Annotated in this window: 50 protein-coding genes and 2 tRNA genes (1 of these 52 running past the window's edge); 49 read left to right on the top strand and 3 right to left on the bottom strand. The window is 39.2% G+C overall.

Going from position 1 to position 57,671, the window contains the following annotated elements:
• The 25 genes from A2536_06735 to A2536_06615 form a co-directional block, all read left to right on the top strand.
• Nucleotides 1–1,858, top strand: partial view of a hypothetical protein gene (locus tag A2536_06735; GenBank protein OGF45562.1) — the 3' portion only. 332 nt of this gene lie to the left of the window's left edge; 1,858 of the gene's 2,190 nt are visible here — the last part of the coding sequence; its start codon lies off the left edge, out of view; its stop codon occupies nt 1,856–1,858.
• Between the two features lie 77 nt (nt 1,859–1,935).
• On the top strand, nt 1,936–2,739 hold the full coding sequence (locus tag A2536_06730; protein OGF45561.1) for a hypothetical protein: 804 nt from the start codon (nt 1,936–1,938) through the stop codon (nt 2,737–2,739).
• Nucleotides 2,740–2,884: 145 nt separating this feature from the next.
• Nucleotides 2,885–2,960, top strand: a tRNA-Met gene (locus A2536_06725).
• Nucleotides 2,961–3,340: 380 nt separating this feature from the next.
• Entirely contained in the window at nt 3,341–4,366 is a 1,026-nt protein-coding gene (locus A2536_06720) for a hypothetical protein (protein OGF45560.1), read from the top strand.
• Between the two features lie 3 nt (nt 4,367–4,369).
• Nucleotides 4,370–5,221, top strand: a complete 852-nt coding sequence (locus tag A2536_06715; protein OGF45559.1) for an oxidoreductase — start codon at nt 4,370–4,372, stop codon at nt 5,219–5,221.
• A complete protein-coding gene (locus tag A2536_06710) occupies nt 5,218–5,973 on the top strand; it encodes a cytochrome B (protein ID OGF45558.1) in 756 nt (251 codons plus the stop codon). The genes A2536_06715 and A2536_06710 overlap by 4 nt, the downstream gene beginning before the upstream one ends.
• Nucleotides 5,970–7,298 carry a hydrogenase/sulfur reductase subunit alpha gene (locus tag A2536_06705; protein OGF45557.1) on the top strand — a complete coding sequence of 443 codons (1,329 nt, stop codon included), beginning with the start codon at nt 5,970–5,972 and terminating at the stop codon, nt 7,296–7,298. Before A2536_06710 ends, A2536_06705 begins: the two co-directional genes overlap by 4 nt.
• Complete coding sequence (locus tag A2536_06700; GenBank protein ID OGF45556.1) at nt 7,295–7,762, top strand: hypothetical protein; 468 nt, start codon at nt 7,295–7,297, stop codon at nt 7,760–7,762. The genes A2536_06705 and A2536_06700 overlap by 4 nt, the downstream gene beginning before the upstream one ends.
• 73 nt (nt 7,763–7,835) lie before the next feature.
• Nucleotides 7,836–9,584, top strand: coding sequence for an aminodeoxychorismate synthase, component I (locus tag A2536_06695; GenBank protein OGF45588.1), 1,749 nt, complete (start codon nt 7,836–7,838; stop codon nt 9,582–9,584).
• A gap of 146 nt (nt 9,585–9,730) precedes the next feature.
• Complete coding sequence (locus A2536_06690) at nt 9,731–10,207, top strand: NADH dehydrogenase (GenBank protein OGF45555.1); 477 nt, start codon at nt 9,731–9,733, stop codon at nt 10,205–10,207.
• Nucleotides 10,208–10,210: 3 nt separating this feature from the next.
• Nucleotides 10,211–10,555 carry a hypothetical protein gene (locus A2536_06685; protein ID OGF45554.1) on the top strand — a complete coding sequence of 115 codons (345 nt, stop codon included), beginning with the start codon at nt 10,211–10,213 and terminating at the stop codon, nt 10,553–10,555.
• Between the two features lie 15 nt (nt 10,556–10,570).
• Complete coding sequence (locus A2536_06680) at nt 10,571–12,313, top strand: NADH dehydrogenase (GenBank protein ID OGF45553.1); 1,743 nt, start codon at nt 10,571–10,573, stop codon at nt 12,311–12,313.
• A gap of 5 nt (nt 12,314–12,318) precedes the next feature.
• Nucleotides 12,319–14,070: a ferredoxin gene (locus A2536_06675; GenBank protein OGF45552.1), complete on the top strand. Its 1,752-nt coding sequence runs from the start codon at nt 12,319–12,321 to the stop codon at nt 14,068–14,070.
• 234 nt (nt 14,071–14,304) lie between these two features.
• The gene (locus tag A2536_06670) at nt 14,305–14,961 is read left to right on the top strand and encodes a redox-sensing transcriptional repressor Rex (protein OGF45551.1); all 657 of its coding nucleotides are present in this window, start codon (nt 14,305–14,307) and stop codon (nt 14,959–14,961) included.
• Nucleotides 14,924–16,783, top strand: coding sequence for a hypothetical protein (locus A2536_06665; GenBank protein ID OGF45550.1), 1,860 nt, complete (start codon nt 14,924–14,926; stop codon nt 16,781–16,783). Before A2536_06670 ends, A2536_06665 begins: the two co-directional genes overlap by 38 nt.
• On the top strand, nt 16,784–19,981 hold the full coding sequence (locus tag A2536_06660; protein OGF45549.1) for a hypothetical protein: 3,198 nt from the start codon (nt 16,784–16,786) through the stop codon (nt 19,979–19,981). It begins immediately after the preceding gene.
• Between the two features lies 1 nt (nt 19,982).
• Entirely contained in the window at nt 19,983–21,770 is a 1,788-nt protein-coding gene (locus A2536_06655; protein ID OGF45548.1) for a ferredoxin, read from the top strand.
• 11 nt (nt 21,771–21,781) lie between these two features.
• Entirely contained in the window at nt 21,782–22,312 is a 531-nt protein-coding gene (locus tag A2536_06650; GenBank protein ID OGF45547.1) for a hypothetical protein, read from the top strand.
• Between the two features lie 18 nt (nt 22,313–22,330).
• Nucleotides 22,331–22,711 carry a hypothetical protein gene (locus A2536_06645; GenBank protein ID OGF45546.1) on the top strand — a complete coding sequence of 127 codons (381 nt, stop codon included), beginning with the start codon at nt 22,331–22,333 and terminating at the stop codon, nt 22,709–22,711.
• A gap of 207 nt (nt 22,712–22,918) precedes the next feature.
• Entirely contained in the window at nt 22,919–23,305 is a 387-nt protein-coding gene (locus A2536_06640) for a hypothetical protein (GenBank protein OGF45545.1), read from the top strand.
• Between the two features lie 344 nt (nt 23,306–23,649).
• Nucleotides 23,650–24,678 carry a [FeFe] hydrogenase H-cluster radical SAM maturase HydE gene (locus tag A2536_06635; protein ID OGF45587.1) on the top strand — a complete coding sequence of 343 codons (1,029 nt, stop codon included), beginning with the start codon at nt 23,650–23,652 and terminating at the stop codon, nt 24,676–24,678.
• Nucleotides 24,678–25,028 carry a hypothetical protein gene (locus tag A2536_06630; protein OGF45544.1) on the top strand — a complete coding sequence of 117 codons (351 nt, stop codon included), beginning with the start codon at nt 24,678–24,680 and terminating at the stop codon, nt 25,026–25,028. Before A2536_06635 ends, A2536_06630 begins: the two co-directional genes overlap by 1 nt.
• A 3-nt stretch (nt 25,029–25,031) precedes the next feature.
• Entirely contained in the window at nt 25,032–25,706 is a 675-nt protein-coding gene (locus tag A2536_06625) for a hydrogenase accessory protein HypB (GenBank protein ID OGF45543.1), read from the top strand.
• 63 nt (nt 25,707–25,769) lie between these two features.
• Nucleotides 25,770–25,955, top strand: coding sequence for a hypothetical protein (locus A2536_06620; protein OGF45542.1), 186 nt, complete (start codon nt 25,770–25,772; stop codon nt 25,953–25,955).
• A complete protein-coding gene (locus A2536_06615; GenBank protein ID OGF45541.1) occupies nt 25,952–27,019 on the top strand; it encodes a hypothetical protein in 1,068 nt (355 codons plus the stop codon). The genes A2536_06620 and A2536_06615 overlap by 4 nt, the downstream gene beginning before the upstream one ends.
• Nucleotides 27,020–27,037: 18 nt before the next feature.
• On the opposite strand, the gene A2536_06610 is transcribed toward A2536_06615, so the two are convergent.
• Nucleotides 27,038–27,328, bottom strand: a complete 291-nt coding sequence (locus A2536_06610; GenBank protein OGF45540.1) for a hypothetical protein — start codon at nt 27,326–27,328, stop codon at nt 27,038–27,040.
• A 230-nt stretch (nt 27,329–27,558) separates the two neighbouring features.
• On the opposite strand from A2536_06610, the gene A2536_06605 reads away from it, so the two are divergent.
• From A2536_06605 to A2536_06595, 3 genes are all read left to right on the top strand, one after another.
• Nucleotides 27,559–28,296 (top strand): adenylyltransferase, encoded by a 738-nt coding sequence (locus tag A2536_06605; GenBank protein OGF45539.1) that lies wholly within the window; start codon nt 27,559–27,561, stop codon nt 28,294–28,296.
• Complete coding sequence (locus A2536_06600; GenBank protein ID OGF45538.1) at nt 28,296–29,663, top strand: [FeFe] hydrogenase H-cluster radical SAM maturase HydG; 1,368 nt, start codon at nt 28,296–28,298, stop codon at nt 29,661–29,663. The genes A2536_06605 and A2536_06600 overlap by 1 nt, the downstream gene beginning before the upstream one ends.
• A gap of 579 nt (nt 29,664–30,242) precedes the next feature.
• Nucleotides 30,243–32,642 (top strand): hypothetical protein, encoded by a 2,400-nt coding sequence (locus A2536_06595; protein ID OGF45537.1) that lies wholly within the window; start codon nt 30,243–30,245, stop codon nt 32,640–32,642.
• Nucleotides 32,643–32,814: 172 nt separating this feature from the next.
• On the opposite strand, the gene A2536_06590 is transcribed toward A2536_06595, so the two are convergent.
• Nucleotides 32,815–33,447, bottom strand: coding sequence for a hypothetical protein (locus tag A2536_06590; GenBank protein OGF45536.1), 633 nt, complete (start codon nt 33,445–33,447; stop codon nt 32,815–32,817).
• A 30-nt stretch (nt 33,448–33,477) separates the two neighbouring features.
• Entirely contained in the window at nt 33,478–34,587 is a 1,110-nt protein-coding gene (locus A2536_06585; GenBank protein OGF45535.1) for a hypothetical protein, read from the bottom strand.
• Between the two features lie 414 nt (nt 34,588–35,001).
• On the opposite strand from A2536_06585, the gene A2536_06580 reads away from it, so the two are divergent.
• The 21 genes from A2536_06580 to A2536_06480 all read left to right on the top strand — a co-directional run bounded on the left by A2536_06580 (nt 35,002) and on the right by A2536_06480 (nt 57,510).
• On the top strand, nt 35,002–36,003 hold the full coding sequence (locus tag A2536_06580) for a galactose-1-phosphate uridylyltransferase (protein OGF45534.1): 1,002 nt from the start codon (nt 35,002–35,004) through the stop codon (nt 36,001–36,003).
• Nucleotides 36,003–36,554, top strand: a complete 552-nt coding sequence (locus A2536_06575; GenBank protein OGF45533.1) for a hypothetical protein — start codon at nt 36,003–36,005, stop codon at nt 36,552–36,554. Before A2536_06580 ends, A2536_06575 begins: the two co-directional genes overlap by 1 nt.
• A 161-nt stretch (nt 36,555–36,715) precedes the next feature.
• Nucleotides 36,716–37,891, top strand: a complete 1,176-nt coding sequence (locus A2536_06570) for a hypothetical protein (GenBank protein ID OGF45532.1) — start codon at nt 36,716–36,718, stop codon at nt 37,889–37,891.
• A gap of 425 nt (nt 37,892–38,316) precedes the next feature.
• A complete protein-coding gene (locus tag A2536_06565; protein OGF45531.1) occupies nt 38,317–41,532 on the top strand; it encodes a hypothetical protein in 3,216 nt (1,071 codons plus the stop codon).
• A gap of 190 nt (nt 41,533–41,722) precedes the next feature.
• A complete protein-coding gene (locus A2536_06560) occupies nt 41,723–41,989 on the top strand; it encodes a hypothetical protein (protein OGF45530.1) in 267 nt (88 codons plus the stop codon).
• 175 nt (nt 41,990–42,164) lie between these two features.
• Nucleotides 42,165–42,812, top strand: coding sequence for a lipase (locus tag A2536_06555; GenBank protein OGF45529.1), 648 nt, complete (start codon nt 42,165–42,167; stop codon nt 42,810–42,812).
• Nucleotides 42,813–43,104: 292 nt separating this feature from the next.
• Nucleotides 43,105–44,745 carry a hypothetical protein gene (locus A2536_06550; protein ID OGF45528.1) on the top strand — a complete coding sequence of 547 codons (1,641 nt, stop codon included), beginning with the start codon at nt 43,105–43,107 and terminating at the stop codon, nt 44,743–44,745.
• A 283-nt stretch (nt 44,746–45,028) separates the two neighbouring features.
• Entirely contained in the window at nt 45,029–45,637 is a 609-nt protein-coding gene (locus A2536_06545; protein OGF45527.1) for a hypothetical protein, read from the top strand.
• A 43-nt stretch (nt 45,638–45,680) separates the two neighbouring features.
• The gene (locus tag A2536_06540; GenBank protein ID OGF45526.1) at nt 45,681–48,452 is read left to right on the top strand and encodes an isoleucine--tRNA ligase; all 2,772 of its coding nucleotides are present in this window, start codon (nt 45,681–45,683) and stop codon (nt 48,450–48,452) included.
• A 4-nt stretch (nt 48,453–48,456) separates the two neighbouring features.
• Nucleotides 48,457–48,942 carry a signal peptidase II gene (locus A2536_06535; GenBank protein OGF45525.1) on the top strand — a complete coding sequence of 162 codons (486 nt, stop codon included), beginning with the start codon at nt 48,457–48,459 and terminating at the stop codon, nt 48,940–48,942.
• Entirely contained in the window at nt 48,932–49,666 is a 735-nt protein-coding gene (locus A2536_06530) for a prolipoprotein diacylglyceryl transferase (GenBank protein ID OGF45524.1), read from the top strand. The genes A2536_06535 and A2536_06530 overlap by 11 nt, the downstream gene beginning before the upstream one ends.
• The gene (locus A2536_06525; protein ID OGF45523.1) at nt 49,666–50,574 is read left to right on the top strand and encodes an RNA pseudouridine synthase; all 909 of its coding nucleotides are present in this window, start codon (nt 49,666–49,668) and stop codon (nt 50,572–50,574) included. The genes A2536_06530 and A2536_06525 overlap by 1 nt, the downstream gene beginning before the upstream one ends.
• A gap of 229 nt (nt 50,575–50,803) precedes the next feature.
• Nucleotides 50,804–51,433 carry a methyltransferase gene (locus A2536_06520; GenBank protein ID OGF45522.1) on the top strand — a complete coding sequence of 210 codons (630 nt, stop codon included), beginning with the start codon at nt 50,804–50,806 and terminating at the stop codon, nt 51,431–51,433.
• A gap of 64 nt (nt 51,434–51,497) precedes the next feature.
• Nucleotides 51,498–51,920 (top strand): hypothetical protein, encoded by a 423-nt coding sequence (locus A2536_06515; GenBank protein ID OGF45521.1) that lies wholly within the window; start codon nt 51,498–51,500, stop codon nt 51,918–51,920.
• A gap of 166 nt (nt 51,921–52,086) precedes the next feature.
• Nucleotides 52,087–52,626 (top strand): hypothetical protein, encoded by a 540-nt coding sequence (locus A2536_06510; GenBank protein ID OGF45520.1) that lies wholly within the window; start codon nt 52,087–52,089, stop codon nt 52,624–52,626.
• An 87-nt stretch (nt 52,627–52,713) separates the two neighbouring features.
• On the top strand, nt 52,714–54,021 hold the full coding sequence (locus A2536_06505; GenBank protein ID OGF45519.1) for an ATPase: 1,308 nt from the start codon (nt 52,714–52,716) through the stop codon (nt 54,019–54,021).
• A 186-nt stretch (nt 54,022–54,207) separates the two neighbouring features.
• Nucleotides 54,208–54,507 carry a hypothetical protein gene (locus tag A2536_06500; protein OGF45518.1) on the top strand — a complete coding sequence of 100 codons (300 nt, stop codon included), beginning with the start codon at nt 54,208–54,210 and terminating at the stop codon, nt 54,505–54,507.
• A 319-nt stretch (nt 54,508–54,826) separates the two neighbouring features.
• A complete protein-coding gene (locus A2536_06495) occupies nt 54,827–55,072 on the top strand; it encodes a hypothetical protein (GenBank protein ID OGF45517.1) in 246 nt (81 codons plus the stop codon).
• A gap of 196 nt (nt 55,073–55,268) precedes the next feature.
• Entirely contained in the window at nt 55,269–56,489 is a 1,221-nt protein-coding gene (locus A2536_06490; protein OGF45516.1) for a hypothetical protein, read from the top strand.
• Between the two features lie 113 nt (nt 56,490–56,602).
• Nucleotides 56,603–56,686: transfer RNA gene (locus A2536_06485), tRNA-Leu, on the top strand.
• A gap of 404 nt (nt 56,687–57,090) precedes the next feature.
• Entirely contained in the window at nt 57,091–57,510 is a 420-nt protein-coding gene (locus A2536_06480; protein ID OGF45515.1) for a hypothetical protein, read from the top strand.
• The last annotated feature ends 161 nt before the right edge of the window (nt 57,511–57,671 follow it).

The raw sequence follows: 57,671 nt of genomic DNA, 5'->3' as shown, positions 1-57,671 counted from the left end.
AGCAATATCTTCCAAAATGTGGCCTATGTGCGGTCAGAAGGTTTGCGAGATCAAAGCCGGCGAGGAAATTGTTTCTAAATATATTGTTTTACCGGTAGCCGAAAGATCCTATTACGCCATGTGTGCGGCTGCAGATAATGAAATGAAATATTCTATTTATGTTGAAGATGAAAAGGGTAAATCATTAAACTGTGAATTTAAAGGTGGAAGGAAAGAACATATCGGCTGCCCTATAGAAAATATAGGCCCGAAAAAAGGCGGAGGAATTGTATTTGCACATTTATGTTATCTTCCTGCCGGTAAGTATAGAATACGAATAAAAGCAGTTACGGACTGCGTGATCGATGAGGTTGATATCCGTCCTTGTTTTGATGCGGGTATTGCCGTTGTTTCGGGTATTAGCCCCTGGGCGACGTATAGTGATATGCTAAGTTATTATGCTTGTGATTTTTTTGATTACTGTAAAAAAAATACTATGATCACGGTTGAAACTGTACCGGTAGTAAAGGGTTCCGGTGAAATAACAATTAAGAATGGAGTGGTTAAAAGTGCTTTTGACGGAATACGGTGGTGGGCGATACATTCTAACGCCAAAGAGGTAACGATAAAACTTGAAAACGTAAAAGTTGTAACCGGCGGCATAAATACAAATGCTCTTTTTGCTTCAAAAGCATCTGTAAAAAATTGCCGGTTTGAAGTTGATACTCCATATATTATCAACCGGCATAATACGTCGGAAATGTCTGCATGCGTGGAAAATCTTATAGAAGCTTCCGATAACGAGTTTATCGGCGGTCAGGGTAATTTATCTTTTAACGGAGACGGCTCGATTGTCCGTGATAATCTTTTTGTTAACCGCCAGACGGTTACAAATCATTACAGCGTAAATCCCGGAGGGAAAAATCATAAGATTTATAATAATACTTTTGATGCGCAAATAGGTTCCGGAATTTACCTTGGAGCATCTCAAAATATAGAGGTTTATAACAATTCCTTTAAAGTCTCAACTGCTCCGCCGAATACGGAGTATATTAACACATATTACAGCACAAATGCGATACGCTTAAGTGATTATGAAGCTGCTGCCGGAGCGAAAAACGGCTGTATTAATAATAAGATATACAAAAATAAATTTCATATTTATGCGAAAAATTATCCTGATTATCCGAGATACAGGGCTCAGGCTTATGCGTTTTTCATAAGTGTCGGCGGCGGTACAAATTATATTTATGATAATGAAATAGTTGTGGAAAACAAGGACCCTGAAGCTCCGGATGCGGCGTTTGCATTTTTTATCGGAGGTTCAACCAATGGCGGAGAAATTTACAATAATAAAGTTACGAGCAATACAACAGTTGCCTGGATAAGCAACCGTTATGGAGATGCGAAGAATACCAAGTTTTATAACAATACATTCATAAAGTCAAAAAACACTCTGCCAAAGTATAAAGTATTTTTGATGGGAAATTACTGGGGACCGCCTGCCAATGATATCGAGTTTTATTCCAACAAATATGAAGGCTGGGCAGATTCTGATATATATAAACATGACGGGACAGGCAGTAACTGGAGTGTAGGGTGGACTTTGACGGTAAAAATATCTGACAAGGACGGTAAACCTGTTGAAAATGCAGAAGTTGTAATTACGGATAAGGACGGCGCTGATGCAGTAAAAGATAAAACAGATGCTGCAGGCGTATTAAAAGCCCGTCTTCCCGAATACAAGATACTCCTCACCGGGGATAAGAATAAAGCTGAGGAGCAGAAAACCAAATGTTCTTCCTATAATGTTAGAGTCGGCAAAAATATAAAGAGTGTTGTCCTGGATAAGGATATTGAATTAAAAATAAAACAATAACTGCCGGACAGATATTTGATTATGGTACGTCCGGCCGGAATACGGGAAAAATAAAATTCTTTTAATGGAGGAAAAATATGAAGGTAGGAATAAGCATCTGGTCGCATCATAAGTCTTTATTGAAAGGAAAGATCTCCCATCTTGGCTGGCTCAAAATGTGCGGAGAGGATTTGAAAGTTGACGGGGTTGAACTCCTTGATTTTGGTTTTCAGAAGTCCTTTAAGAACAGGAGGATCCCGAAAGAAGCCGAATTAAAAATAATAAAGAAAACCTGTTCAGATCAGTATCTTTCGATCTATCTTGTATCCTGCGGAAATAATTTCGGGTTTATTGACAGGAAAAAATTAAAACCTGAAATTGAGTATGTAAAAAAATGGGTTGATATTGCTTGTTATCTGGGGGCTCCGGTTCTCAGGTTCTTTGCGGGGTGTCCCGTGCCTGAAGACAAAAGGGAAGCCGGCTGGAAATCCTTAATATATGCCGTAAAAGAATGTGTGAAGTATGCGGAGAAAAAAGGTATTGTGCTTGCCGTAGAAAATCATAATCACGGCGGTTTTATGAGCACGAGCGCGGATTATTTCAGATTAAAAAAGGCTGTGAAATCTCCTTATTTTAAACTTTGCCTGGATACGGGCAATTTTGTTGACCTGTATAAATCAATAGGGAAAACCGTAAAAGAAGCCGCAGTTGTGCATGCCAAGACATTTAAAGTAAAAAGCGGAACGGAAAAGCAGCTGGATTATGAAAAAATATTTTCTCTGCTCAAAAAAGATAAATATAACGGTTTTCTGAGTATAGAGTATGAAGGTGAGGAAAATGAATTCGCCGCCGCTAAAAATTCCGTAAAATATTTAAGACGGATGATACAAAAGCACAAGTAATTTTACCGGTAAGGTAAGTAAAAGTTATCAAAGCCGTCGTATAAAAAGTGTGGCGGTTTTGATAATTGTTTTTTGCCTAGATTTGTATTGAAAAGCATTAAATAACAATGTATAATAAATAAACACTGAAAATTGTATATAATATCGCGGGGTGGAGCAGTTGGAAGCTCGTCGGGCTCATAACCCGAAGGTCGGCCGTTCGACTCGGCCCCCCGCAACCAGAAAACAAACAGGCGCCGGAAATATTATCCGGCGCTTTTTTTCATAAAAATAATATTCATACTTCCTTTTTGAAAAAATAGAAATCTAGCCGAATAATCTAAGATATTGCATATATAAGGTACAATATAAATTTCTATAAGTTTTCCTGCCTAGCTATATTCAAACGTAATTAATGGTTGAAAAAGAACAATAAATATCTATTAATATATTGTACTAATAGTCACAACAAAAGCAGAAAAAGCATTATATAATAATGATTTGCTTGTTTTACGAGTGTTTACTTTATCTTTGCAATGTAGTATAATTTACACATTGATTTAGTTAATGTGAAATAGTGAATATTAATAGTTGAGATTCGAAATATTTAAAAGGGGCGTGTATGAAATACAATTTGCTGGAAAAAACAAAAGTAAGCGAACTCGTAAATGCTCTAAAGAAGAAATACCGGGTAGTGGGGCCTAAGGAAAAAGAAAATCTTTTTGTGTACGGAGATATAGAGGAGGCAGAGGAGCTAAGGCTTGAGCATAAACCGCCTATCCTTTCTCTTAAAAAATACTATCTGCCCCAGGAAGAGCAGCTCTTGACTTTTAAATTCAAGGAAGCAAAAGCAGCTCAGGTGGAAGTAATAAAAGAAAATCTTATTATCTTCGGAGCGCACACGTGTGATATTACGGGTGTTACATGCCTTGATCATGCATCTTCCATCGAGCCCAGGGATTCCAATTTTCATAAAAGAAAAAAGAATGTATTAATTGTCGGTATTGAATGTTCAAAACCCTGCGATGAGCACGCGACCTGTATAACGATGGATACTCATAATCCAAAAGGCGGCTTTGATCTTATGCTTACTGAGGCCGGAAGCAAATATATAGTTCAGATAAATTCCACCGAAGGCGAAAATCTTATAAATGAATATAAATTTCTATTTAAAGAAAGTGATGTCAAATCTGAAGAAAGTTTGATGCAAATGAGGCAGGAAAAAGAAAAGTGGCCCAAAAAACTTAAAGTAAAAACAGAAGATTTAAAAAAGACGCTTGACGGCAATTTAAAGCATAAGGAATGGGAGAGTGTTAAAGCCCGCTGTGTTTCCTGCGGTAACTGTACTAACGTCTGCCCTACATGTTACTGTTTTGATGTCAGGGATGATGTTGATTTGAACCTGGATAAAGGCACAAGGTCGAGGGTTTGGGATTCCTGCCAGTTAAAAGAATTTGCCGAAGTTGCAGGCGGAGAAAATTTCAGAAAAGACAGGAAAACCCGCCAGCAGCACAGGTTGCTCCGGAAATTCAGTTATTCCGTTGAAAAATATAACAGATTCTTTTGCACCGGCTGCGGCAGGTGTACCAGGGTTTGTATGGCAAGTATAAGCCTTTATGAAACCATGAACAATCTGGTAAAGGAGTAATTTATGGCAAATGATATTGTGCTGGAAAAAGAAAAAAAAGCTTCTTTATACGAGCCTGTGACAGGGAAGATAATTTCAGTAAGACAGATGACAGAGACTGAGAAGTGGTTTAAAATAGAGCTTGAAGGAAAAAAAGAGCTGCATCACGGGCCGGGGCAGTTTGTGGAGGTATCATTACTCGGCATAGGCGAAGCGCCTATTTCCATATCTTCTTCTCCTACGCAGAAAGGCTACTTTGAGCTTTGCGTAAGAAAAGCCGGCAAGGTTACAACGGTTTTACATGGAATGAAAGAAGGCGACGAAATCGGTATTAGAGGCCCTTTTGGACACGGTTTTCCTGTTGATGAATTAAAAGGGAAGGATCTTCTTTTTATTGCCGGCGGACTCGGAATTGCGCCGCTTAGATCTCTTATTAACTTTGTAATAGATAAAAGGAAGGATTTTGGCAAGGTAACCATACTCTTAGGCTGTAAAGAGCCTTCTCAGCTGCTTTATATGGATGAGATTGAAAAGTGGTCAAAGCTTACGGATGTTGCTTTCAGGTGCACTGTTGATAAAGGCGCTCCTGACTGGAAAGGCAATGTTGGTCTGATTACCGAGCTTATCCCCGGCGTGGATATAGATGTCAAACAGACCTACAGTATAGTCTGCGGGCCGCCGATTATGTATAAATTTGTGCTCCTAAAATTAATGGAAAAAAATATTCCGGAAAACCAGATTCTTCTTTCACTCGAAAGAAGAATGAAATGCGGAGTCGGAAAGTGCGGACACTGCCAGATCAATAAATATTATTGCTGTCAGGACGGCCCTGTATTCAGCTATGACAAACTAAAAGGATTGGAGGGCGCGCTATGAGCGAGACAAAAAAGAAAGTAAGAGTTGCGTTTTTTGATTTTGCTGATTGCGAAGGCTGTCAGCTCCAGTTAACCTATTTAAATACGGCACTGCTGGATATTCTAAACAGTATTGACATTGTGAATTTTAGAGAAGTAATGCATGAAAGGTCTGAGGATTATGATGTTGCCGTTATTGAAGGTTCTATAACAAGGCCTCATGATGAGGAAAGGCTAAAAGACATCAGAGCTAAAGCCAAGATACTTGTGGCTTACGGGGCCTGTGCCTGTACCGGAGGTATTAACGGGATAATGAGGAATCACACCGTTAAGGCCGCGCTGGAAACTGTTTACCCCGGCAGAAAGGATAAATTAGAAACCGGTCTGATTCGCGCTGTTGACCAGGTTGTAAAAGTAGACGCCTATGTTCACGGCTGTCCGATAAATCTTAATGAATTTGCGGCTGTTCTAAAAGGATTGCTTGCCGGAGCGCTTTACAAAGTTCCGGATTATGCGGTTTGCGTGGAATGCAAACTAAAAGAAAATGTCTGCCTTTACGAAAAAGGACAGATTTGTATGGGTCCCGTAACAAGAGCCGGTTGCGGCGCCTGGTGCACCGGTAACGGTAACACCTGCTACAGCTGCAGGGGTCTCCTGGAAGATATTAATAAGCAGGGCCAGCTTGACATTCTGCAGAAACACGGAGTAACAGTGGAAATGCTTAAAGATAAATTCAGCCTTTACAACGGGTGCAAACTGGAGGGGAATAAATGAGCAATATTACAAAAAAGAACCTTGATATTAATGTAGAATACCTTACCCGCGTGGAAGGGCACGGAAACATAGTGATTAATGTAAAGGAAGGTAAGCTGGAAAAGTGTCAGCTTAATATTATTGAAGCGCCGAGGTTTTTTGAGCAGATGGTTAAAGGGCGCTCCATGTTCGAAGTCCAGCATATAACTTCCAGAATATGCGGGATTTGCTCCACGGGACATTGTCTGGCTTCAATTAAAGCTACCGAGGATGCCATAGGTTTTACGCCGTCTGAACAAACAAGGAAACTCCGTAAGCTTGCTTTGCATTATGAAACCCTGGACAGCCACCTCCTTCATATATTATTTCTGGTTGCCCCTGACTGCGTTGGCGCGGAAAGCGTCTTTCCGATGATAAAGACGCATCCTGAAGTTGTAGTTTTGGCTTTAAAAGTAAAAAAAATCTGCAGCGACCTTTGTGATATCTTACTCGGCCGGCATACACACCCCATTACTTTAGTGGTCCGTGGTTTTACAAAACTTCCGACCAGAAAAGAGCTGGAAAAATCCAAAGAGCTTCTTGTGGAACTGGCGGCTGATTATGGAAAAGCTCTGGAAGTTATCAAGACTTTAAAACTTCCGCAGTTTGAGAGGGAAACTGAATATCTGGCTTTATCTCATCCTGATGAATATGCATTCCTTGACGGTAACCTGAAATCTTCCGACGGCGGAGAGGTTACACCGCAGAAATACCTTGAGTTTGTTCATGAATATTATGCGGATCATTGTACTTCAAAACATTCAAAGAACAAGAGAACCTCCTACATGGTCGGTGCTCTGGCAAGGTTCAACATCAATCATGAGAAATTACCAAAGAACGTCCGTGATCTTGCCTCACAACTCGGACTTAAAGCGCCCTGCTACAATCCTTACATGAATACCGTGGCTCAGGCGGTAGAAACGCTTTTTTGCGCGCAGGATGCTATAAAAATAATAGACGAATTCCTGGAAAAAGGTATCAATAAAGACGAGGTGGTTTCCAGCTGGCCTTCGAAAAATGAATCTTTTAAATTTAAAGCGGGCCGTGGTGTAGGAGCTGTAGAAGTTCCCAGAGGTGTTTTATTCCATGACTACACGGTAAATGCTAAAGGCATGATTGAAAAAGCAAACTGTGTGATCCCGACAAATCAGAATCTTTCAAATATGGATGATGATTTAAAGAAGATGATTCCTGAAATACTGGAAAAAACAAAAGAAGAAATTACTCTTCAGTCGGAGATGCTTATCAGAGCCTATGATCCCTGTATTTCCTGCTCCTGCCATATGCTTGATATAAAATTTGTGTGAAAGAAAAAAAGGCAGTAATAATTGGTATTGGCAGTGTACTTCGGAAAGATGATGCACTCGGGGTACGAATCGTCGAGGTTTTTGAAAAGAAAAAGTCATTTGGCAAAAAGGCAAGGCTGGTGTGCGGCGACATATCCGGCCTTGATATATTAAAATATTTCGAAAAAGATGTAAAAGTCATCGTAATTGACGCTGCCGATATGAAGCTTCCTTTGGGTACGGTAAAAGCCTTCAAACCTGAGGAAATAATAACCAAAATAGAAGGTCCCTCCGGCTCTACTCACGGGTTTAACCTGACCCACACTCTGGAAATTGCCAAAAGCTTGAATATGGCGGATAGTATCGTTATAATAGGTGTTCAACCTGACGATGCTTCTTTTGGGCTTGAGTTATCCAAGGAAATACGTATACTATTTCCACGAATAGTAAAGGAAACAGCAAAAATAATAACGGCGCTGTTGTAAAATCATTCTTATTGGAAAGGCTATGTTAACTGACGATGTATTAAAAACAAAATTCGAAAAACAAGATGTCCATATGCTTTTTGAGACCTGCCGGCCTGACAGCCAAAATAGAAATACTTACTTTTTTCAAAATCCTGTTAAGTCACTTATTGCCTATGATCGGGCTTCAGCGGAAAAAGCTTTAGATGATATTGAAGGGCTAATACAAAGGAAATACTGGATTGCGGGATATTTTTCCTATGAGCTAGGTTATGGATTTGAAATGGATTCTTTTCCTGCCGAGCACAAGTATAACAACCCCCTGCTTGAACTTTATGCTTTTAAAAAACCTGAAATCCAAAATGCCTCTAGGAATATTTCAAGCGGGCGAAATAAAGATTTTAAAGCAAGTAATATAAAATTTAACATACCATACTCGCAATATAAAAGAAATATAGGCAAAATAAAACGGTACATTGAAAAGGGAGATGTTTATCAAATTAACTATACCGGTAAGCTAAAGTTTAAATTTAAAGGGGATTCCTTTTCCTTTTACCGCAGCCTGACAGAGAAACAAGAAGTACCGTATTCCGCATTTCTGAAATTGAAAAACGAAACTGTGATTTCTCTTTCTCCTGAGCTGTTTTTTTCGGTGAAAAACGGGGTAATTGAATCAAAACCTATGAAAGGAACAATGAATAGAGGACGAGACCTTGCTGAAGATACTGCTAAAATGAAAGAACTGAGGGAGAGCAGTAAAAACAGGGCTGAGAATATAATGATAACGGATTTGATTAGAAATGATCTGGGCAGAATTTGCAGGACCGGGAGTATTCATACTTCGAAAATATACGAAGTAATTAAGTACAATACACTGCTTCAGATGATAACTACGGTGCGCGGCCGGCTAAGTAAAGGGATAACCTGGAAAGAGATCTTTAAAAGTATATTTCCGGGCGGGTCTATAACCGGCGCGCCGAAGATCAGAGCAATGCAGATTATCAGGGAACTTGAGAAAGAAAATAGAAATATATATTGCGGAGCGCTTGGTTTTATATCTCCAAAAAACCATGCGGTGTTTTCCGTACCTATAAGAACAATTCTCTTGAAAAATAAAACAGGAGAGATGGGTATAGGCAGTGGAATTGTTTACGATTCGGGAGTTAAGGAAGAATATGCGGAGGCTCTGCTTAAAGCTAAGTTTTTAACCGAAGAACCGGAAGATTTTAAAATAATTGAAACAATATTATGGGCCCGGAAATATGTTTTACTTGGCGGGCATTTAAGACGTCTCGAAAAGTCAGCCAAGTATTTTAACTTTATCTTGGACCTGAATAATATTAAGAAGCAGCTGAAAGCAAAAGAAAAGTTATTAAATGGTGATAATAAACATATGGTTAGATTGTTGTTGTCAAAAAATGGAAAAGTTGAATGTTTAAGCAGTGCTTTAACTCCGCGAAAAAATATAAAAGAAAAAGCTGTTATTTCAAGCGCGCGGGTGGACAGTAAAAACAAATATTTGTATCATAAAACCACTCTGAGAAAATTATATGAAAAAGAAAGAGAGAAAATAAAAGAAAAAGACATATTTGACGTAATATTTTTAAACGAAAAAAAAGAAGTTACTGAAGGCGCGATAACAAATATCTTTATCGAGAAGAAGGGGAAGTATTATACTCCTCCAGTCTCTTCGGGGCTGCTCCCGGGTGTTTACAGAGAGTATCTGCTGAAAGAAAAAAAAGCAGTTCAACAAATATTGAAAATAAAGGATTTAAAGCTGGCAGACAGGATATATTTGGTAAATTCTGTTCGCGGAATTGTAGAAGTTGAAATAGCGTTTTAATATGTGAATAATATCACGAAATAGCCCAACCAAATGTAATAATCTCAATACAGCTGAATATATAATGTTGTACGTAACCCTATTGACATTATCAATTATAAGAGCTATAATTGTGAAAAGTATCACATAAAGGATGGGCAAAACATATGAAAAAAGATAGGTTGCAGGCAGATCTGGAAGGGCTTGTCAGGAAGTGGAAGGATAAAAAGGGCAACCTGATAATGATTCTCCATAGTATTGAGAATATTTACGGCTATGTCCCAAGGGAAACTTCCATGAAATTGTCCCGGCTTCTTGATGTGCCTTTAGCAAGAATATATGAAGTAATTACTTTCTATAACTATTTTAAACTGGAACCGCCGGGCAAGCATAATGTTTCGGTTTGCATGGGGACGGCTTGTTATCTCAGAGATGCTGCCTCACTCATAGAAGAAGTAGAAAAAATCCTTCACATAAAGGAAGGGCAGACGACAAAAGATGAAATGTTCCATCTTGATGTTGTAAGGTGTCTGGGCTGTTGCGGTTTGGCTCCGGTAATGATGATAGACGAAAAAGTCTATGGTAAGGTTAAGAAGAACGAGATAGTGGACATTTTGTCCAAGTACGTAAAGGAAGAGGACTAAGGTATGAAAAAAATAACAAAAGAAGATATAGAGAAAATTGATCCTGCAAAGAAAGATTTGGGAAAATATTGGATAAAGGTCGGCCTGAGCACCTGCGGGGTAGCCGCCGGGGCAGATGAAGTTTACGCCACTCTTATTGAAGAATCAAAAAAACGCAACATAGAAATAGATATAAGAAAATGCGGCTGTCAGGGCGCCTGTTCGGTGGAGCCGCTGGTTGAAGTTAAAGTGGAAGGATTGCCTAAGGTGTTATACGGCAGAGTTACAAAAGAGGTCGCGGTAATAATTCTTGAACGCCATGTAAGGAATAAAAAACTCCTGCATGATTATATTTTTGAAATCAATTAGAAAAGGACGAGAACCATGGAAAAGAAAATAATCTATCTGAGAGATACCGATTCGGCGGAGCAGGAACGGATTAATGACTTTTTTACTCTTTTCTCCAATGAACTCCGAGATGCCAATCTTTCCGAGCCTGTACAGCTCGTAAAAATAGCGGATATCGGCTTGTATGAAAAAGGTATTGTAGTCAAGATTCTTCCGGAAAATATTATTTACACCGGGATTAAAAATACGGATGTTAAAAGAATAGTAGAAGAGAGTATAAAAGACAATAAAATAATCAAAGACCTGCTTTACGAAAAAAAATCAAAACAGTTAAGAGCTGTTCTTAAAAACTGCGGGTATATAGATCCGGAAAGTATTGAAGATTATATTGATGCGGGCGGTTATAAAGCTCTGGTAAAAGTGCTTACGGGTATGAAACCGGAAAATGTGATAGACGAGCTTAAAAAGAGCGGGTTACGCGGTCGGGGCGGGGCGGGCTATCCTACCTGGATGAAATGGAATTTTGCCCGGGGAATGAACTCCCCCGAAAAATATGTTATCTGCAACGGGGATGAAGGCGATCCCGGTGCTTATATGGACAGAAGCGTACTTGAAGGCGATCCGCATTCTGTTTTGGAAGGTATGATAATCGCCGGCTATGCGATCGGCTCTTTAAAAGGCTATTTTTATATAAGAGCCGAGTATCCGCTGGCGGTCGAAAGGGTACAAAAGGCTATTGATCAGGCCGTTGCTGCCGGGTTACTCGGTAATAATATACTGGGCAGTATTTTTAATTTTGAACTCGAGATAAGACTCGGCGCCGGTGCGTTTGTGTGCGGGGAGGAAACGGCGCTCATAGCTTCTATAGAAGGTAAAAGAGGTACGCCTCATCCGAGACCCCCGTATCCTTCCGTTAAAGGTCTTTGGGAAAAACCCACCATAATAAATAACGTAGAAACGCTTGCAAATATTCCTCAACTGATTGCCGGTGGCGGAGCAAAATTTGCCTCAATCGGAACAGAAAAAAGTAAAGGTACAAAAGTATTTGCGCTTACGGGAAAGGTGAAAAATTCAGGACTGGTTGAAGTGCCGATGGGGATCACTCTTCGTGAGATTATATTTGATATTGGCGGAGGAATACTTAATAACCGTGCCATAAAAGCCGTTCAGACCGGAGGTCCATCGGGTGGAGTTATTCCTAAAGAATATCTGGATACACCGGTGGACTATGAAAACCTGGGTAAACTTGGTTCTATTATGGGCTCCGGGGGTATGATTGCTATAGATGATACCGATTGTCTGGTAGATCTTGCAAAGTTCTACCTTAAGTTCTGCGTTGATGAATCATGCGGTAAATGCGCTCCCTGCCGTCTTGGAGGTTATCAGCTGCTTTGCATACTTGAAAAAATATCTGAAGGGAAAGGGGAGCTTGAGGATTTGAATAAATTAAAGAAGATTTCCTATGCTATGCAAAAAGCTTCGCTTTGCGGTCTGGGGCAGTCAGCTTCTAATCCGGTATTTTCGACAATAAGATATTTTGAAGAAGAATACAGACAGCATATAGTTAATAAGAAATGCCCGGCCGGGAAATGTAAAGCTCTTGTGTATTTTAAAATTCTTCCTCAAAAGTGCAAAAAATGCGGCCTTTGTATGAAAAATTGTCCTTCGAATGCCATACTTGGAAGCCGCGAAGCCGGTTATGTTATAGATCCTCAAAAATGTATTAAATGCGGTGCTTGTTTTGATGTTTGTAAGTTTAAAGCTGTTTTGAAGGAGTAAAAATAATGTATAAAATGATTGAAGCTAAAATAAACGGTATTACCGTGGAAGTTAAAGAAGGAACAACCGTGTTGGAAGCGGCAAAAAAGGTTCAGATCAAAATTCCTACACTTTGTAAACATCCTGATCTGCCGCCTTCAGCGGCCTGCGGTCTTTGTATTGTCAAAGTAAAAGGTTCCAATAAGATGCTTCGCTCTTGTTGTACTCCGCTTGAAGACAAAATGGAGATAACCACCAATGATCCCGATATCGTAGAGGTAAGGAAAACCGTACTCGAGTTAATTCTTTCTAATCATCCCAATGATTGTTTGAAATGCGGACGGAATAATAATTGTGAACTTCAAAGTATGGCTTCGGATTTTGGAATCAGGGAAGATGTTTTTGAAAAGTTTTTAAGAGACCTTCCAAAGGATGGAACGACCGGCACAATTGTGCTGGAACCGACAAAATGTATTTTATGCGGCAGGTGCATAGAAGTCTGCCAAAAAAACCAGGATGTCTGGGCGCTTTCGTTTTTGGAACGGGGCAGGGATACCAGAATATCTCCCGCAGGGGATATTAAGCTTTCTGAATCTCCCTGTGTAAAGTGCGGTCAATGTTCAGCGCATTGCCCGACCGGCGCTATATTCGAAAAGGATGACACCCATTTGGTCTGGGATGCTCTTAAAAATCAGGATAAGTATTGCGTTATCCAGATAGCCCCCGCCGTCAGGGTTGCGATAGGTGAAGCATTTGGAGTTGTGGGAAAAAATCTGACAAAAAAATTATACGCTTTATTCAGGAGATTGGGTTTCAAAGCGGTTTTTGACACCAATTTTGGTGCGGATGTTACAATAATGGAAGAAAGTACGGAGTTTGTTGAAAGGTTTACAAACAAAAAAGATGAACTGCCGCTTATCACTTCCTGCTGTCCGGCCTGGGTGGACTTTATGGAGAAATTTCATTCTGATATGATAAACCACTTTTCCACCTGTAAATCCCCGCATGAAATTATAGGTACGCTTTCAAAAACCTATTACGCGGAAAAGAATAAAATAGATCCGGCAAAGATTTATATGGTTTCCATCATGCCCTGCACGGCAAAGAAATATGAGATTACAAGATCCAACGAAATGTTCGCTTCCGGTTTCCAAGATATTGATGTTACGATTACCACAAGGGAACTTGCGCGTATGATAAAACAGGCGGGTATTGATTTTATGAATCTGCCGGATGAGGAAGCGGATAGTTTGCTCGGAGATTATACCGGCGCCGGTGTTATCTTTGGCGCAACCGGCGGCGTAATGGAAGCGGCTCTGCGGACTGCTTATAATCTTATTACCGGAAAGGAACTTGAAGATGTTAATTTTGTTAAGACACGGGGTCTTGAGTTTATCAAAGAAGCAGAAATAGATATCAAGGGGACAAAAATCAGGATAGCAGTAGCGCATGGCCTTGCTCATGTCGAAGAGGTTCTAAACAGGGTGAGACAGGCAAAAAAAGAAGGCAGGGAAACACCCTATCATTTTATTGAAGTCATGGCTTGTCCCGGCGGTTGTATAGGCGGCGGCGGCCAGCCGTATAATGTTACTGATACTTTAAGATTAAAAAGAACAGCAGCAATCTATCAGGACGATAAGGACAAAGAGTTTCGCTGTTCGCACAAAAATCCGTATGTAAAAAAACTATACAAGGATTTTCTGGGAAAGCCTCTAAGTGAAAAGTCGCATAAACTCTGTCACACTGATTATAAAGCAAGACCAATATATATAAGATGAAAAATACAAGATTAAGTGAATGTAAGTAGCAATATATTATATCCATGAATAACTTTTATTAAAAAATATTATTTTAATGTGACAATAATTACTTAATAATCGTAAAAAACCTGTATTATAAATGATAATATTATGTCTAATTATCTATAAATTTCAAATATTGTCACAATAATCTTGACTTAAATAACGGAAACTGATAGAGTATTTTAAGTTAATGTGAAAGGTGGTACAATAATGTCGGAATCAAAAAGCTGTATATTGAGGCTCTGCAGGTACAGACGAACTCTCAAGGATTTAAAAGAGTTGGGTTATGTAAAGATATTTTCGGATAATCTGGGTGAAGCTACAGGGGTAACGGCAACTCAGGTAAGAAAGGATTTCTCCCTATTTGGAATTTCAGGAAATAAAAAAGGCGGCTATATTATTGATAATCTTATTGAAAGAATTAATTATATCCTGGGAAAAGATGAAATTCAGAAAGTTATTTTGGTCGGAGCCGGGAATCTTGGAAGCGCTCTGACAAGGTATAAAGGTTTTGAAAAAGAAGATATAAATATAGTGGCGGCTTTTGACGCCGATCCCGCAAAAAATATAAAAGTTAATAACATACAAGTTCATCCGATAAAGGATGTATTTGATTATGTCAGGAATAATAAAGTAAGGGTTGCCGTACTTGCAGTTCCGTCCGTAGTTGCGCAGGAGGTAAGCGAGATGCTTATTTCCGCAGGGATACGCGGGATTTTAAATTTTGCGCCTGTTACTCTAAAAGTTCCTGAACGGATAGTGGTAAATAATGTGAATCTTGCCATTGAACTTGAAAATGTTATTTACTATGTGAACGCAAGGGAACGTAATGAAAAACAAGATAAGGCAAATCTCATTCAAAGTTAGGCTTTTTTTAAGCTTTCTGCTGGTAATTATAGTGATTGGCATAATAGCTTATACCTATGGAAGTTTTTTTATTTCTGACAATGTTTACGGCAGAGCCCAGCGTGAAGTTGCCAGAAATATAAATTCTGCATGGAATGAATATAATAACGAAATCGAAAATATCAAAACCATTGCGGATTTCCTTTCCGGAGTGCATTGTAATGAATATCGCACGAATAAAGTCTTATTGGCAAAAATCAAAGAGAAATATAAAATAGATTATATTGTATTTACTCCCGGTAAAGTAAATGAGAAAATAGCGGAAAATTCAAGACCTCGCGCAGAAACAAGAATTGTATCTGCAAAAGAACTTAAAGAATTAAGCAATAACCTTGCCGAAAGAGCTTTTATAAAATCTAAAGAAACTGAAATGGCAAAAAAAATACCTGTGTCTGATTTGAAAGACGGTCTTGTAATGGAAGCAACTGTTTCATATTTTGATACAAAAGAACCGGAAAAAGGTACCCTGAGAATAGGAAAACTTCTGAATAAAAACTCGGAGATAATAGATAAAATAAATAATATTATATTTGAAGATCAGAAATATAAACAAAAATCCATTGGCACTGTAACATTGTTTTTGAAAGATATAAGAGTTGCCACAAATGTGTTGACGTTAAACGGAGAACGGGCGATAGGTACGCATATTTCGGAAACGGTCTATGACAAAGTTATTACGAAAGGAACTAAATGGAGAGACCGGGCTTTTGTTGTAAACGAATGGTATATTACGGCCTATGACCCTATAAAAGATTCTAAGGGGAATATTGTCGGTATATTATATATAGGAAGATTAGAAGCTCCTTTCCTGGAAATAAGGGATATCATGAGAAGAGACCTTTTTCTCCTCCTTCTCTTAAGTACGCTGCTTTGTGTTTTGATCTCTTACTGGATCTCAATTGCGATTGACAGGCATTTTATACAAATGACAGCGGCGGTAAAACAAATCGCAAATAACGATTTAAATGTCAGGGTCAGCAAAGATACCGGAATAACGGAATTTAATATACTTGCTGAGGCATTCAATGCAATGGCAATGGCTTTGAATGAGGACAGGCGAGAAATACTTGAAGCGAATGAAAAATTAAATGCTGCGAATAAAAACTATCTTGATATGGTGGGTTTTGTTTCTCATCAGCTAAAAGGCATTTTAGGTTCCATCGTTATGAATATATATTCAATCAAAGAAGGATTTTTAGGGGAAATTAATGAGAAGCAAAAAAAAGCAATAGATTCTGTTGCCAGGATTCTTGATTATTTTGAAAATATGGTCAAGAATTACCTTGACCTTTCAAGGATTGAAAAGGGAGAACTGGAAATAAGACCTGTTACTCTTGATTTCTCCGAAGATATTATTAAGACGGCTATACAACATTTTGAAAAACAAGCTCAGGAGAAAAATATTAAAATAGAAAATAATATTTCTTCCGGTATAAAAATATCAGCCGACAAGGGTCTTATGCTGATAGTGTGTGATAATTTACTCAGTAATGCGGTTAAGTATGGGGCTAGAAACGGAAGCATTATATTATCAAGCGAGGATGCGGGAGAAGAATACTTCAAGTTTGTTTTCTATAATGACTCAGAGCCGATACCTGACGATAAAAAAGACATGTTATTCAAGAAATTCTCCAGGCTGCCCGGTACGGAAAAAATAAAAGGAAGCGGCATTGGCTTGTTCATTGCCAGGCAGATAATTGAAAAACATGACGGAAAAATAACTCATGAAGCAGTAAAAACGGGAAATAGATTCAGCCTTTTAATAAGGAAAAGGAGCAATTAAATGAGTAATGCAATAGAAAAATTGAGTAAAATGAAACAAAAAGCGCTTCACGAAAATCTTTCCAAGTGGCTTTGCGACACCAGGATTAATGTCGGAATGTCTACCTGTGAAATAGCCGCCGGCTCAAAAAGTGTTTACACGGCTATTAAAGATGAAATAAAGAAGAGGAAGATAAAAAATGTTCATATCGGGCAGAAGGGCTGTGTAGGAAGATGCCATCTCGAGCCTACCATAGAAATATTTCAGGCCGGCAAAAAGCCCTTTAAATACGAGAATGTTGATGCTAAAAAAGCCAGACAAATAGTACTGGCTCATCTGGTGAAAAACAGTGCAGTGCATTTAGAGTGTAAAGGTAAAGGATATGTTTCGAGCTCTAATATTCTTACGGGTAAGTCAAATTACATTTTCGGAGATATTGATTATTTTAAGAAGCAAAAAAGAATGGCACTCCGTAACTGCGGGGTAATAGATCCGGAATCCCTGGATGATTATCTTTCTGTCAGAGGGTATGAAGCTCTTGCAAAAGTACTTGTAGAATATGCTCCGGATAAAGTTATTGATGAAATTATTAAATCCGGCCTCAGAGGCAGAGGCGGAGGGGGTTTTCCTACCGGTACAAAATGGACCTTCGTTGCTAAACAGCAGTCTGACATTAAATATGTTATATGTAATGCAGATGAGGGTGATCCGGGCGCATTTATGGACAGAAGTGTTATTGAGGGGGATCCGTATAGTGTACTTGAAGCAATGACTGTAGGAGGTTTTGCCGTCGGAGCCTCTCAGGGTATCGTCTATATCCGCGCCGAATATCCGCTTGCCGTGGAAAGGCTTAAAAAAGCTATTATTGATGCTAAAAATAAAAACCTGCTTGGTAAAAATATTCTCGGGAGCAATTTCTCCTTTGACATAGAGATTGTTTTGGGTGCGGGGGCTTTTGTCTGCGGAGAAGAAACCGCTCTTATAAATTCAATTATGGGAATGCGCGGTATGCCCCGTACCAGGCCGCCTTTCCCCGCTGTAAAGGGTTTATGGGGAAGGCCTACGCTCATTAACAATGTAGAGACGTGGGCAAATATCCCTGTAATTATTCTTGATGGTTCTGATTATTTTGCATCAATAGGTACCGAAAAAAGCAAAGGTACCAAAGTGTTTGCGCTTGCGGGAAAGATTAAGAATACGGGACTCGTGGAAGTTCCCATGGGTACGTCTTTAGGTGAAGTGGTTTTTGACATTGGCGGAGGGACGAAAGACGGAACAAAGTATAAGGCGGCCCAAACCGGAGGTCCTTCCGGCGGATGTTTACCGACAAAATTTTTGAACACTCCTATTGATTATGATTCTTTAATTTCTGCCGGTTCTATTATGGGATCCGGCGGTCTTATAGTCATGGACGAAAAAGATTGTATGGTGGATGTTGCAAAGTTTTTCCTTGAATTTACACAGGACGAATCCTGCGGCAAATGTACTCCCTGCAGGGAAGGCACCAAAAGAATGTTGGAAATTCTTGAACGGATTACGAAGGGCGAGGGGAAAGAAGGGGATATCGAAAAACTTGAAAAACTTGGGAATACAATAAAGAAGACAGCTCTTTGCGGTTTGGGTCAGACTGCTCCAAACCCGGTACTTTCTACGATAAAATATTTCAGGGAAGAGTATGAATCGCATATTAAAGATAGAAAGTGTAAATCAGCTGTTTGCGGAGAGCTTTTTGTTTCTCCCTGCCAGCATACTTGTCCTGTGAATATTGATATACCGGGTTTTATTGGAAATATTCGCGAAGGCAAAATTAAAGAGAGTATAGAACTTATTTTAAAGAGAAATCCTCTGCCCTCTGTTTGCGGAAGAGTCTGTCATCACCCCTGCGAATCTAATTGTAGAAGGGGTAAAATTGAAGATCCCGTGTCGATTATGATGCTTAAAAGATTTGCCGCAGATTATACCGCAGGAGATAAGGATGTAAAAGTTGAAAAATATAAAGGAAAAATGCTGAAGGAATCTGTTGCCGTAGTAGGCAGCGGGCCTGCGGGCTTATCCTGCGCCTATCACCTTGCAAAGCGCGGGTATCAGGTGACGATTTATGAATCTGAAAAAGTTGCCGGCGGAATGCTCCGAATCGGCATTCCTGAATATAGGCTTCCGAAAGATATAGTCGAGCGGGATATAAATAGAATAAAAGATGCAGGAGTAAAGATTAAAACTGGAGTGACCTTTGGAAAAGACATCTCCCTGAAAGAGCTCAAAGCAAAAGGGTTTAAAGCCGTGTTTTTAGCTATCGGAGCCTGGAAAGAAGTACCCTTGAAGATTCACGGTACGGACCTGCTTGGTTTTATGGGTTCTCTTTCTTTCCTGAAAAATTATAACACAGAAAAAATCAAGAAAATCAAAGGTGTGTACTCAATAATTCTTGATAAAGAACATAATATTGCGGTTACCGGAAAGCGGGTTGCTGTAGTTGGCGGAGGTAATGCGGCCATGGATGTGGCAAGAACGTGTCTAAGGCTTGGGGCTTCCGAGGTTCATGTTGTATATAGAAGAGATAAGTCAGATATGCCTGCAATTCCCGAGGAAGTTTCCGAGTGTGAAAAAGAAGGTGCAAAACTCCATTTTCTTTTAATACCAAATGCCATTAAGGGAAAGAACGGAAAAATTACCGAGCTTGAGTGTCTGCATACAAAACCGGGAGACTTTGATGCCTCCGGCAGAAGACGTCCTGTTGCGACTAAGGATACGTTTAACCTTCCTGTTGATATCGTAATAAGCGCGATTGGCGGCAGGCCTTCGGGAGCCGAACTTCTAAAGGATGATCTGGCTATGACAGACTGGGGCACGCTTTCTGCGGATCCCGGAGTATTTACAACAAATATTGAAGGTGTTTTTGCAGGCGGGGATGTTGTTACGGGAGGAGGAACGGTAATAGATTCGGTTGCTGACGGGGAAAAAGCCGCAACTTCAATCGACAGGTACTTGAAAAATGAAGATTTATTTAAAGACAGGTATGTGATAAAGGGAGAAAGAAAAGCTGTGGAATATATTGACCCTTCCAAAGATGTAAAAGAAAAATGCAGAATAAAACACGCGCAGCTGAGTATGGAAAAAAGATTACAGGCTTTTACGGAAGTTGACCTCGGGTATGGAAAGAGTCAGGCGATGGAAGAGGCAGACAGATGTTTAAGGTGCGACAAAAAGGAGGCGGAATAAAATGGATAAAAAACAGATAAATTTAACAATAGACGGAAATAAAATATCCGTACCCGCGGATTTTACGGTTATGCAGGCCGCGGACGCTGCAGGAATTCATATTCCCCGTCTTTGTTATCATCCGAAACTTTCCGCAGTGGGTGCCTGCAGGATTTGCATAGTTGAAATAGAAGGCGCAAAAAATTATTCCGCATCCTGTATTACCGCAGTTTCCGAAGGAATGAACGTTAAGACAAATTCTCCCGAAATTAGGGAGGCAAGAAGGGATCTTGTAGAATTAATTCTGGATAATCATCCCCGGGAATGTCAGATCTGTGAGAAAAATAATAACTGTGAACTTCAGGAGCTGGCTCTTACTCTGGGTATTGAAGAGTACGAGTTTCCCGGAGAAAGAAAACGCTTTGCCGCAGATTATTCTTCTGCTTCTATAGTAAGGGATCCGGATAAATGCATACTTTGCGGTAAGTGTGTTCGTGTCTGCTCGGAAATACAAGGCGTTAATGTTCTGTCCGTTTCCGCCAGGGGCTATAAAGCAAATGTAGGACCGGCTTATGATATGAATATGTCGGAAAGCGTCTGTATTAATTGCGGACAGTGTACTTTGTTTTGTCCTACGGCAGCCCTGACCGAAAAAGACGGGATAAAAGAAACTTTTAAAAACCTGAATGATAAGGAAAAGGTTTGCATTGTCCAGATTGCGCCGGCGGTAAGAGTGGCTATCGGGGAAGCTTTTGGTTTTACACCGGGGACGGATAAAACCTACGAAACCGTTACTGCCTTAAGAATGCTGGGTTTTAAAGTTGTTTTTGATACTCAGTTCTCGGCAGATCTTACAATAATTGAAGAAGGCCATGAGTTTATTAAGCGTTTAACAACAGGCGGAAAGCTCCCGATGTTCACTTCCTGTTCCCCGGGCTGGATAAAATACCTTGAAACTTTCCATCCGGAATTTATTGAGAATGTTTCAACGTGTAAGTCGCCCCAACAGATGATGGGCGCGCTAATTAAAACTTTCTACGCAAAAAAAATGGGTCTGGATCCTGCTAAAATATACTCTGTTTCTATAATGCCCTGTACTGCTAAAAAATACGAGTGCGCCAGACCTGAAATGAACTCCAGCGGTTTCAGGGATGTAGATGTGGTGCTGACAACAAGAGAGCTTGCTAAAATGATAAAGCAGGCAGGAATTAAATATAAAGAGCTGAAAAAAGGGCAGTTTGACCAGCCTCTCGGGGAATCCACGGGAGCCGCGCCGATATTTGGTGTTACCGGCGGAGTAATGGAAGCAGCTCTCCGGACGGCTTATGAAGTCATTACAAAAAAAGAACTTCCTTCAATTGACTTTAAGGTGGTCAGGGGCCTTACGGGAATAAAAGAAGCAACCGTGGATGTTGCCGGCACAAAAGTTAATGTGGCTGTAGTGTTTGGCCTTGCCAACGTGCATAAAGTGCTTACGGAAATAAAAGAAGGTAAAAGAAATTACCATTTTGTGGAAGTAATGACCTGTCCCGGGGGTTGTATAGGAGGGGGCGGGCAGATCTACCCGCAGGGCGATATTGAAGCTATGGACAAGGAACTGTATTCTCTTCGAGCAGAGGGCTTGTATTCAATTGATGAAAAAAAGAAAATCAGAAAATCTCATGAAAATCCTTTGATTACCAAAATTTACGAGGAATTTCTGATCAAGCCTCTCGGGGAAGTTTCCCATAAATTATTACACACTCATTACCATCACAAGTGTCCGAAAGGGATACCATCCGGTCTGAGAGACACGGTAAGTATAGGTTAAAAGGAGGAAAAATGAATAAGTGCACATGCGCTCCTGAATTAAAAGAAAAAGAAACTGCAGCCAATTTAAAAGAGCTTAAAGAGCATATCAAACACCTAAAGCCGCTATATGACAAACAAGGCGCTCTTATGGGGGTTTTACATAAAGTCCAGGATATTTTTGGTTACATTCCAAGAGAAGCAATGGATTTGGTTTCCGAAGAATTGGAAGTGCCTACCGCCCATATTTATGGTATGGCGACCTTCTACAATTTCTTCTCGCTGAAACCCAGGGCAAAATATCAGATATTTATGTGCAAGGGCACTGCCTGTTATGTGGCCGGCGGGGCTCGAATTTTAGAAAAACTCCGGGAAGAGCTCAAGTTAAAACCCGGTGAAGTTACCGAAGACGGACTTTTTGGTCTGGGTATTACCAGATGTCTTGGATGCTGCGGCTTGTCGCCCGTAATGCAGGTGAACGAGGAAATATTTGTAAGAATGGTCCCGGAGAAAGTTCCGGGTATACTTGAGAAATTTAAAAAATTGGAAAAGAAAGGAAAATAGTTTTCAGGGAGCCGGCAAGTGATTAAAAATATTCTACTTGTAGATGATGATTTTGATTTTACCGAAGCGGTAGAGAATTTTCTTGAAGCGGCAAGCTATAATGTTGAAGTTGAAAACAAAGATGAGAATGCGATAGAGCATATTAGAAACTCAAAACCGGATCTGGTGCTGCTGGATGTTTTAATGACTAAGGAAACCAGCGGTTTTGAAATAGCCGAAAAAATGAATTTAGATGAAAGCCTGAAAAAAATTCCTGTAATTTTTCTGACAGCTTATTTTAAAAGAACCGGACTTACCGACAAGGAAGATGAAATTGTCAAAAAGTGGGAAAATGTAAAATATGTGCTGGATAAACCCGTAAAGCCGTCAATTTTACTTGGCGTGATACAAAAACTATAGGTCAGTTTAATAATAGAAACCGGATGAAAACTTTTAGTCAACCGGATGTTTTGCAAGTTAAAATAAGGATTTATAGGATGTTGTTTCAGTTCCTGAAAAGAAAATTTAGGTCAAATATTCCGGTATTTATGGTATAATTAATGTGAAATAATAAAAATAATAAGCCCTTTTTTCCGGGGCTTTTGATAAGTTTTAAAAGGAGGAAGTATGGCGAAAAGTTTTATAATGATTATAGATGATGATCCGGATTTTGTTGATGCAACCAAGAACCTTTTGGAATCAAAGGGTTTTACGGTAAACACAGCAGCAAACAGTGAAGAAGGCCTAAAAGCAATAAGCAAAAATGTCCCTGACCTCCTTCTTCTTGATGTCATGATGACAAAAAGAGATGAAGGTTTTGAATTCAGCAGAAAATTGTCAAAAGATGAAAAACTAAGCAAGATACCTATAATAATGATCACCGGAATAAGAAAAGAGATGAATCTTCCATTCGGCTTTGAAGCGGATAAAGAATGGCTTCCGGTAAAAGCAGTGCTTGAAAAGCCTGTAAAACCGGAACAATTACTTGCTGAAATCGGTAAAATAATAAAGTAAGTTTACTTTTGCGCACGGGCCGGTAACTCTTCCGATTCGTGCGTTTTCTTTTTACGGGGATGTTTAATTAAAAAGATAAAGATTTATTTTCGAGATTTACAAAGTACTGTTTCAGTATAAAAAATAATATCCTTTGGTTTTACTGTAAACATATTTAGTTGCTGCAAAACTATGTTTTAGTCGAGGTTGACATGTGTTACTCCATACCCGGTAAGGTTTTAAAAATAGACGGTAAAATGGTCACCGTCGAATACTTTGGCGAGATCAGGAAAGCCAAGAATGAGTTCTATGAGCTTACGCCCGGACAGTATGTTTATGCTCAGGGGGGATTTATTGTTTCCACCGTGGAGGTGAAAGAGGCGGAAATTTTGCTTCAGAATTGGAAAGAAGTATTTCTTAAGCTGAAAGAAAAGGATCTCCGTCTTGCCCGGGAACCAAAAACGCTCTACCAGATTGCTAACGCCACCAGGCAAAAACATCAGGATAATTCCTGCTGCGTGCACGGTATAATAGAATTTTCCAATTACTGCACCTGCGATTGTATGTATTGCGGGATAAGAAAAAATAATAAGGAAGTAAAGCGCTATCGTATGACTATCGAGGAGATTGTAAAACAGGCGGACAATGCAGTCAACAAGCTTGGTTTTAAAGCGCTTGTGCTTCAATCCGGGGAAGATTCCTGGTATACCGAGGAAAAACTTCTCCTGCTTGTTAAAAGAATCAGAGAGAAGTGCGGTGTTCTCATAGTTTTAAGTATCGGAGATCGGCCGGTGTCAGTTTACAAAAACCTTTACGAAGCGGGCGCCAAATCAGCACTTATCAGGTTTGAAACAGCCAATGAGAAAATTTACGAAAGTATGAAGGAAGGTAAGAAACTCAAAGACAGACTTGCGCTGATAAACAAACTTAAAGAGCTGGGATACTTGGTAATATCTGGATTTTTGATAGGCCTTCCCGGCCAGACTGAGCATGACCTTATGGATGATATCAGGCTGACAGGTGATATAAATCCGGAAATGTTCTCCTTCGGTCCTTTTATACCTCATAAAGGGACTCCTCTTTCCAAGGAAAGAATCCCCACGCTTGACGAGGTACTCACTGTAATAGCCCGGGCAAGGATTCTTTACCCGGAGTCAAAGATAGTGGTGACCACTGCCCTGGAAACGCTTGATAAAAAGGGAGGGGCAAAAAAAGGTTTGATGTCCGGAGCAAATTCTTTAATGATTAACCTTACCCCGGAAAAGTACCGGGATCACTACGAGATATATCCCGGGAGAAAAGGGATGGAACAGACTGTGGAAGACCGGATAAAGGAAGTCCTGAAACTCCTTGAATCAATAGGACGAGCGCCTACGGATATAGGGTTAGTCTGATGCACGAACTTTCACTGGTAACCTCGATAGCGGGTGTTTTAAGAAAAGAATGCAAAAAGAATGGAATAAAAAAGTTAAAGGTTATCAGATTAAAAGTCGGAATTTTAAGAAATGTTGTTTCAGAACTTCTCACAGATGCATTTAAAATGCTTGGTAAGGAAGAGCTTTTTAAAAATGTAAAAATAAGGGTATGCGCAATAAAATTAAAGATTAAATGTTCGGTTTGCGGCAATGAAATTATTGTCAAAATCCCGGAAAATATTGTGTTAAAGTGTGTTAAATGCGGTAAAAAAGAAATGAAGATCAAAGAGGGAAATGAGTTGATAATCAGCGGTATTGAAGGAGAATAGAAATTGAAGAAAATAAAACTTTCCGCGAACATCCTTGAAGAAAATGATTTGGCGGCTAATAAAGCGCGTAAATATTTTACAAAGCAAAATATCTTTGTCATAAATTTCATGGGTTCCCCCGGCTCCGGAAAAACTACTCTCATCTCCGGGATTATAAAACTTCTAAAAAAGAAGTATTCCCTCGGTGTAATTGAAGGTGATGTAGCGACTGCTAAAGATGCGGAGAAAATCGCAAAGTTAAAAATTCCCGTAGCGCTTTTAAATACGGACCAGATAGGCAATGCCTGCCATCTCACTTCGAAGATGATACGGAAAGCCTATAAGAAGCTTGGAGAAAAAGTTAATATTCTTTTCATTGAGAATATAGGTAACCTGGTTTGCCCCGCGGAATTTGACCTTGGAGAACATCTGCGTATTTCCATGACATCGATAACGGAAGGTGATGATAAGATCAGCAAGTACCCGCCGATGTTCATGAAGGCTGATGTGATTGTCGTGAACAAGTTCGATCTTCTAAGGCATTTCGATTTTAGCGTGAAAGGCGTAAAGAAAGACATTGCAAGGTTAAATCCGAAAGCGAAGGTGTTTTACCTTGATGCGACGGCAGGAAAAGACCTGGACAAGTTTGCAGCGTATCTGGAAGAAAGATTAATTAATTTACAATTTACGATTGAATGAGATTTGTTGTGCGGGCGGTTTTGAAAACCGCCGGTGTAAACCCGTGGATGACCGCCCTTAAGCTTGGCGGGTAAGTGTCCTCCTCAGGCGAAAAAAACCGTGTATAAGGATAGAAAATTGAGTGGACTTTATGATGCTATGCCAAAGAAAACCCGGAGCAGCCTGTCCGTCAGAGTTTCTGCCGAGATCTCGCCCTTAGCGGATCCGCCAATCTTTTGGGCGGATGAGCTCGCGGAAAATTTGGCATGAGTGATAAAATATCTTCCTATCGTCAAAACTCTGAGCAGCCTGTCCGCCAATCTTTCAAGGAGGATAAATCCGGAGAGTTATATTTTCAATGGCATATAACAAATGTTTGTAATTTGAGGTGCAAGCATTGTTATCAGGACATTTACACGGCGGATAAAGAACTTGATATAGATAGTTTAAAGCAGATTGCAGATTCTGTTTCTTCTACGGCTGCAAGAAAAGAAATTGATATTGTTTACAATATTACCGGCGGAGAACCTTTTCTAAAAAAAGAATTATTCCCGCTTTGTGCTTATCTTGATTCATTAAAAGAAGTACGGGAATACATCATTATAACGAATGGAATGCTTATTGATCTTGAAACTATCAACAGATTAAAATCCATGAGAAAACTCTCGGGTATTAAGGTTTCTCTTGAGTCAGCTGTACCTTCCGTAAATGATTCAATCAGAGGAAAAGGTTCTTTTGATAAAGCAGTTAAAGCTATTGAAATGCTTATTAAGAACGGTATTCCTGTCACGGTAATGTTTACCGTGATGAAATCAAACCTGTCCGATGTTTTGGAGCTTGTGAAATTATGCCGGAAAATAAAAGCAGACGGCTTGATAATAGAAAGATTTATTCCTATGGGAGAGGGCCGTAAAATAAAAAAAGAGGTCTTAAACAAAAATGAATGGAAAGAACTTGTTGAAACAATGCTGGATCTTTCTGGAGAAAAGCAGAGCAAACCGGATATATACGATTGGAGAGCTTTTTGGATAGAAATATTAAAGGACGGAAAGATCGAACTTTCCGGAGCGGAATGCAACATAGGAAAGAATAACTTCTGTATTATGCCGAGCGCTGATGTTTATCCTTGCCGCAGGTTTGGTTTAAAGATCGGCAATATATTAAAGGAACCGCTTGAAAAGATAATTGAATCTACGGTGCTTAATAATATTATGACCGGACTTAAGAAGGGAAAGTGCAAAGAATGTGAATATTTAGACTGCCGCGGCTGCCCGGCTCTGGCATACAGTTTATCCCTGGACTATCTGGCCGAAGACAGCCAGTGTTATAAATAGTAAAATAGTTACAGCGTTTTATCTTTCTGCTTTTACTTTTTTTATGCAGTAAAGTCTGCAGTTTTTCCAGCCTGATTTAGTGTGAGTTCCGTCTGTGTCCTCTGCAACCAATTTGGCGGCTTCCGCTACTGCATGCAGAGTACCATTGGATTTTTCCGGCATTTTACATCTTTCAGCGTAAGACTTAAGTCCACGGCGTGTCGGAGCTGACAGGCCATTGTAAATTTGAGTGGCTGTAATATAATACCCCGTATTTGCGATCAGAACTTTTCTTACTGCATTTTTTATTTGCACCGGCATTGCTTTCATTTGCGACCCCTTTGATCTATCAGAAATCCACAATACAATTATACCACGTAAACAGAGCTCAAAAATATTATATATGACAAAATAGCCGATTATTTCAGTTACGTTAGCAACGTAAAACCTTCTTTTACCTTTATAGACGGTTATGGACTTTGACGGACTTTTATAGACTTTCTTTATTTATGACTATTATCATTGAAAAATCTCTTGATAAGCAGATATAATATAGTAATATGAGAACAACTTTATCATCATCTGAAAAAGAAATATATAAGCGGCAGATTTTGCTTTTTGGGGAAAAAGGGCAAAAAAGGCTTAAAAAATCAACCGTTTTTATGGTCGGCGCGGGCGGTCTTGGGAGTTCTGCTGCTTTTTATCTTGCCGGAGCAGGAGTTGGGCGGATCATAATAGCTGATGCTGATAAGGTAGAGCTTTCTAATCTTAACCGTCAGGTACTACATGGAATGAAAAGGATAGGAAAAAACAAAGCACTCTCTGCCAAGATCACCTTGGAAGCTTTAAACAGTAATATTAAAATAGAAGCGGTTACTGAAAGAATAACCGGTGCGAACATAGATAAATATGTAAAAAAAGCCGACATTCTCCTTGACTGTTTGGATAATTTTGAAACAAGGTTCCTTCTCAACGCCTATGCTGTTAAAAAGAAAAAGCCCCTGTTGTTTGGCGCGATATACGGTTTCTTTGGACAGCTGGCGTTTATCAGACCGGGAAAAAGTTTTTGTCTTGCTTGTATATTTGAAGGCTTGCCGGTAAAAGGAATATTCCCTGTACTCGGAGCAACGCCCGGAGTTATCGGCTCACTTCAGGCTATGGAAGCGGTAAAATATCTTTCCGGAGCCGGCGGGAATTTGAACAGCGAACTTTTAACTTGGGACGGATTAAAACAAGAGTTTCGTAAGGTTATATTAAAAAGAAATTTACTCTGCAAAGTCTGCGGGAAGGAAAAATAATGAACATTATTGATGAAGTAAGAATACTTAAGGTTTTGGAAAAAACGAAAGAGCCTGACATAAAAATAGTGCAAAATGTAATTAACAAGGCAAAGGAAAGAAAAGGTTTGAACCTTGAAGAGGTGGGAGTTCTTATTAATCTTACTGAGCCCCGGCTTCTTAAAGAGATGTTTGATACTGCTGCTAAAATAAAAGAAGAGATCTACGGCGAACGTCTTGTTTTCTTTGCACCTCTTTATGTTTCGGATTATTGCATGAATGATTGTGCCTATTGTAATTTTCATCAGACAAATAAAGGTCTAAAGAGAAGTAAGCTTACGCTGGAACAGGTAAGAGAGCAGGTAAAGATACTTATTAATATGGGGCACAAGAGAGTTCTGCTGGAATTCGGAGAAGATAAAAAAGAAAATCCCATAGAGTATGTCGTTGATGTAATAAACGAAATTTATAAAGTTAAAACCGAAAAAGGTAACATTCGCAGGGTCAATGTAAATATTGCCGCGACTACTGTGGAAAATTACAAAAAAATAAAAGCCGCGAATATCGGGACTTACCAGCTTTTTCAGGAAACATATCACAGGCCTACTTATGCAAAACTGCATAAAGGCCCAAAAGCTGATTATGACAGGCAGTTAACCGCGCACGACAGAGCTCTGGAAGCGGGAATTGATGACCGGGGGCTTGGTGTTCTCTTCGGGCTTTATGACTGGAAGTTCGAAGTTCTCGGTCTTATTGCTCACGCAGAGCATATGGATAAGGTCGGAGGCGTCGGACCGCATACTATATCTGTACCCCGTCTTTGTGAAGCGCCGACGGTAAAATACTCTCCGGAATATCCTGTTTCAGATGATGATTTTTTAAAGATAATCGCCATACTCAGACTTTCCGTCCCATATACCGGCATGATAATTTCAACACGGGAAACTCCCGAGATTAGAAGAAAGGCATTTAAGATAGGCATTTCCCAGACTTCCGCGGCTTCTGTCACTTCTACGGGAGGATACGGCAATCAGACAGATTCGGTGCAATTTACCTCTCACGACCCGAGAAGCCTTGAAGAGGTCATAAAAGATGCTTTGGCGGACAAGCTGTTACCTTCTTTCTGTACAGCCTGCTACAGGCTGGGACGGACGGGAGAAGATTTTATGTATCTGTCAAAGCCCGGAGAAATTCACACTTTTTGCCGCACAAACGGTTTGCTCACCTTTGCCGAATACCTCGAGGATTTTGCCTCAAATAAATTAAAAGAGGACGGATACAAGGTTATAGACTATTACACGAAAAAAATAGAAAACCCGGTATTGCTCACAAGGGTGAAAGAAGGACTGACGGAAATTAAGAAAGGAAAAAGAGATATTTTCTACTAAGAGAAGTACTATTGACTAGTGACTAATGACTATTTAGGGAGGAATATTTATAAAAGATAAATAAAGAATAAAATTAATATTTTAAAGGGGTGAATATGAGAAAGGAAAATGAACTATTAAAGAGAGTTAAAATATTCTCTATTAATATTATAAGGCTTACCGAGATATTAAGAGAATCCAGAGTTAATAAGATAATCTTCAACCAAGTTGTGCGTTCAGGGACGTCCGGTAGAAGAGGAAATAATAGAAACCAGATATTGGCTTGAGCTATTGCAGGAAACAAACAGCGCTAATGGCCGTGAAATAGAAACATTGATCAAGGAGACAGATGAATTAACGGCAATATTTGTGGCGTCTATAAAAACCGTGAAAAGTAAGTTAATCAAATAAAAAATAATTGACTATTGACGAACTATGAGAATTGAATAAAACTTACTCCAATATTAAATTAAGTAATTGAAATAATATGGCAAAGTCATTATCTTGCCTTCATAAAATAGTCACTAGTCATTAGTCAATAGTACTTCATTGTGTGATTTATTGCATGTAAACTTTATCCGGGGTATCGTATAATACACCATGAGCAATCCTTCGTCCATATTCGACATAACCAAGAACGTCGTTGTTTCCGCTCCAGCGGGTTCCGGTAAGACTGAAAAGCTTGCCCGCCGGTACATTGCACTTTTGTCTGCAGGGGTAAGTCCGGAAAGGATTCTGGCTATTACTTTTACCGAAAAAGCGGCAGTGGAAATGAAAGAAAGAATTCTAAGGATTTTAAAAGCGGAAAAACCCGAACTTTACAAAAATATTAAAGAAAAAATATTTCTGATGAGAATCTCAACCATTCATAGTTTTTGTTTAAGCTTGCTGAAGAGATTTGCGTTTGAACTTGATCTGGATCCCAATTTTGAGATAGTAGATCCGAAAGATACCGGTCTGATTGATAACGTTTTATCTTCCTCTTTTACCGGAATAATAGAATCAGAGCAGGTGAAAGGAAAAGAAAATATTCAAGCTTTACGAAAGCATCTGGTAGACCTTAGCTCTAAATATGGGTGGAGTAAATTAAAAGAAATAATAGAGAAATTCTTTTTACTCCGTCCTGCGACGTTAGTCGGAAGACCAAAGTTACTCAATGTTTCAAATTTTAAAAAAACGCAATTTTCAGCGGTTACCGCTTTGAAAGAGGATACTTACTTTGAAGATCATTACAAAGAGATAATCAAAGAAGACTCTCCGGAAAGTATTGTTTATGCTGTTGATTCCATAAGGGATTTGCTCCTTACAACCGCGGGTACCCCCAGAAAAAACATTCCGAAAGACTCGGGTATTAAAATATCCAGGGAAGAATATGCTGCTGTTAATGAGAAAATATTTGATCTTTATAATGAGGCAAAGCGCTTTGTTTATAATAATGAACTTTTAATGTTCTATGAAATATTTGTATTCAGCAATAACGAGTATACAAAGAAAAAGAAAGAATTAAATGTTCTGGATTTCAATGATCTTGAATATAGTACCTATGAGCTGTTAAACAATCATACAGAGGTGGACAATATACTTTATGCTTTTGACGAGCAAACGGATCATATTTTTGTAGATGAGTTTCAGGATACTAACTTTCTTCAGTGGTCAATAATTAATAAGCTTACCGAGGAATGGAGATCCGGACTGGGAAGTAAAAGAGATGAAGGTATAATCCCCACATTGTTTATTGTCGGGGATGAAAAGCAGTCAATATTCGGCTTCCGAAGCGCGAATGTAGAAGTATTTGATACTGCGGTAGTGGAAATGAAAAAGTGGTATGGCAGCGGGTTTATATATGAACAGGTAAGCGAGAATTACCGGAGCGGTAAAGAAATTGTAGAGTATGTAAATAAAATATTCTCACGGATAATGACCAGAGGACGTTTTGAACCGAAATGGAGAACACAATATAAAAGCTTTGATTCTATCCGGAATGTTGCGGGGAAAGTTGAAATATTGGAAGTTCCTAAAGGGGAGAAGGACAGTCTGGCAGAGGCAAGAAAAGTAGCTGGACGGATAAGTGAACTTGTGGGGAAAGAAGATGTTTATACCAAAGGGGTTGACAATAAAGAAGTATCCGGAAAAATAAAAAAAGGGGATATTGCTGTACTCCTCAGGAAAAGAACGCACCTGGCTGATTTTGAAGAAGCTTTTTCGAAAGCAAAAATAGATTATGTTGTTGTAAACGGGCTCGGTTTTTATCAGCAGCCGGAAATCATCATTCTAAGATCTCTTCTTTTTACGCTGATTGAACCCACTGACGATTATAACCTTTATTTGCTTTTAAAAAGCCGTTTATTCTCACTGAAAGAAGAAGAGATAATAGATTTAGTTTCGAAAGAAGGAAAAACGTTATATGAAAAAATCAGAACAAATGAAAAGTTCAAAATAATTATAGAGCATTCCTTGATGCTTAACACAACTCCGTTAAATCAAATTTTGGAAAGTTTCATGGAAAAAGCAAAAGGCTGGAAGTATTTTTGGGAGCCTCAGAGATCGGCTAATATAAAGAAATTTATAGAAATTGTGCAGGAGTTTGAGACCAGAGGCGACTCTTTACAGGAGATACGGGCCTATTTTGAGGAAAGAGTAGATACTGATGAAGAGCCGAAAGCAAACTTGAACACTGAAGATACGGATGCTGTAAGGATAATGACGGTTCATACTGCAAAAGGTCTGGAATTTCCTGTGGTTTTCTTTGTCAGAATGGGTGAAGAGGTAAGGAGGGATAGAGATTATATACGGGTAAATGAGGGGAAGGATATGACCGGGATATTATATTGTCCGGACAAGGAAATAAGGGGAAAGATCTCTGAATTTGTTGAGCTTAAAATGAAAGAAGAGGAAGAAGAAAAAAGGATATTTTATGTTGCCGTGACCAGAGCAAGAGACCGCCTGATATTATCCGGCGTCAGGGATGAGAAGAATAAAGGGTTTTGGAAATACCTTTAATAAAACAAGCACTAATAACTAAATACTAAATTATAAACAATAACTAAGGTCAAAGTACTAAGTGATAAAAGTAAGGAAGTTTATTAGTATAAAGACAACGATTTTGTTTAAGATTTTATTATTAAGTGATTATTTAGGATTTAGAATTTTAATCTTAGTAATTGCTTTAATGTTACTGGAACTTCAGTATTCCAAAAGACTTTTCTCTGTGGAAGTCCGGGGTTTTGTTTTTGTTGGGGTGCCAGATATGATACTCATCATTTTTCACGCCATTTATCATGTTGTAATCTACTCTGTAAAGACCTATCTTCCATATCTCTCCGGGGACAGGGTAGCGTTTTAAGGCGGAGAAAGGTATTGCCATTTCGCAGGAAAAATACTTCCCTTTCTTTATAATAGTCTTTGTTTTAAAACCCTTTGCGCTCCATTTATTATTAAATTTTCTGTAGAAACTGGCGGCATAGTCAAGGTAATAGCCGCCGGCATTGACTTCAAAACCGAAATAATCTTTGTCTTTAGGATGGGGATCCAGAAAAATCTCTACAACATCGTCAAGACAGACAACACCTTTATAACCTCTGTCAATGTAGATGATGTCAATATCATAAGCAAGATAACCCACATACAAAAAATCATCATCTCTGCAGATACGGCATTCGGTTTTTTGGTGAAGATCTCCTGCTTTTTTCCAGGGAGTTTCAAAATCCGTAATTGGCTTTATCTTTTTCCAGGCAGGTTTATTTATATTTCCGTCAATTTTTATGGGCTGTCTAATATTTTTGCAAATATAAACTTTTTTTCTCATTATAACTCCTGAATATCAAAAAATCTTTTTTTAATATTTACCGTGTTTTAAAGCTGTTTCTATGAATATTTCATAATTTCTTGCCGTAATTGGAGAAAGCGGTACATTGATAGGTGCTGCGGTCGGCATAATAACATAACGGCCGCCTTCTTTTGCGTCTTTCATGCAGTCTTTTACAATATTTTCCATTTCCCCGGGTTTTGCGTTTTCCAGGTCCCTAAGCTGAATGTTTCCAAAGAGACAGAGTTTGCCTTTGCTTCTTTCTTTGGCTTCCTTAAGTAATATATCTCCGTTATGCGGCGCTTCAATAGGGTCAAGCCCGTCCGGGGCCATCTCAAGTATATGGTCAAAGACCCTGGCTATTTTGCCGTGAGAGTGAATACGCGCAAAATTACCGCTTTCTTTTATCAGACGTATGAATTCCTTGTCATATTTGCATACAAAGTCATGAAAATATTCAGGAGAAAGATAAGGCGGAGTTGCGTATTCCGGACCGCAGATCCTGAAGAGATAGCCTCTGTTTTTTATCTGTTTTAAAATATCTTTAAGATGTTCGAGTTGTGAAAAATAGAGTTTATCCAGCAGTTTTACGATATCTTCTGTCTGTGTAAGCGCTCTTATGGTAAACTCTCCAAATTCAAAGAGTTCCGCCGCTACGCAGATGGGATCCTCTATGGACAGTAAAATCATCCCTTTATCTCCAAGCTTTTTTTCTATTTCAAAAAGGCGGGAACAGTCAGGTTTTTCCTGTGTGTCGGGGATTGACATGTAGCGCTTGAGATCTTCGTCAGTTTTCAAAAAATGCTCAAGATTCCAGGTAGTATAAACATTGCTGTCGACGCGCGTGGTTCTCTTAATATCTCCTTCCGGAGTTTTAATTATAATATTAGAGATTGTGGAAATGCCTTCAGTTTTATTTTCAACAATGGTGTTTTTCCCAATGTAACTATTATCAAAAGAAACACTTGACATGTAGAGACAATCAGTCTTTTCCCTTACGAGATCCATTAGTTTTTTATAGGAAGGTTCTTTATTCTCAAAGGAATCAAAATTCCAGCCGTTTAACTCGTATGTTGAAACAGGTACCCGGTCCGGAATATTTCCCTTAAGTATGCAATGTAGTCTTTCTTTTGAGGTCATTTATTTTAGCTTTCTCTTTTTTTACTTTTTGTCCGGCTTTTTTAAATACTTCTAATTAAAACAAACGAGAATCAACCGTTAAGTTAATGATAGTTTATTCTATTAGAATAAGTGCTAAATGTCAATACATTGAAACATTGATTCCTCGTAATCTTTACGAAATTAAGAGATCCTGAATCCGGTTCAGGATGGCAGAAAACCTTAGGTAATGCCTCAGTTGTCGGTCTGTAAAAATAAAACAAATAAATTATAATTCATGAAATATTATATATTAAGAAGATGAAAAGAGTAATTGTTTTTACAAATTGAATTAACCCTGTGTGTATGCTATACTTTTAAAGTAAATATTCAAGAAGTCGTAAGTTGAGAGTTCTACGATTTCTTCTGATTTCCTGACGAGAAAAAGGAGAATACATGCCTGAGCTTAGAAAAGATCCTGTTTCCAACAGATGGGTTATTATTTCAACAGACAGATCTAAAAGACCGACCGATTTTATGGACACCTTCAAACATGAAAAAAAGGGGGGGTTTTGCCCTTTTTGCTATGGCAGCGAGGAAAAAACTCCGGGGGAAATTATAGCAATACGTCCCGCTCATACAGCCCGTAATACTCCGGGCTGGCAGGTAAGAGTTGTTCCAAACAAATTTCCGGTACTCAGGGTAGAAGGAGATCTTAACCGGCGCGGTGACGGTATGTATGATATGATGGAAGGTATTGGAGCCCACGAGGTTATCATTGAAACCCCTGAACATGATAAGAGCATGGCTGATTTTTCTTATGAACAGGTGCAGAAAGTTATCTGGACTTATAAAATGAGATCTCAGGATTTAAAGAACGATCTTAGGTTTGAATATCTTCTTATTTTCCGTAACTACGGAGATGCGGCCGGAGCAACTCTTGAACACCCGCATTCGCAGCTTATTGCCACGCCTATAATACCAAAAAGGGTTCTTGAAGAATATGGAGGAGCCAAGCATCATTATGAATATAAAGAGAGGTGTGTCTTCTGCGATATGATAAAACAGGAGATGAAAGACGGAACCAGGATAATACTGGAAAACAGACATTTTGTTGCGTTTGCTCCGTTTGCTCCGAGGTTTCCGTTTGAAACCTGGATACTCCCAAAAGTTCATAATGCGGATTTTATTACGATAAGCGAAGAGCAATCTTACGATATGGCGAAAATTTTAAAAGACACACTTTTAAAGATAAAAGGAGCATTAAATGATCCGCCGTATAATTATATAATACATACGGCCCCTCTTAGAAAGACCGAAGGTTATTTTAGCCACTGGCATATGGAGATTATTCCAAAACTTACAAAAGTGGCCGGCTTTGAGTGGGGTTCCGGATTTTATATTAATCCGACACCGCCGGAAGAAGCGGCAAAATATTTAAAAGAAGTGGAGATCTGATGAGTCTATTTAAAAGGCAGCAAATATATATTAATACTGATCTTCAGATTAAGATGTCCATTTTCCTTATAGTTCTTGTTTCGATAGAAGTTGTAATCTTTGGGGGAATATTTTCCTATGCTCTTTCCATGTCGCAGAAGGTTTCGGATAATATTTACAGGTTTTATGTAATACTTCTTTTATCCTTTGTCGGAATGACGCTTCTAAATATTTTTCTCGGAGTATTTTTATCACACAAGATAGCCGGTCCCATTTACGCTTTTGAAATGCGCATAAAAAACATTACTAACGGGGATATCTCCACTTTTGTGGATTTGAGAAAAGGTGATATGCTCCGTGATTTCGAAATATCTTTTAATGAAATGATGCATGCGTTAAGAAAAGCAGTAGCTGAGGACAGAAAGTGCCTGGATAGGATAAATAAAAAAATATCAGATCTTAATAAAAAGCTGGATAAAATAGGTGCAGGGAAAGAAGCAGAAGAAATGAAAATAAGTTTGAAAGAAATATCCGCAGATATGAAAGCTATAACGAGTTTCTTTAAAATTTAACCCTGTACCACTCTCTATGTTCGGGTGCAGAGTTAAACCCTATACCTGATTATGTACCTGAGTTTTACGAATGATACATGGGAATGTTTTAGGGTTGAAGCAGGAAAGGCTAACTGAAAAGGTAACTTAAATATTATACTTCGGGTAAAAAGGGAAAGCTAATGAAATTATTCGGGCCTCTTTTATTGTCCTTAAGTATCCTTTTGTCAAATGCTGCAGGAAGTTTAAACTCGCCTTCTGATTATCTGGACTACGGAATAGGCGCCCGCGCTGTTTCTATGGGAAAGGCCTTTGTCGGACTTTCTAATGATGTCACAGCGGTTTATTGGAATCCGGCAGGACTCGCCAGGGTCTACAATAATCAATTAGGCGTAGTTTATGGCAGTAATTTTGACGGTAGTAATATGTGTTTTGCGGGTTTTACCCAGCCTGTTGTATACTTTGGGACTTTTGCCGCGGGTGGTATTTATTATGCGTTCAAAAATGAAACTGTTTCAGGGGCCTATCTTTCCCTTGGTAAAGAATTTTACTCCTGGAGCCTGGGTCTCACTTTAAAAGGATTCAATCAGTCGTTTTCAAGTGGTACGGCTTTTGGTTTTGGCGCTGACGCCGGTATTTCTTTTTATGATCTTGATTTTTTAACTTTGAGCGGCGCGGTCATCAATCTTATTAAACCGACGTTTGCTCTTGATATTACACGTTCGTACCCTCTAACTCTAAGAGGCGGGGCGTGTATAAGCTTGTATGAACACAGGATTAACTTCACCATAGATATTGAAAAAAAAGAGAACGCGGAATTTTCTTTTCACGGCGGTATAGAGTACAAACCTTATAGTTATTTCAGTATCAGAGGCGGAATAAATCATACCGTGCCGACCGCCGGTTTTGGCCTGTCTTCCGGTAATTATTTTATAGATTTTTCTGTTACCTCCCTTTCTACATACTCGAATGATTTTAACCATCAGATAACCGCCGGTATAAAGTTTGGCTCCTTTGACATGGGAATTAAAGTCAGTCCAAAAACATTTTCTCCTGCGGGAAAAAATAAAACCGTTAAAATAACTTTTATTGGGGCAACTAAATATGGAACGAAAAGCTGGCAGGTTGCAATCAGAGATGTGAAAAGAAATATGATAAAGAAATTAGAAGGCAGGGATACTCCGCCTTTAAGTTATATCTGGGATGCAAAGCTTGAAAACGGTGATATGGTGAAAGACGGAGATTATGAAATAGAATTGACGCTGATAGATAAAGTAAATGAGATTGAAAGAGTTATCAATAACGTTACAGTTGATACCCGGATACCGAGCGCCGAATCAGAGCTGGAAATACAGTAATCCGAAATCCTGCGCAAGCAGAATATCAGACTTATTTAGGCGGATATCTTTACGGATTTTGGGTTAGATTCCACCGATTATAGAACTACAGGATTCCGCTGATTTAGAAATAGAAATATAGTGTATTAAAATCTTATTATTGCTTGGTTTTTAGGGAAAATAATAGATTATATATAATACTTGATGTATAATAGCTTATGACGTTATGCCAAAGAAATCCCCGAGCAGCCTGTCCGTCAGAGTTTCTGACGAGATTTCGCCCTTAGCGGAAATTTGGCATGAATAATTGAAAATCTCCTATGTAAGCTCGAAGAGGTTAATAACAGAAAGAATAGTAAGCCGGGAAAAGGTTTGTATCAGTGGAATCCTGTAGATTTGTAATCAGTGAAATCATAATCAAGAATAGCGGGGAAAGTTAGAAAAATATGGAAAAGATGCTTAAAATAATAATCATAGCCGGTCTACTCGGGGCTTCGATATACGGAGCTGACAAGCAGGCGGATAACCCTTCTCAGTCGCAGCTTACCGAGAAAGGGCAATATACAATTGCCTCAAAGCTTTATATTCAAAACGAAGATAAAAAGAATTCTTTTTATGAGTATAAAAGATTCATTCGATATTTTCCGGATTCTGATAAGGCACCAAAAGCCCAATTTATGCTTGGTGAATGTTTATTTACAGAAGCAATAAAAGCTTTTTCCCTTAAGCAAGTGAAGGATTTGAGATTAAAATCCAAAGTTGACGAAAAAGGTGTTGTTCTTCCCGAGGAAGTGCCGTTTATTCCGACCTTTGATAATGCGATAGAAGAATATAAAAAAGTAGGAGGTTACTCCAGAAACGAAGTAAGTGATGACGCTCTTTTTCGCATAGCGGAATGTTATTATAATAAGGGTAATTATGAAAAAGCTATAGAAACCTTCAGAGACCTTACGAATGTTTATTCGGATTCATATTTAAAAAGTGAAGCAATATACAGCATTGCGCTTTGCTGCCTTATTCGGGAGAAATGGGAAGAGGCCGCAAATGTGCTGGTACAGCTTGGAACCATGTATCCTGCCTATGCCGACAGTCCTAAAGTCCAGTTTGCTCTCGGGCTTATAGCATATTATAAAAATGATATAAGTGCTGCTTACGAGCGGTTCAAAAATGTTAAAACAGCGGAAGGCTATTATTATACCGGCAGGTGTCTGGACCTTCAAGGTAAGGGTTTTTCGGCAATAGTAAATTACAGAAAAGTAGTCATTGAGTTCCCAAAAAGCAATTATGTTGAGAGAGCATCTTACTCTATTCCCGAGTCCTTTTATTCGGCTACAGATTATTTCTCAGCGGCTAATTCTTACAGAAAATTCATGGATCAATTTCCCAAGAGCGCTTATAAAGCGTATGCCTCCTATAAAATCGGCTGCTCTTTCTTTCTTCAGAAAAATTATAACGAAGCAATTAAGGTTTTTGAAGACACCAGAAAAACCTATGCTGATATTGAGGTCGCTCCTGTTTCGGCGTATCTGATTGCCGAATCGTTAAGAAAACAGTCTAAGTTGAGTGAAGCAAACGTAAAATACGGCAGCGTCGTCACCGAGTATTTTAAAGAAAATGTAGCACCCTATGCTCAGTACAAAATCGGCTGGTGTTATTACACGGTTGGGGCCTATCCTATGGCGGCAGGGGCTTATGAACAGTATAACAGGGATTTTGACCGGCATGAACTATTCCCGTATTCACTTTATATGACAGCCAATAATTTTTACAAGGAGAAAAAATTCGCAGACTCTTCAAAATATTACGGAATGGTGCTGGACAAGATGCCGGCTACCAATCTTTATGAGGCCTCTCTTTGCCTGTTAAATGACAGCGAGTATGAGCAGCGTAATTTCGATCAGATAATAACCAACTATCAATTTATAGCCAATACTTTAAAACCTTCGGATAGTGTATGGAGAGCTCGTACGTTCCTGTATGTTGCAGATGCTTACTTCCGTTCGGGTCTTTATAAGGATGCACAGATGGTCTTTGATATGATCCGCAGGGATTTTAAAAATACTCCGGAAGCTGTTCATGCCCAGTCGGGAATGTCTTATGTCTCAAATGCAACAGGGAAATATGATATGGCGGAGAAAGAAACAAAAAAAGTATTAGAGTCTTTTGATCAGGAAGAAACAAAAGACACTCATGATAAGATGGTTACACAGTCGCAGTATGAGATCGCCGACAGTTTGTTTAATCAAAAAAAATATACTGAAGCACTTTCTCTTTATGAGAAGTATGCTAATGACAATTCGGAAGATGTTCTTGCCCCTGAAGCGCTTTATAGAAGCGGACTTTGCTACTACCGTCTTGAATACTACAGTAATGCAATTAAATCCTGGGAAAACCTTGTTGAAAAATACAAAAACGATAAAAAAGCCCCGGAAGCTCTTTATCAAGTTGCCGATACCTACTTTAGAGCGCAGAAATACACAGAAGCGGTCACGGCTTTTAGAAAACTAATTGCCAATTATTCCGAGGCAAAGTGGGTAAAAGACGCACAGCTTAGAATCGGACAGAGTTATTATAATGCAAGAGAATATGACAGTGCCATGAAGGAATTTAAAAAATACCTTGATCTCTATCCTGAGGATGCGCAGGTCGCGGATGTTATAGAATCCCTTGAGTCGGCAACAAAAAAGAAGGTCGAAGCTTCTGCTGCGGCGGTAACCGCCGGCACAAAAACAACGGCAGCCGGTGCTGATACGGAAAATCCTGTTTCGGAATCCATAGATACCTTAAAAAGTATTCTTGTAAAATATCCGAATTCGAAGATTGCAGGAGAGATACAATTTAAAATAGGCCGCAAATATTATGATGATAAGAAATATGATAAAGCGGCTGAGGAGTTGTTAAAAGTCATAATGGATTATCCGGAGACTTCCTCTGCGGGAGGAGCTCATTTCTTTCTTGCGGAATCTTACTATAAATTGCAGAATTATGAAGAAGCACTTTCGGCTTACCGCAGGTATATAAATAATTTTTCTGCGGATGAATACGTCATTGATGCATTATTTCATTCGGCGACTTCCAACTATAATCTGAAATTATTTGCGGATGCCGCACTGTCTTATAAGGAAATACTAAAGAAATTTCCGGAATCTGAGTTTGCCTCTGCGGCGATGTTTAACATGGCTTTAGCCTACAAAAAGGCAAATAAGCTTGAAGAGGCGGCGGCAACCTATACGGAGTTTAATAAAAAATACCCGGCGGATCAAAATGCGCTTTCTTCACTTTCTGAAGCGGCAAATATTTATCAAAAACTTAAGAGATTTGACCTTGCTTTGGAGTCTTACAGAAAATATCCTTTTAAAAACGGTGATGAAGCAAGTCTAGAGATTCAGTATCAGATTGCGGAATGCTTTATGAAGCAGGATAAAAATGATGAAGCGGAGAAAGAGCTTATTAAACTTGGTGAAATGGAGCCAAAATCAGGGGCCTGGCGTCTTACAGGCCTGGCTAAGCTTGCGGAGATATATGAAGAAAAGAAAAAAATTGATGAAGCAATAAATATATATAATGATATTATAAAAAATGCAGGGAAGGATGAATGGATAAATGCGGCAAAACTCAGGATTGAATCGATCAAAGCGCAGCTCAAGGAACAGGGGAAGTAAGAAAAGTAGAGAAAGCAAGGACAGTAGAAGCAGTAAGGGAAGTTGAGCGAAGTATTAAATATCAGAACCTTAATTCTTCGCGAAATCCGCCTAGGCGGAAGCAGGGAAAATAACCGAAGGTTAGATGTTTGGATGTTTAGACGGTTTGCAAAATCAAATCCGAAAGAGAAAAAGATATAAGGAATAAATCGTGGAAAGGAATTTAAACAAAGAAGGTGGCAAAATGACAAAAATAAAAAAGCAGCCTTGGTACGGGATATTAATGGCGTTCACGGTAATTATGACTTTATCTGCGGTAATAACACTGATCCCGGATGCTGCTGCAAGCAAGCTCTGCCCTCTGGGTTATAAAGCGCATTGCTCTTTTACTCCCTGGAGCACAATAATCTCACTCTTTCTGGCTATGATCTCGTGCAAAATAAGATCAAAATGGTTTACTATAAAGAGCAATGACTAAGAGCAAAGCACTAAATTCTACTCGACAACAAAAACCAAATACTTAATAATTAAATCTTAAACTAAATCGTTGTAATTGTTTTAATAAACCTCCTTATGTTTAGTGCTTATGATTTTAATCTTATTGTTTAGTTATTAGTGCTTAGTTCTTAATTATTTATTACTGAAAGGATGATATGTCCATTGCCAACAAGAAGAAATATTTATCTGAAGTAAAATCTATTATGCGTTCCAAGTGGCCTGCTAACCGTACTGTTAATATTGTGTGTCACGGGCACAGTGTTCCTTCTGGATATTTCAAAACCCCTTTTGTCGATACTTTTAATTCTTACCCGCACCTCCTGCATCTTGCTCTAAAGAAAAAATATCCTTATGCCGTGGTGAATGTGATAGTCACCGCCATAGGCGGGGAAAACTCCAAAAGCGGGGCGAAGAGATTCAAAAGGGACGTCCTAAGTCTAAAGCCGGATGTTGTAACCATAGATTACTCTCTGAATGACCGGGGACTTGGGCTCAAACCTGCGAAAAAATACTGGAACTCTATGATAAAAAAGGCTAAAGTGGCCGGGATAAAAGTGATACTTCTTTCACCCACCGGGGATTGGACGGAGAACCTTGAAAATGAAAATAACCGGCTTAATCTACACGGGTTGCAGGTAGAAAAGCTTGCAAAAGAAAATGGAGTCGGGTTTGTTGACAGTCTCAAAATCTACCGAAGGCATATTAAATCCGGAAAAAATTTAAGACAGCTGCTCTCCCAGATCAACCACCCGAACGCAAAAGCCCATAAAATGATAGCAAAACAGCTGTCAACGTGGTTCTAACCCAAAAATACCATTTGCTCAAACTTGGATACAATATTAATGTGCATTCAACCCGGGTAAGGTGACTGTCCTGCTCTTTGGGACTGTCACCTGCCTGAATTACATAAGAAGCAGTCTTCAATGTAATTGTTGCGGCAAAAGAATCAAGTAGGACATTTAAGAACTTCAAAAGGTACCTGCAAAGATCTTGTCTTCCCGGTATTTCGAAGACAAAACAACTTTATATTTTTCTGTAAAAGTAGTAATAATAAGCTACATATAACTGGGTGTTTCATAAAAAAGGAAAAAGAAAATGAACCGTAAAACTATCAAAACACGTAGTCTGAAAATAAAATATCCAAAGCTGGCAAAAGAATGGCATCCTGTAAAAAACGGTAAACTGACTCCCCGTGATATTACTCCGGGAAGCGGCCGGAAAGTCTGGTGGAAATGCGTGAAAGGGCATGCCTGGGAAGATACGATATCTCATCGGCGCAGAGGGGATGGCTGTCCGTATTGCAGCGGTCACAGGGTTTGCAAAGAGAATTCTCTTGCGGCAAAAAACGGTAAGCTGGCAAAAGAATGGCATCCTGTAAAAAATGGAAGCTTGACTCCGCGTGATGTTGTGAATGGTTCCAACAGAAAGGTGTGGTGGTCCTGTGAAAACGGGCATGAATGGCAGACAAATGTAGGTGATAGAAGTATTGGAGGAAGAGGCTGTCCATATTGCAGCGGAAATAAGTTTTCCAAAGAAAGAAGCCTCGCGCTTTTATATCCGGAAATAGCCGGAGAATGGCATCCCAGAAAAAATGGTAAACTGACTCCTTTTGAGGTCAGCTCAAAAATAGTATTAAAAGCCTGGTGGAAATGCAGCAAAGGGCATGAATGGAATGCGAGAATAGCCAATAGAACCTCTCTTGGGCGCGGTTGTCCTTACTGTTGTAATCAGAAAATTGATAAGAACAATTGCCTTGCCGCTGTAAATCCAAAGCTGGCAAAAGAATGGCATCCTGTTAAAAATGGAGAATTGACCCCTTATGATGTGCCTCCGGGGGCTGGCAGAAGAAAAGTCTGGTGGATTTGCAAGTCTAAGCATGTCTGGAAAGCAGTAATTGCCAGTAGAAATGCCGGTGCCGGATGTCCATATTGTTCACACTTTAAAGCAAGTCCTGAGACTTCTCTTGCCGTATTGAACCCAGGGCTGGCAAAAGAATGGCATCCGACAAAAAACGGGGAATTAACTCCTTGTGATTTGACATCCGCGTCTAGCAGCAAAGTCTGGTGGAAATGTAAAAAAGGCCATGAATGGAATGCTGCAGTTTCCAGCAGGAGTAAGGGATCGGGTTGTCCTTATTGTTCGGGGTATAAAATAGCGAGGGAGGCAAGTCTTCAGGTCTTGAATCCCCTGTTGGTTCGGGAATGGCATCCTTCTAAGAATAACAGTTTTACACCTTATGAGGTTTCACCGGTATCTCAGCATAAAGTATGGTGGATTTGCAGTAAAGGCCATGTTTATGAAATGTCAGTACAGAAAAGAAATAAAGGGGTCAAATGCCCGTATTGTGAGAATAGGAAAGTTTGTGACGATAATTGCCTTGCTACAGTAAAGCCTGAACTTGCAAAAGAATGGCATCCTGTAAAAAATGTAAAATTAACTCCAAAAGATGTAACCCTGAGCTTCTCAAAAAAAGTCTGGTGGAAATGTAAAAGCGGACATGAATGGGAAGCTCCAGTAAGACTTAGAAAATACTACGGCTGCAAGGAATGTTATATAGCTTTGATGGCTTCCCTGCGGAACCGGGGAGGGTCCGTAGGCGGAGGAATAGCGGGAGAGCTGACTCAAAAACTGAGAAGAAGGACGACAAAAGGTTCAAAATATAAAGGTGATGTCAGTATTAACGCACCTTTTAAAAATCTGGCAAAAATATTAAAGAAATCAACAGGAAATGATTAAACACGTTATCCCGGGGTAAACCCTGCAAACCAGGTGTTGCGCTCCTCGCGGGCTCTTGGATTGAAACGTTGCAATTTAGGTATTATGTCTTCCATAATTAACTGCTTCTTTAAATTGTTCCTGCATATAGATTATCTTGCCGGTTGACGGTTTCTTTTTTGCGCGGTGATAAATATACTTTACTTTGCTTTCACATTAGGAAATTAGAGAATTAAAGAGTATTTGCAAAAAGCGTATATAATATGGTAAAATCAGGGGTAAATTGTATGTTTGGAGGCGCTAGATGAATATAGATTTTTTAGAGATATTTAAATCAAGTTTTACGCTTGTTATATTACTGCTTTGTTCTGTCCTGGCGGTTACTGCTTTTATCGAAAGATGGTGGTACATTAGAAAGTGCAGTATTGATACAAGCAAGTTTATGGAAAAAATAGAGTTGTTTATTGAAAAGAATGCCTACGATGAAGCTATAACACATTGCGATAAAAATCCTGTTCCAATATCAAATGTAATAAGAGTGGGAATAATAAACAGGAAGAAGGATAAAGCTGATATAGGCGAACTGATGGAATCTAAGAAGATGGAAGAAAGAGTAAAAATGGACAGCTGGCTTGGCATTCTCGGAACGCTTGGTAATGCTTCTCCTTTTATCGGACTCTTTGGTACAGTAGTCGGAATTATTAAAGCATTCCAAGATCTGGCAAAATCAGGTTCAGGCGGACCGACTATAGTTGCAAAAGGTATTGCGGAAGCTCTTGTTGCAACTGCCGGCGGTCTGGTGGTCGCAATTCCCTGTGTAATAGCTTATAACTATTTCCAGCGCAAAATAAAAGTAATGACTGTAGAGGTTGATGTTGCAATGAAAAGATTACTGGTATATCTGAATAAATAGCTGACCTTCCGGAAACAATAAATCCTTTTAAAGGCGAATAATTATGGATTACAGTAAAACAATAAATCTTCCAAATACTTCTTTTCCCATGAAAGCCGGGCTGCCTCAGAGGGAGCCGGTAATACTTGATATCTGGGATAAGGAAAAACTTTACGAACTGATACGCGAAAAAAGAGCGGGGAATGAAAAGTTTATCCTGCATGACGGGCCGCCTTATGCTAACGGCGATATTCATGTCGGTACTGCTTTAAATAAAGTACTGAAAGATATGGTGATAAAATATAAAACTATGAAAGGTTTTGACTCTCCCTACATTCCCGGTTGGGACTGTCATGGTATGCCTATTGAACATAAAGTAACGGAAAAACATAAAATTGAACACACCAAAGAGGGCTTGCTGAAATTCAGAGGAGCTTGCCGTGATTATGCCTTAAAGTATGTCGAAATTCAGAAAAAACAGTTTAAGCGGCTGGGAATACTCGGAGAATGGGAAAAGCCTTACTTGTCTCTGGATCATAATTACGAAGCGGCTATCGTCGGAACCTTTGCGCGCCTTGTAAAAGAAGGTTATATTTACAAAGGCCTGAGACCCGTACTCTGGTGCATGACGCACAAAACAGCTCTGGCAGATGCTGAAGTGGAATATGCAGATGAAACTTCCCCGACAGTTTATGTTAAATTTCTTCTTAAAAATAATATTAAAAATATCTGTCCGGAAACTGACGGGAAAAAAGTAAGTTTACTTATCTGGACAACTACCCCTTGGACGCTTCCGTCCAATCTGGCTATTTGTCTTAATCCTGATATTGATTATGCCGTTGTAAAAATAAAAGATGAATATATAATTCTTGCCGCCAATCTTGTAAATACAGTTCTGGAAAAAGCAAAAATTACCGGTTTTACCGTGGTAAAAACAGGTGTTAAAGGCGCAGTTCTGGAAAAGCTTAAATACTTTCATCCGTTTATGGGGTGGGAAGGTCTTGTGATACTTGGCGGGCATGTTACGGATCAGGACGGTACAGGCTGCGTGCATACGGCTCCCGGACACGGAGAAGATGACTTTTTTATTGCAAAAAAATACGGTATAGCCCCGCTTAGCCCGCTTGATGATGCCGGCAGATTTACCTCAGAGGTTAAGCTTTTTGAAGGAAAGAAAGTATTTGAGGCGGATCCTCTGGTGATTGAACTTTTAAAAGAGAAAGGGGTCTTGCTCTATGAAGAAAAGATAATCCACTCCTACCCTCATTGCTGGCGCTGCAGAAAGCCTGTTATTTTCAGAACGACGGAACAATGGTTTTTGAATGTTGAACATAAAGATCTGAGAAAGAAGATGATTGCTGCTGCCGGGGGCGTAAAATGGTATCCGGCTGTAGGGGAAAACAGGCTGAAAGGCATGCTTGAAAGCCGGCCTGACTGGTGTCTTTCGAGACAGCGATATTGGGGCGTTCCAATCCCTGTTATATACTGCGAAAAATGCTTTGAACCGGTTCTTGAAGAAGGGGTATTGAGCAAAATTACCGGCATTATAGGAAAAGAAGGGAGCGAAGCGTGGTTCTCCCGTGAAACATCGGAATTCCTTCCGGAAAAATATACCTGCAAAAAATGCGGAAGTTCGGAGTTTAAAAAAGACACAAATATCCTGGATGTCTGGTTTGACTCTTCCTGTTCTCATTTTGCAGTTTTAAAAAATAACCCGAAGCTTGACTGGCCTTGCGAGATGTATCTTGAAGGTTCGGATCAGCATCGAGGATGGTTTCAGGTTTCGCTCATTACTGCGATGGCACTGGAAGGCAAGCCTTCTTTTAAAAATGTTTTAACTCACGGTTATGTCGTGGACGGTGAAGGCAAAAAAATGTCAAAATCCCTCGGTAATTTAATTACGGGGGAAGAGGCCTGCAAAAAATACGGCGCTGATATAGTCCGCCTCTGGGTGGCGGCTTCTGATTACACCGATGATATCCGTTTTTCGGATGAGATACTTGCCAGGCTTATGGATGCCTACAGGAAAATAAGAAATACGGCGAGATACTTAATCTCCAATCTTTATGATTACAGGCCGGGGGAAAAAGATCCCTCCTATGAGCAGCTTACAGATCTGGATAAATATATGCTTCACCGGCTGGAAGAAGTAATAAAAGAATCAACCGGACATTATGATGAATATGAATTTTATAAATTCTATCAGGCAATCTATAATTTTTGTGTGGTAGATTTAAGCTCTTTTTATATGGATATTCTAAAAGACCGCCTTTATGTGAATGCTTCTGATTCTATTATCCGAAAAGGTTCTCAATTTGTTATGTATAGAATACTGACGGCGTTGACTAAAATGACGGCGCCGGTCCTTGTTTATACTTCTGAAGAGATATGGCAGGAACTCAGAAAAATAGGCGTGCCTGAGAAAAGTGTGCATGCTTCTGATTGGCCTGTGGTTTCCGAAAAGTATATAAACAATGAGATAAAAACAAAGTATGAAAAAATAATAGCGCTTCGATCGGAAACTCTGAAACTGCTTGAGGTTCTCAGGAATACAAAAGTAATCGGTCATCCGTATGAAGCAAAAGTTGTTGTAAATACGGCTTCTGACGGGGATTTTATGCTTTATAAACAATATGAAAAAGAATTGCCGGGTATTTTCATAGTTTCGCAGGTGGAAGTTATAAAAGCGGATAAGAACCTTGTAGAAGTAAAAAAGGCGGATGGTGTTAAATGTGAAAGGTGCTGGAATTTCAGCGCTACAGTGGGAAAAGACAGCGCGCATGCCTCTCTATGTGAAAGATGCGTGACGGTTCTCAAGGAGACTAAGCAATACTGACTTTATGTGGATTTACTTTGTAATAACAGGGGTTATTTTACTTGATCAGGCGGTAAAATATTTTGTGCAGCACCGCATGTATTTAAACGAATCCATTTCTGTAATTGGAGAGATTTTTCGTATTACCTATATTATGAACAAAGGCGCTGCTTTCGGTATGCTTTCGGATTTGGATGCGAGAATCCGTATACCTTTTTTTCTTATCATTGGTTTTTGTTTTCTCGGGTTTGTCTTCTATTACTTTAAGAAAATACTTGTAGAGGGTGTTCTTGCCCGGCTTTCTTTTTCTCTTATTATAGGCGGTGCAGTGGGAAATCTGATTGACAGGATCACTTTTCAGGGTCAAGTCAGGGATTTTATTGAATTGGGGATAAATGCCCGGTACAAATTCGCGGTATTCAATATTGCCGATGCTGCAATTTCGACAGGGGTTTGTCTGCTTATAATACATTTCATGACAGGCTCTAAAAAGGAACAAAATGTATCCTGAACTTTTTAAAATAGGTTCTTTGACCATATACTCTTACGGTTTATTTGTAGCCATAGGATTTTTAGCCGCTACTTATATCGCGGGACGCCGTGCCAAAGCAGCCGGAATTCTGCCCGAAAAAATAATGGATATAAATATTTATACTTTTCTGGCGGGCATAATAGGGGCCAGGATTCTATATGTGTTGACCGAGTCAAAATATTATATGAAGTCTCCGGGAGAGATACTTAAAATCTGGGAAGGGGGTTTGGTGTTTTACGGGGCACTTATCGGAGGAGTACTCTTTTATTTCTGGTATGTAAAAAGGCAAAAACTTGACGCTTTGCTTGTCGGGGATATTATAATTCCGGCGGTAGCTCTCGGGCAGGCGATAGGCAGGCTGGGTTGTTTTATGAGGGGGTGCTGCTATGGCAGGGAGAGTAATATATTTGGGATTGTCTTTAAGGATATCAGAGAACCCCGCATTCCGACACAACTGATAGAATCAGCTGCAGTTTTAGCCGTCTTTTTCTTTCTTACATATAGAAAGCCTAAATTTAAAGGGGAGATATTTGCTTTATATTTAGTAATGTATGGAACAGTAAGGTTTTTAATAGAGTTTTTAAGAGGAGATGAAAGAGGTCCTGTATTCTTTAATCTGCTCTCGGTCTCGCAATTTATAAGCCTTTTTGCTGTTCTCGCAGGCGTTATTTTTTACAGGCGTTTTAAAGCAAAAAACACCTGATGCAAAATATTGTTTTTGAAACAGAAAAAAATGAAACAGGAAAAAGGGTGGATATAATAGCTGCAAAGCGGAGCAATAATTCCAGGGCTGCAACCGGGCGCTGGATTTCAGCGGGAACTGTTCTGGTAAACGGCAAACCGGTAAAACCAAGTTACAAGCTTAAAGAAAATGATACCGTTGTTATTAATATCCCAAAACCCGTACCTTTGGATCTTATCCCGCAAAACATCTCACTTGATATTATATATGAAGATAATGATATCGTAGTTGTCAATAAACCGGCGAAAATGGTGGTTCATCCTGCGGCAGGAGTGCCTGACGGCACTTTAGTCAATGCCCTGCTCTTTCATTGTAATAAATTATCAAAAGAAGGAGGAGTCGTCCGCCCGGGGCTGGTACACAGGCTGGATAAGGACACTTCCGGAGTGATAGTTGCCGCAAAGAATGACTATGCGCATAGAACAATTTCCAAACAATTTAAAGATAGGAAAGTTGACAAAATCTATAAGGCTCTGGTATGGGGGAATTTTGAAATAAAAAGCGGGTATATTGATGTTCCGATCGGAAGAAGCGAGTCAGACAGGAAAAAAATCGGAGTAAAGACAAAAAAAGCCAGAGATGCCTATACAGAATACAAAGTCCTGGAACAATATGAAAAAACAGCCTTACTTGAAATAAAAATAAAAACAGGCAGAACGCATCAGATAAGAGTTCATCTGGCGCATATCAAACATCCCGTTGTAGGTGATGCTGTCTACGGAAAAAAAGACGCAAATATTGACAGACAAGCATTACACTGCTTTTTCTTAAGCTTTACTCATCCTGTTACAGGAAAAAGAGTGGAATTTGAAGCAGAATTACCTGAGGATATTAAAAAAGCCGTTATGTTTTACTCGGTTTGGAAATAACGGAGGGGCTTTGAAAATAGAATAAAATGAATGAATTTCCAAGTATTATGCTTGGAAAGAGTGTTTATATCCGGAACTGACTGCCTGGATATAAGAATACAATTGACTATCAAAAATATTTAAAGTAAAATTGAAAAGCATCATTGAAGAAATAGTCTGATTTTTACAAAGAAGAAAAAATATGATACCTGTTGTTTGGGTATTAAAGTAAGAAAAGGGGGAATATTCGATGGCAGACTTTAAGGAAATTTCTGACGCAGTAATAAAAGGGCAGGCACCAAAAGTGAAGGAGCTGGTACAAAAAGCAGTAAACGAAAAGGTTACTGCCAGCGATATTCTTCAAAAAGGTCTTATTGTCGGGATGGGTTTTATCGGAGAAAGATTCAAAAAGAATGAGGTCTATGTCCCGGAAGTTCTTATTGCAGCGAGAGCTATGAAAGCAGGTATGGAAATATTAAAACCCCTGCTTGCAACTGCAGGTGTTCAACCTCTCGGGGTGGTTGTTCTGGGTACCGTAAAAGGCGACTTGCATGATATTGGTAAGAATCTTGTAGGAATGATGCTTGAAGGCGCGGGTTTTAAGGTTGTTGACGTTGGTATTGATGCGTCTCCGGAAAAGTTTATTAATGCGACGAAAGAAAGCAAAGCATCCGTTATTGCTATGTCAGCGCTTCTTACCACTACCATGGTAGCCATGAAATCGGCTATTGAAGAACTGAAAAAAGCAGGTGTTACTGCGAAAGTAATGATCGGCGGCGCTCCGGTTACTCAGGCTTATGCGGATGAAATAGGAGCTTCGGGCTATGCGCCTGATGCTGCGAGCGCGGTTGACAAAGCAAAAGAATTATTAAAAAAGTAATTGATCAGTTATTTAACCGTATGAGTGGGGATAAAAGCTCCACTCATACTTTTTTTAAGGGGCTATGACAATAAAAAATGGGGACATACTTTTTGGAAATATAGAAAAACTTTTATCTTACGGCGCATTTGTTGCCCTTCCTGAAGGTAAAAGCGGACTGCTTCATGTTTCGGAATTTAAAACGGGTTTTATCGGAAATATCAAAGACCATCTAAGTGTCGGACAAGAATTAATGGTGAAGGTAATTGGTATAAATGAGGAAGGAAAGATTTCTTTGTCTTTGAAGGCTCTTGAGAAAACAGATTCTTTGGCGCTTTCTTCAACGGAAGAAATAAGACCTTCCCGGTTGTTTGGAAGGACCGGAACGGCGATAAATGAAGATAAAGATTTTGACGAACAGCTGAAAAAGTTTTCAAGAAGGAATATGGAAAAAACAGCCGATATTAAAAAGCAATTCTACGGAAAAACAGGAAAACGCCGCAAATAGCAGTTGTGAAATGAATGAAAACATTTGCTTCAAGTATTTTAATCGAGATATGTCAGTAATAATTTAAAATATTTCATTGTGCATTCGCATCTTTCAAGATATCTGTTACCCTATTGCCTCTTCCTTTTTCTTAAATTTCGACAGATACTATGAGTTGACCGATACAATGACCTGCTCCAAAATCCTTGTAGAATTTAACGCCGGCGCGAACATGGTATTTATTGACCCGGCAAAAGGCCCTATCTTCTACGAACAGTCCAGACGGGAAAACAATCTTAGTGTTACCCGAAAGATTCTGGAACACAATAAGACCATAAAGGAAAAGTCCGTAGTAATTATCGGCTGGTGGATGCCTCTTATCCTGGTAGAACAGGAAAAAGACAGATTGTTGCAGAATTCGGACATAGAGTATATTTACTATCCCGATGAAACCTTGATTAAGGACTGGCAGACCAAGAATATCAAAGTCTATTACATCTCCGATCTGAAAAGATTCATAAAGAAGATGGGGAAGATAGACATAGAGATAAACGCAAATATGCCATTATTGAGAGCCTGTTTCTACGTCAGTCGAGTTAAAATAACATTTCTCACATTAAAGTATTACGGCTACAATTTCCTTATAAATGTTATAAACTCATTAATATCAGTTTATCGTCATACATTCGCGCATTGCAGTACTCTTATTCGCTTGAAAAAGTGTTAATTAATACATTTATTCAATTGAAAAAGTGTGATTTGTGGTGTAAAATGTTGTATCAATAAAGCTTTATGGGTGAAGATGGAGGTCGAAATGAAAAGATCAGCAATGAAGGAGCTTTTAGAATGGAAAAAAAAGACGGGCCGTAAGCCTTTAATAATCAGGGGTGTCCGTCAATCCGGTAAAACCTGGCTTATGAAAGAGTTTGGAAAAACCCACTTTAATAGCTTTTCCTATATAAACTTTGACAATAATTCAAGAATGCAGAAACTTTTTTCCGGAGATTATGACATCAAGCATATAATAAGCGGACTCGAACTGGAATCCGGAGTTAATATTAACCCGGAAAACACACTGATTATACTGGATGAAATCCAGGAGTGTGCCTCTGCCATCTCCTCGCTAAAATATTTCAACGAAAACGCCCCGGAATATATGATAGTTGCCGCAGGAAGTCAACTTGGAATAGCCCTTCATAGCGGTGCTTCGTTTCCTGTCGGAAAAGTAGAATTCCTTGAACTTTTCCCGATGAGTTATTTTGAATTTATCAGAGCTGCAGAAAAAGAAAAACTTCTGGGTCCGGTTGATGCCGGTGATTTTGGTCTTACAAATGCATTTAGCGATAAATATATTGAGCTCTTGCGCAATTATTATTTTACAGGCGGCATGCCGGAAGCGGTTGCAGAGTTTATTAATACCGGGAGTTATGAAAAAACAAGACAGATACAAAAGAATATACTGCTGGCGTATGAACAGGATTTTTCAAAGCACATTCCGGCGGGTGTTGTTCCAAGACTACGCATGCTGTGGAACTCCATACCTGCCCAGTTATCAAAGGAAAATCATAAATTTATTTATGGGCTTATCCGTCACGGTGCAAGAGCTAAAGAGTATGAAACTGCTTTAACCTGGCTGAGTGATTACGGTCTGAGCTCGGGAGTAAAAAGGATAAGAAAACCCGGTATTCCCTTAAAAGCTTACGAGGATAACTCGATATTTAAACTTTACATTTCTGATGTGGGATTGCTCGGAGCCTTGTGCGGGCTAGATGCGAAGAGTCTGCTTGAAGGTAATAGGATCTTTACGGAATTTAAGGGTGCTCTTTCTGAACAGTATGTTTTTCAGGAACTTAAAACACTTAAAGATATTCATATTTCCTATTGGACTGCAGAAAAAGGTTTGGCTGAAGTTGATTTCATAGTTCAGTCGGAGGGTAAAGTTATCCCGTTCGAAGTTAAAGCAGAAGAAAACCTTAAAGCAAAAAGTCTTAGATCCTACCGTGATTTATATAAACCCTCGATTGCCGTGCGCGCTTCGATGTCGGGATTCAAGAAAGATCAGGGATTGCTCAACATTCCTTTATATTTAATCTCCTGTTTTCAGCGTATTATCAGGCAATGAAAGGAATTTCTTGAATTATTTATGCTAACAGATTGCTGAAAAACTCTTTTTAAGATTTTTTCAGCTGCAATTTTTATCATTTTACCCGCCATTCGAGAGCAAATGGCGAGGTATCAGGCTGCTTAAAGTCCATTATTTTAGTTTTTCAGCAGCCTGCTAAGTGTTTTTGCGGTTTAAAGGAGGTTTATGAAGGAAAAAAAAGTTAAAAAAGTAGAGAAAAAATACGCTAAACCTTTATCTGTTGTTCAAATTGAAGAGCACAGTAACGGGTATGTAATAACTTATCCTAATCCTGCTGATGAAGGTTATATTGCGGATGTATTCGAGACAAAAGAAGGATTGTCAGATAACCCTGGATCAAACGAGGATTGTAAAAAAGCAAGGGATCTTATTTTCAATATTATTAATGCGCTGGGTCTCTCCGGATATTATTTTGATATTGAATGCCATGGAAAATACGATTATACTTCCGAAGAAAAGAGTTAAAAGGCAATTTAACGTGAAAACTATCGACTTTTTAAGGGATTTATTGTATATTGGTAAGACCTTTTATAGAAAGAGTTCTTGAAAATAGAAAATCGAAAATGGATCGCAATTGGCCTTACCTTGGTCTAATTTCGACTATCGATTGCTCAATTGCTCTGTAAATTTTGCTTTACAAAATTTACGCCGGGGTGGTGAAATAGGTAGACACAAGGGACTTAAAAGCTTAAATAGCTGTTCTGTCGCTTTCCATATAAATGACAAAGGATTCAGCCAAATATGCCTTAATTGAAAGACTAACATTAAAATTTGGAGGTGTAGAATGAGATTAATTCAAAAACTAATCATGGGATTTATTAGTGTTGCTTTATTGATGTTAGTTGTTAGTATTGTTGCTGTATTATTTGACACCAGAATTGAAAAAAACATTGAGAATATAATAGAGGGAAATATTAAAGAAGTAATAGGGACAACCGAAATTAACATACTTAGGGGACAGCGACGTTTAATATTGACAAATGCCGGTAAGTGGGGAAATAAGTATAACCGGAATAAGAGGATACTTTGATATAAGCGGGAAGGAATGGAAAGATTATATCAAAGTTAAGGATGCTTCGGGGTTTGTAGGCGAAATAACGAAAGCAACGAATATGAGCAGGTCAGTGGGCTCTGATGTCCCCATGACACCTAGATGCTTAATACAATTTGCTCAAAGCATTGAGTAAATTGTTGACACCAAAAACGATAAAATGTTATAATCCGAAATGATAAGATATGTAAGAAAAGAACTATATACCAAGCTGGCTAAAAGAATAGCAGACAATTCGTGGCTAATACAGGCGATTGTCGGACCGAGGCAGATCGGGAAAACAACACTGGTATTGCAGTTATGCGCAGCAATGAAAGAACACAGTATTTATAAGACTGCGGATGCGCCGGTTATCCCGGAGGAAAAATGGATTGACGAATGCTGGGCGGAAGCAAGAAACCTGCTTAAAAACAAAAAGCGTGTATTACTTGTAATAGACGAAATTCATAAAATAGAGAAATGGAGTAATGCGGTAAAAAGAAACATTGATTATGATAATAAAAATGGAAATAAAATTAAGGTAATAATACTGGGTTCGTCATCACTGTTAATGCAGAAGGGCTTAACCGAGAGTTTAGCCGGGAGATTTGAATTACACAAGCACCATCATTGGTCGTATCGCGAATGCAGTGAGTGTTTTGGGTTAAGCTTGAAACAGTACTTGTATTTTGGAGGATACCCCAAGGCATTAACATTTTATAAGGATCAGGAAAGATGGTCCGCATATGTAAGAGATTCAATAATAGAAACTGTAATATCAAAAGACGTATTGCTTATGTCTAGTATCAGCAAACCTGCGCTATTGAGGCAGGTTTTCGGGTTGTGCGCGTCTCATCCGGCTCAAATAGTAAGCTATCAGAAGATGATCGGCCAACTGAACGATGCAGGGAACACAACGACTGTGGCATCATACATAAACGTACTGTCGAGTGCATTTATGGTAACTTCTCTGGAAAGATACAGTGGAAGCAAAATTAAACAAAAAGGTTCTATCCCGAAAATAGTGCTCTTTGACAACTCAATAGCAAATGTTTTGTCTGGCCGGGATTATAAAGCCGCAACACAAGATACTGAGCATTGGGGGCATCTTGTGGAGAACGCCGTAGGCTCAGTGCTTTATAGCCTGTGCAAAGAAAAAGGAGCAGAAATATTTTATTGGCGGGAAAGGGATTACGAGGTAGATTACATTGTAAAATACGGGGATAAGCTTATTGCAATTGAAGTAAAATCCGGAAAGAAGATAAAAGACCTTTCAGGATTAAATATATTCAAAGACAGGCATGAAAAAGCAATATCACTGGTTATTTCCTCCACAAAAGAGCATATAGAAAATCATAAAATAATAGACTTAGAAGAATATTTATTAAACCCAGAAATAGTATTTAATATACGGTAATAGTTGTGGGCGACAATTTGTGGGCTGAAAAACAGAGTCAAGATGGCAGAAATCTGGCAGTTAGACAAGAAATGCAATGAGATAAAAAATGAAAACCATATAGAATAATAGTTGCCGGGGTGGTGAAATAGGTAGACACAAGGGACTTAAAATCCCTCGGTCGCAAGGCCATGGCGGTTCGATTCCGCCCCCCGGCATAAAATTGCTTGCAATTTTATGGAGCGATAGCGGTCTATTCTCGATTTTCTATTTTCGAAAAGTCTTTTTGCGGTTCTCCGCCAAAGAGCCGGCTATAAAGAAAAGAATATTCGGTTTTGTTCTTACCGCGCATCCAAACCTCCGAACCTCTAAGCCTCCTGAATGGGCGTTCTTGCCCTGCATTTCAGGCACTCTTACCCTGAAGTCCTTCTTTTAAAATGTTTGCCATAAGCGTCTGATAACGCTCAAGTATTACGATTCCTCTTTTTATATATAATCATTTATACCTTTCTCAACTCTCGATTCTCGACTTTCTATTTTCTGCTTCACTGGCATATTTTTTGCTTTAATAATAGATAGAAGTGAAGAAATGCGGTATTCCGCAAAAGAGAGGTGATATCAAATGCAAAAAAATAAAAGAGGGTTTACCCTGATTGAACTGATGATTGTTGTTGCGATCATCGGGATCCTTGCGGCTGTTGCGATTCCCAGATTCGCGCAGATGCTTGACAAATCCAGGGAAGGCGCAACAAAAGGCAACCTGTCAGCTATCCGTTCCGCTATTTCGATTTACTACTCGGAAAAGGAAGGCGTTTGGCCGGCAGACTTGTCTACAGGTTTTACCAGCTACCTTTATCCGATTCCGCCTGCAAAGGCAAATCAGCTGGGAAATGTATCAGATGTAACTTTAGCAGCTGACATTCCGTCAGCTCCCGGAGTGGGATGGGCGTATGTGACTACTGCAGGTGCGACTTATGTTGGCAGCGTGTTTGCTAACAGCACCGCAACAGACACCAAAGGTGTCTCGTTTACAACATATTAATATAAATGAAAATACCGCCGGTTTTGCCCAAAGCCGGCGGTATTTTTTTTAAATATCCTCCACTGTCTCTGATTTTCGTCTTTAGCCCAAGTTCCGCTGAATTAGGCATATTTAGACTCATTTCCCTTATTTAAAGCCTTTTTTTATTAAAGGTCTGTACC

It is taken from the genome of Candidatus Firestonebacteria bacterium RIFOXYD2_FULL_39_29 (genome assembly GCA_001778375.1).
Classification (GTDB): Bacteria; Oederibacteriota; D2-FULL-39-29; order D2-FULL-39-29; family D2-FULL-39-29; genus D2-FULL-39-29.
The sequence above is the reverse complement of the archived record's forward strand: the minus strand, read 5'-3'. Positions and strand labels throughout refer to the sequence as shown.

Bases quoted from the DNA above. Each gene is read 5' to 3' on its own strand.
- A2536_06605 (OGF45539.1), top strand. From the start codon at position 27,559: ATGAGAACAACTTTATCATCATCTGAAAAAGAAATATATAAGCGGCAG.
- A2536_06705 (OGF45557.1), top strand. From the start codon at position 5,970: ATGAGCAATATTACAAAAAAGAACCTTGATATTAATGTAGAATACCTT.
- A2536_06715 (OGF45559.1), top strand. From the start codon at position 4,370: ATGGCAAATGATATTGTGCTGGAAAAAGAAAAAAAAGCTTCTTTATAC.
- A2536_06500 (OGF45518.1), top strand. From the start codon at position 54,208: ATGAAGGAAAAAAAAGTTAAAAAAGTAGAGAAAAAATACGCTAAACCT.
- A2536_06595 (OGF45537.1), top strand. From the start codon at position 30,243: ATGAGCAATCCTTCGTCCATATTCGACATAACCAAGAACGTCGTTGTT.
- A2536_06655 (OGF45548.1), top strand. From the start codon at position 19,983: ATGGATAAAAAACAGATAAATTTAACAATAGACGGAAATAAAATATCC.
- A2536_06585 (OGF45535.1), bottom strand. From the start codon at position 34,587: ATGACCTCAAAAGAAAGACTACATTGCATACTTAAGGGAAATATTCCG.
- A2536_06670 (OGF45551.1), top strand. From the start codon at position 14,305: ATGTCGGAATCAAAAAGCTGTATATTGAGGCTCTGCAGGTACAGACGA.
- A2536_06630 (OGF45544.1), top strand. From the start codon at position 24,678: ATGCACGAACTTTCACTGGTAACCTCGATAGCGGGTGTTTTAAGAAAA.
- A2536_06510 (OGF45520.1), top strand. From the start codon at position 52,087: ATGACCTGCTCCAAAATCCTTGTAGAATTTAACGCCGGCGCGAACATG.
- A2536_06720 (OGF45560.1), top strand. From the start codon at position 3,341: ATGAAATACAATTTGCTGGAAAAAACAAAAGTAAGCGAACTCGTAAAT.
- A2536_06545 (OGF45527.1), top strand. From the start codon at position 45,029: ATGAATATAGATTTTTTAGAGATATTTAAATCAAGTTTTACGCTTGTT.
- A2536_06675 (OGF45552.1), top strand. From the start codon at position 12,319: ATGTATAAAATGATTGAAGCTAAAATAAACGGTATTACCGTGGAAGTT.
- A2536_06525 (OGF45523.1), top strand. From the start codon at position 49,666: ATGCAAAATATTGTTTTTGAAACAGAAAAAAATGAAACAGGAAAAAGG.
- A2536_06685 (OGF45554.1), top strand. From the start codon at position 10,211: ATGAAAAAAATAACAAAAGAAGATATAGAGAAAATTGATCCTGCAAAG.
- A2536_06550 (OGF45528.1), top strand. From the start codon at position 43,105: ATGAACCGTAAAACTATCAAAACACGTAGTCTGAAAATAAAATATCCA.
- A2536_06570 (OGF45532.1), top strand. From the start codon at position 36,716: ATGAAATTATTCGGGCCTCTTTTATTGTCCTTAAGTATCCTTTTGTCA.
- A2536_06665 (OGF45550.1), top strand. From the start codon at position 14,924: ATGAAAAACAAGATAAGGCAAATCTCATTCAAAGTTAGGCTTTTTTTA.
- A2536_06520 (OGF45522.1), top strand. From the start codon at position 50,804: ATGGCAGACTTTAAGGAAATTTCTGACGCAGTAATAAAAGGGCAGGCA.
- A2536_06480 (OGF45515.1), top strand. From the start codon at position 57,091: ATGCAAAAAAATAAAAGAGGGTTTACCCTGATTGAACTGATGATTGTT.
- A2536_06515 (OGF45521.1), top strand. From the start codon at position 51,498: ATGACAATAAAAAATGGGGACATACTTTTTGGAAATATAGAAAAACTT.
- A2536_06610 (OGF45540.1), bottom strand. From the start codon at position 27,328: ATGAAAGCAATGCCGGTGCAAATAAAAAATGCAGTAAGAAAAGTTCTG.
- A2536_06565 (OGF45531.1), top strand. From the start codon at position 38,317: ATGGAAAAGATGCTTAAAATAATAATCATAGCCGGTCTACTCGGGGCT.
- A2536_06555 (OGF45529.1), top strand. From the start codon at position 42,165: ATGTCCATTGCCAACAAGAAGAAATATTTATCTGAAGTAAAATCTATT.
- A2536_06575 (OGF45533.1), top strand. From the start codon at position 36,003: ATGAGTCTATTTAAAAGGCAGCAAATATATATTAATACTGATCTTCAG.
- A2536_06495 (OGF45517.1), top strand. From the start codon at position 54,827: ATGAGATTAATTCAAAAACTAATCATGGGATTTATTAGTGTTGCTTTA.
- A2536_06580 (OGF45534.1), top strand. From the start codon at position 35,002: ATGCCTGAGCTTAGAAAAGATCCTGTTTCCAACAGATGGGTTATTATT.
- A2536_06710 (OGF45558.1), top strand. From the start codon at position 5,218: ATGAGCGAGACAAAAAAGAAAGTAAGAGTTGCGTTTTTTGATTTTGCT.
- A2536_06660 (OGF45549.1), top strand. From the start codon at position 16,784: ATGAGTAATGCAATAGAAAAATTGAGTAAAATGAAACAAAAAGCGCTT.
- A2536_06530 (OGF45524.1), top strand. From the start codon at position 48,932: ATGTATCCTGAACTTTTTAAAATAGGTTCTTTGACCATATACTCTTAC.
- A2536_06615 (OGF45541.1), top strand. From the start codon at position 25,952: ATGAGTGATAAAATATCTTCCTATCGTCAAAACTCTGAGCAGCCTGTC.
- A2536_06650 (OGF45547.1), top strand. From the start codon at position 21,782: ATGAATAAGTGCACATGCGCTCCTGAATTAAAAGAAAAAGAAACTGCA.
- A2536_06540 (OGF45526.1), top strand. From the start codon at position 45,681: ATGGATTACAGTAAAACAATAAATCTTCCAAATACTTCTTTTCCCATG.
- A2536_06490 (OGF45516.1), top strand. From the start codon at position 55,269: ATGATAAGATATGTAAGAAAAGAACTATATACCAAGCTGGCTAAAAGA.
- A2536_06680 (OGF45553.1), top strand. From the start codon at position 10,571: ATGGAAAAGAAAATAATCTATCTGAGAGATACCGATTCGGCGGAGCAG.
- A2536_06600 (OGF45538.1), top strand. From the start codon at position 28,296: ATGAACATTATTGATGAAGTAAGAATACTTAAGGTTTTGGAAAAAACG.
- A2536_06535 (OGF45525.1), top strand. From the start codon at position 48,457: ATGTGGATTTACTTTGTAATAACAGGGGTTATTTTACTTGATCAGGCG.
- A2536_06590 (OGF45536.1), bottom strand. From the start codon at position 33,447: ATGAGAAAAAAAGTTTATATTTGCAAAAATATTAGACAGCCCATAAAA.
- A2536_06730 (OGF45561.1), top strand. From the start codon at position 1,936: ATGAAGGTAGGAATAAGCATCTGGTCGCATCATAAGTCTTTATTGAAA.
- A2536_06505 (OGF45519.1), top strand. From the start codon at position 52,714: ATGAAAAGATCAGCAATGAAGGAGCTTTTAGAATGGAAAAAAAAGACG.
- A2536_06695 (OGF45588.1), top strand. From the start codon at position 7,836: ATGCTTTTTGAGACCTGCCGGCCTGACAGCCAAAATAGAAATACTTAC.
- A2536_06640 (OGF45545.1), top strand. From the start codon at position 22,919: ATGGCGAAAAGTTTTATAATGATTATAGATGATGATCCGGATTTTGTT.
- A2536_06690 (OGF45555.1), top strand. From the start codon at position 9,731: ATGAAAAAAGATAGGTTGCAGGCAGATCTGGAAGGGCTTGTCAGGAAG.